Source organism: Haladaptatus halobius, from assembly GCF_020618475.1.
Taxonomy (GTDB): domain Archaea; phylum Halobacteriota; class Halobacteria; order Halobacteriales; family Haladaptataceae; genus Haladaptatus; species Haladaptatus halobius.
This window is the reverse complement of record NZ_CP085340.1, coordinates 283,778-341,448: the sequence shown is the minus strand read 5'-3', so window position 1 is coordinate 341,448 and position 57,671 is coordinate 283,778. Positions and strand designations below refer to the sequence as shown.

The 57,671-nt window shown below is 54.3% G+C and carries 52 protein-coding genes and 4 pseudogenes (1 of these 56 cut by a window edge); 26 read left to right on the top strand and 30 right to left on the bottom strand.

Annotation, left to right across the window (positions count from 1 at the left end; genetic code table 11):
* Window positions 1-217, top strand: the 3' end of a protein-coding gene (gene thiC / locus LIW51_RS35025) for a phosphomethylpyrimidine synthase ThiC (RefSeq protein ID WP_227380158.1). It extends 1,229 nt beyond the left edge of the window; 217 of the gene's 1,446 nt are visible here — the last part of the coding sequence; its start codon lies beyond the left edge, outside the window; its stop codon occupies window positions 215-217.
* A gap of 28 nt (window positions 218-245) precedes the next feature.
* Here thiC and LIW51_RS35020 read toward each other — a convergent pair whose 3' ends face one another.
* Genes LIW51_RS35020 through cbiT form a run of 11 tightly spaced genes read right to left on the bottom strand, consistent with a single transcriptional unit; the run spans window position 246 to window position 9,298 of the window.
* Entirely contained in the window at window positions 246-1,481 is a 1,236-nt protein-coding gene (locus tag LIW51_RS35020) for a PQQ-binding-like beta-propeller repeat protein (protein WP_227380157.1), read from the bottom strand.
* Complete coding sequence (locus LIW51_RS35015) at window positions 1,474-1,845, bottom strand: DUF3209 family protein (RefSeq protein ID WP_227380156.1); 372 nt, start codon at window positions 1,843-1,845, stop codon at window positions 1,474-1,476. Before LIW51_RS35015 ends, LIW51_RS35020 begins: the two co-directional genes overlap by 8 nt.
* 9 nt (window positions 1,846-1,854) lie before the next feature.
* Window positions 1,855-3,081: a CbiX/SirB N-terminal domain-containing protein gene (locus tag LIW51_RS35010; protein ID WP_227380155.1), complete on the bottom strand. Its 1,227-nt coding sequence runs from the start codon at window positions 3,079-3,081 to the stop codon at window positions 1,855-1,857.
* On the bottom strand, window positions 3,078-3,794 hold the full coding sequence (locus LIW51_RS35005) for a cobalamin biosynthesis protein (protein WP_227380154.1): 717 nt from the start codon (window positions 3,792-3,794) through the stop codon (window positions 3,078-3,080). Before LIW51_RS35005 ends, LIW51_RS35010 begins: the two co-directional genes overlap by 4 nt.
* Window positions 3,787-4,050, bottom strand: coding sequence for a ferredoxin (locus LIW51_RS35000; protein ID WP_227380153.1), 264 nt, complete (start codon window positions 4,048-4,050; stop codon window positions 3,787-3,789). The genes LIW51_RS35005 and LIW51_RS35000 overlap by 8 nt, the downstream gene beginning before the upstream one ends.
* Entirely contained in the window at window positions 4,040-5,116 is a 1,077-nt protein-coding gene (cobJ, locus tag LIW51_RS34995) for a precorrin-3B C(17)-methyltransferase (RefSeq protein WP_227380152.1), read from the bottom strand. The genes LIW51_RS35000 and cobJ overlap by 11 nt, the downstream gene beginning before the upstream one ends.
* Before the next feature lie 2 nt (window positions 5,117-5,118).
* Window positions 5,119-6,021 (bottom strand): precorrin-3B C(17)-methyltransferase, encoded by a 903-nt coding sequence (locus tag LIW51_RS34990; RefSeq protein ID WP_227380151.1) that lies wholly within the window; start codon window positions 6,019-6,021, stop codon window positions 5,119-5,121.
* 1 nt (window position 6,022) lies between these two features.
* Window positions 6,023-7,003, bottom strand: coding sequence for a cobalt-precorrin 5A hydrolase (cbiG, locus tag LIW51_RS34985; RefSeq protein ID WP_227380150.1), 981 nt, complete (start codon window positions 7,001-7,003; stop codon window positions 6,023-6,025).
* Window positions 7,004-7,005: 2 nt separating this feature from the next.
* Complete coding sequence (locus LIW51_RS34980) at window positions 7,006-7,872, bottom strand: cobalt-precorrin-4/precorrin-4 C(11)-methyltransferase (RefSeq protein WP_227380149.1); 867 nt, start codon at window positions 7,870-7,872, stop codon at window positions 7,006-7,008.
* Window positions 7,869-8,732 carry a cobalt-factor II C(20)-methyltransferase gene (locus LIW51_RS34975; RefSeq protein ID WP_227380148.1) on the bottom strand — a complete coding sequence of 288 codons (864 nt, stop codon included), beginning with the start codon at window positions 8,730-8,732 and terminating at the stop codon, window positions 7,869-7,871. Before LIW51_RS34975 ends, LIW51_RS34980 begins: the two co-directional genes overlap by 4 nt.
* Entirely contained in the window at window positions 8,729-9,298 is a 570-nt protein-coding gene (gene cbiT / locus LIW51_RS34970; RefSeq protein WP_227380147.1) for a precorrin-6Y C5,15-methyltransferase (decarboxylating) subunit CbiT, read from the bottom strand. The genes LIW51_RS34975 and cbiT overlap by 4 nt, the downstream gene beginning before the upstream one ends.
* 147 nt (window positions 9,299-9,445) lie before the next feature.
* Here cbiT and LIW51_RS34965 point away from each other — a divergent pair, with 147 nt between their 5' ends.
* The 8 genes and pseudogenes from LIW51_RS34965 to LIW51_RS34930 all read left to right on the top strand — a co-directional run bounded on the left by LIW51_RS34965 (window position 9,446) and on the right by LIW51_RS34930 (window position 15,185).
* Window positions 9,446-10,261 carry a DUF7839 domain-containing protein gene (locus tag LIW51_RS34965; RefSeq protein ID WP_227380146.1) on the top strand — a complete coding sequence of 272 codons (816 nt, stop codon included), beginning with the start codon at window positions 9,446-9,448 and terminating at the stop codon, window positions 10,259-10,261.
* A gap of 33 nt (window positions 10,262-10,294) precedes the next feature.
* On the top strand, window positions 10,295-11,254 hold the full coding sequence (locus tag LIW51_RS34960) for a GHMP family kinase ATP-binding protein (protein ID WP_227380145.1): 960 nt from the start codon (window positions 10,295-10,297) through the stop codon (window positions 11,252-11,254).
* Window positions 11,255-11,367: 113 nt separating this feature from the next.
* A complete protein-coding gene (locus tag LIW51_RS34955; protein ID WP_227380144.1) occupies window positions 11,368-11,808 on the top strand; it encodes a universal stress protein in 441 nt (146 codons plus the stop codon).
* Window positions 11,809-12,046: 238 nt separating this feature from the next.
* A complete protein-coding gene (locus LIW51_RS34950) occupies window positions 12,047-12,559 on the top strand; it encodes a DUF2267 domain-containing protein (protein ID WP_227380143.1) in 513 nt (170 codons plus the stop codon).
* Window positions 12,560-12,940: 381 nt separating this feature from the next.
* The gene (locus LIW51_RS34945) at window positions 12,941-13,234 is read left to right on the top strand and encodes a GNAT family N-acetyltransferase (protein ID WP_227380142.1); all 294 of its coding nucleotides are present in this window, start codon (window positions 12,941-12,943) and stop codon (window positions 13,232-13,234) included.
* 198 nt (window positions 13,235-13,432) lie between these two features.
* Window positions 13,433-13,765, top strand: a pseudogene (locus LIW51_RS34940) (GNAT family N-acetyltransferase); the annotation flags it as partial.
* Between the two features lie 182 nt (window positions 13,766-13,947).
* On the top strand, window positions 13,948-14,184 hold the full coding sequence (locus tag LIW51_RS34935; protein WP_227380141.1) for a hypothetical protein: 237 nt from the start codon (window positions 13,948-13,950) through the stop codon (window positions 14,182-14,184).
* A gap of 353 nt (window positions 14,185-14,537) precedes the next feature.
* Window positions 14,538-15,185: an SIMPL domain-containing protein gene (locus tag LIW51_RS34930; RefSeq protein ID WP_227380140.1), complete on the top strand. Its 648-nt coding sequence runs from the start codon at window positions 14,538-14,540 to the stop codon at window positions 15,183-15,185.
* A 342-nt stretch (window positions 15,186-15,527) separates the two neighbouring features.
* On the opposite strand, the gene LIW51_RS34925 is transcribed toward LIW51_RS34930, so the two are convergent.
* Both LIW51_RS34925 and LIW51_RS34920 read right to left on the bottom strand, forming a co-directional pair.
* Complete coding sequence (locus LIW51_RS34925) at window positions 15,528-15,905, bottom strand: hypothetical protein (protein ID WP_227380139.1); 378 nt, start codon at window positions 15,903-15,905, stop codon at window positions 15,528-15,530.
* A gap of 10 nt (window positions 15,906-15,915) precedes the next feature.
* A complete protein-coding gene (locus tag LIW51_RS34920; protein WP_227380138.1) occupies window positions 15,916-17,421 on the bottom strand; it encodes a type IV secretory system conjugative DNA transfer family protein in 1,506 nt (501 codons plus the stop codon).
* Window positions 17,422-17,916: 495 nt separating this feature from the next.
* Here LIW51_RS34920 and LIW51_RS34915 point away from each other — a divergent pair, with 495 nt between their 5' ends.
* From LIW51_RS34915 to LIW51_RS34905, 3 genes are all read left to right on the top strand, one after another.
* Window positions 17,917-19,188, top strand: coding sequence for an orc1/cdc6 family replication initiation protein (locus tag LIW51_RS34915; protein ID WP_227380137.1), 1,272 nt, complete (start codon window positions 17,917-17,919; stop codon window positions 19,186-19,188).
* 381 nt (window positions 19,189-19,569) lie between these two features.
* Window positions 19,570-20,481 carry a ParA family protein gene (locus LIW51_RS34910; RefSeq protein ID WP_227380136.1) on the top strand — a complete coding sequence of 304 codons (912 nt, stop codon included), beginning with the start codon at window positions 19,570-19,572 and terminating at the stop codon, window positions 20,479-20,481.
* Window positions 20,481-21,029: a DUF7970 domain-containing protein gene (locus LIW51_RS34905; RefSeq protein ID WP_227380135.1), complete on the top strand. Its 549-nt coding sequence runs from the start codon at window positions 20,481-20,483 to the stop codon at window positions 21,027-21,029. Before LIW51_RS34910 ends, LIW51_RS34905 begins: the two co-directional genes overlap by 1 nt.
* A 147-nt stretch (window positions 21,030-21,176) precedes the next feature.
* Here the strand turns inward: LIW51_RS34905 and LIW51_RS34900 are convergent, their stop codons facing one another.
* Window positions 21,177-21,797 (bottom strand): DUF7509 family protein, encoded by a 621-nt coding sequence (locus LIW51_RS34900; RefSeq protein WP_227380134.1) that lies wholly within the window; start codon window positions 21,795-21,797, stop codon window positions 21,177-21,179.
* Window positions 21,798-21,895: 98 nt separating this feature from the next.
* Here LIW51_RS34900 and LIW51_RS34895 point away from each other — a divergent pair, with 98 nt between their 5' ends.
* Both LIW51_RS34895 and LIW51_RS39720 read left to right on the top strand, forming a co-directional pair.
* Window positions 21,896-22,309 carry an ArsR/SmtB family transcription factor gene (locus LIW51_RS34895; RefSeq protein ID WP_227380133.1) on the top strand — a complete coding sequence of 138 codons (414 nt, stop codon included), beginning with the start codon at window positions 21,896-21,898 and terminating at the stop codon, window positions 22,307-22,309.
* Window positions 22,310-22,359: 50 nt separating this feature from the next.
* Window positions 22,360-22,725 (top strand): GNAT family N-acetyltransferase, encoded by a 366-nt coding sequence (locus tag LIW51_RS39720; RefSeq protein ID WP_368411904.1) that lies wholly within the window; start codon window positions 22,360-22,362, stop codon window positions 22,723-22,725.
* Window positions 22,726-23,010: 285 nt separating this feature from the next.
* Here LIW51_RS39720 and LIW51_RS34885 read toward each other — a convergent pair whose 3' ends face one another.
* Entirely contained in the window at window positions 23,011-24,432 is a 1,422-nt protein-coding gene (locus LIW51_RS34885) for an MATE family efflux transporter (RefSeq protein WP_227380132.1), read from the bottom strand.
* Between the two features lie 212 nt (window positions 24,433-24,644).
* Window positions 24,645-25,022: a DUF7344 domain-containing protein gene (locus LIW51_RS34880; protein ID WP_227380131.1), complete on the bottom strand. Its 378-nt coding sequence runs from the start codon at window positions 25,020-25,022 to the stop codon at window positions 24,645-24,647.
* A 346-nt stretch (window positions 25,023-25,368) separates the two neighbouring features.
* Here LIW51_RS34880 and LIW51_RS34875 point away from each other — a divergent pair, with 346 nt between their 5' ends.
* Together LIW51_RS34875 and LIW51_RS34870 are read left to right on the top strand one after the other, a co-directional pair.
* Window positions 25,369-26,316 (top strand): DUF7504 family protein, encoded by a 948-nt coding sequence (locus tag LIW51_RS34875; protein WP_227380130.1) that lies wholly within the window; start codon window positions 25,369-25,371, stop codon window positions 26,314-26,316.
* Between the two features lie 145 nt (window positions 26,317-26,461).
* Window positions 26,462-28,507 (top strand): hypothetical protein, encoded by a 2,046-nt coding sequence (locus LIW51_RS34870; RefSeq protein ID WP_227380129.1) that lies wholly within the window; start codon window positions 26,462-26,464, stop codon window positions 28,505-28,507.
* Window positions 28,508-28,514: 7 nt separating this feature from the next.
* On the opposite strand, the gene LIW51_RS38905 is transcribed toward LIW51_RS34870, so the two are convergent.
* On the bottom strand, window positions 28,515-28,649 hold the full coding sequence (locus tag LIW51_RS38905) for a DUF7503 family protein (protein WP_255767698.1): 135 nt from the start codon (window positions 28,647-28,649) through the stop codon (window positions 28,515-28,517).
* A 683-nt stretch (window positions 28,650-29,332) separates the two neighbouring features.
* The gene (locus LIW51_RS34865; RefSeq protein ID WP_227380128.1) at window positions 29,333-31,741 is read right to left on the bottom strand and encodes a prolyl oligopeptidase family serine peptidase; all 2,409 of its coding nucleotides are present in this window, start codon (window positions 31,739-31,741) and stop codon (window positions 29,333-29,335) included.
* 287 nt (window positions 31,742-32,028) lie between these two features.
* Between LIW51_RS34865 and LIW51_RS34860 the strand changes: the two genes are divergently transcribed.
* From LIW51_RS34860 to LIW51_RS34850, 3 genes are read left to right on the top strand one after another with little or no spacing between them, the layout of a single operon-like run.
* Window positions 32,029-34,587: a S8 family serine peptidase gene (locus LIW51_RS34860; protein ID WP_227380127.1), complete on the top strand. Its 2,559-nt coding sequence runs from the start codon at window positions 32,029-32,031 to the stop codon at window positions 34,585-34,587.
* A 43-nt stretch (window positions 34,588-34,630) separates the two neighbouring features.
* Window positions 34,631-36,184, top strand: a complete 1,554-nt coding sequence (locus LIW51_RS34855) for a S8 family serine peptidase (RefSeq protein ID WP_227380126.1) — start codon at window positions 34,631-34,633, stop codon at window positions 36,182-36,184.
* A gap of 29 nt (window positions 36,185-36,213) precedes the next feature.
* Window positions 36,214-37,584 (top strand): LVIVD repeat-containing protein, encoded by a 1,371-nt coding sequence (locus LIW51_RS34850; RefSeq protein WP_227380125.1) that lies wholly within the window; start codon window positions 36,214-36,216, stop codon window positions 37,582-37,584.
* A gap of 242 nt (window positions 37,585-37,826) precedes the next feature.
* On the opposite strand, the gene LIW51_RS34845 is transcribed toward LIW51_RS34850, so the two are convergent.
* From LIW51_RS34845 to LIW51_RS34830, 4 genes are all read right to left on the bottom strand, one after another.
* The gene (locus LIW51_RS34845; RefSeq protein WP_227380124.1) at window positions 37,827-38,063 is read right to left on the bottom strand and encodes a hypothetical protein; all 237 of its coding nucleotides are present in this window, start codon (window positions 38,061-38,063) and stop codon (window positions 37,827-37,829) included.
* Window positions 38,064-38,702: 639 nt separating this feature from the next.
* Entirely contained in the window at window positions 38,703-39,002 is a 300-nt protein-coding gene (locus tag LIW51_RS34840; protein WP_227380123.1) for a putative quinol monooxygenase, read from the bottom strand.
* Between the two features lie 766 nt (window positions 39,003-39,768).
* Window positions 39,769-39,972: a hypothetical protein gene (locus LIW51_RS34835; RefSeq protein ID WP_227380122.1), complete on the bottom strand. Its 204-nt coding sequence runs from the start codon at window positions 39,970-39,972 to the stop codon at window positions 39,769-39,771.
* Between the two features lie 186 nt (window positions 39,973-40,158).
* Window positions 40,159-40,548, bottom strand: a complete 390-nt coding sequence (locus LIW51_RS34830; RefSeq protein ID WP_227380121.1) for a plasmid mobilization protein — start codon at window positions 40,546-40,548, stop codon at window positions 40,159-40,161.
* A 412-nt stretch (window positions 40,549-40,960) separates the two neighbouring features.
* Between LIW51_RS34830 and LIW51_RS34825 the strand changes: the two genes are divergently transcribed.
* The gene (locus LIW51_RS34825; RefSeq protein ID WP_227380120.1) at window positions 40,961-41,164 is read left to right on the top strand and encodes a hypothetical protein; all 204 of its coding nucleotides are present in this window, start codon (window positions 40,961-40,963) and stop codon (window positions 41,162-41,164) included.
* Between the two features lie 342 nt (window positions 41,165-41,506).
* Complete coding sequence (locus LIW51_RS34820; RefSeq protein ID WP_227380119.1) at window positions 41,507-41,956, top strand: hypothetical protein; 450 nt, start codon at window positions 41,507-41,509, stop codon at window positions 41,954-41,956.
* A 219-nt stretch (window positions 41,957-42,175) separates the two neighbouring features.
* On the opposite strand, the gene LIW51_RS34815 is transcribed toward LIW51_RS34820, so the two are convergent.
* Window positions 42,176-43,084: a class I SAM-dependent methyltransferase gene (locus LIW51_RS34815; RefSeq protein ID WP_227380118.1), complete on the bottom strand. Its 909-nt coding sequence runs from the start codon at window positions 43,082-43,084 to the stop codon at window positions 42,176-42,178.
* 1,035 nt (window positions 43,085-44,119) lie between these two features.
* Here LIW51_RS34815 and LIW51_RS34810 point away from each other — a divergent pair.
* Both LIW51_RS34810 and LIW51_RS34805 read left to right on the top strand, forming a co-directional pair.
* On the top strand, window positions 44,120-45,433 hold the full coding sequence (locus LIW51_RS34810) for an MFS transporter (RefSeq protein ID WP_227380117.1): 1,314 nt from the start codon (window positions 44,120-44,122) through the stop codon (window positions 45,431-45,433).
* A pseudogene (locus tag LIW51_RS34805) lies at window positions 45,434-45,607 on the top strand (transposase); the annotation flags it as partial. It lies immediately after the preceding gene.
* Window positions 45,608-46,148: 541 nt separating this feature from the next.
* On the opposite strand, the gene LIW51_RS34800 reads toward LIW51_RS34805, so the two are convergent.
* The 4 genes from LIW51_RS34800 to LIW51_RS34785 form a co-directional block, all read right to left on the bottom strand.
* Window positions 46,149-47,024: an endonuclease/exonuclease/phosphatase family protein gene (locus LIW51_RS34800; protein ID WP_227380116.1), complete on the bottom strand. Its 876-nt coding sequence runs from the start codon at window positions 47,022-47,024 to the stop codon at window positions 46,149-46,151.
* Window positions 47,025-48,075: 1,051 nt separating this feature from the next.
* Window positions 48,076-49,416, bottom strand: coding sequence for an LVIVD repeat-containing protein (locus LIW51_RS34795; protein ID WP_227380115.1), 1,341 nt, complete (start codon window positions 49,414-49,416; stop codon window positions 48,076-48,078).
* Window positions 49,417-49,554: 138 nt separating this feature from the next.
* Entirely contained in the window at window positions 49,555-50,145 is a 591-nt protein-coding gene (locus tag LIW51_RS34790) for a metal-dependent hydrolase (RefSeq protein ID WP_227380114.1), read from the bottom strand.
* A 799-nt stretch (window positions 50,146-50,944) separates the two neighbouring features.
* Window positions 50,945-52,744, bottom strand: coding sequence for an SLC13 family permease (locus LIW51_RS34785; RefSeq protein WP_227380543.1), 1,800 nt, complete (start codon window positions 52,742-52,744; stop codon window positions 50,945-50,947).
* Window positions 52,745-52,846: 102 nt separating this feature from the next.
* On the opposite strand from LIW51_RS34785, the gene LIW51_RS40260 reads away from it, so the two are divergent.
* Window positions 52,847-53,158 carry a DUF7347 domain-containing protein gene (locus LIW51_RS40260; protein WP_438267488.1) on the top strand — a complete coding sequence of 104 codons (312 nt, stop codon included), beginning with the start codon at window positions 52,847-52,849 and terminating at the stop codon, window positions 53,156-53,158.
* A 298-nt stretch (window positions 53,159-53,456) separates the two neighbouring features.
* Window positions 53,457-53,606: pseudogene (locus LIW51_RS34775) on the top strand (site-specific integrase); the annotation flags it as partial.
* Between the two features lie 123 nt (window positions 53,607-53,729).
* Here LIW51_RS34775 and LIW51_RS34770 read toward each other — a convergent pair.
* Window positions 53,730-54,515: a helix-turn-helix transcriptional regulator gene (locus LIW51_RS34770; RefSeq protein WP_227380112.1), complete on the bottom strand. Its 786-nt coding sequence runs from the start codon at window positions 54,513-54,515 to the stop codon at window positions 53,730-53,732.
* 697 nt (window positions 54,516-55,212) lie between these two features.
* Between LIW51_RS34770 and LIW51_RS34765 the strand changes: the two genes are divergently transcribed.
* The gene (locus LIW51_RS34765) at window positions 55,213-55,953 is read left to right on the top strand and encodes a mechanosensitive ion channel family protein (protein WP_227380111.1); all 741 of its coding nucleotides are present in this window, start codon (window positions 55,213-55,215) and stop codon (window positions 55,951-55,953) included.
* A gap of 290 nt (window positions 55,954-56,243) precedes the next feature.
* Here the strand turns inward: LIW51_RS34765 and LIW51_RS40255 are convergent.
* Window positions 56,244-56,335: pseudogene (locus tag LIW51_RS40255) on the bottom strand (IS5/IS1182 family transposase); the annotation flags it as partial.
* Between the two features lie 115 nt (window positions 56,336-56,450).
* Window positions 56,451-56,588, bottom strand: coding sequence for a magnesium and cobalt transport protein CorA (locus LIW51_RS34760; RefSeq protein ID WP_227380110.1), 138 nt, complete (start codon window positions 56,586-56,588; stop codon window positions 56,451-56,453).
* Window positions 56,589-57,671 lie beyond the last annotated feature (1,083 nt).

The following is a 57,671-nucleotide window of genomic DNA, read 5'->3' as shown; positions in this document are numbered from 1 at the left end:
GATGTGTGGTGTTGAGTTCTGTTCGATGCGTATCGACCAGGACGCACGTGACGCGGACGGCAAGATGACCGCGATCGACGACGAAACGGATCTGGCCGTCTCGTCCGCTGCGGATGTGAACCTCCCGCCGGTGGGCACGCACGACACCAGTCATGTCCCCGAGGAAATTGAGATAGACGGGGTCACGTTCACGCCGGAGTCACACGCGGACGACTAATGTCCGGTCATCGTTTGGACTCAGTGAACTATCTCGCATCCGTCTTCCCCAGCAACAGCCGATAGCTCCCTCGTTCCGTCCCCTCGTCGTGATAGACGACGGGCTCTTCTACGGCGACGAACGTTTCACCGTCGAATGCGACCGCCGTGACGATGCCGTCGGTTTCGAGGCTCACTTCGGGCCCAGTCTCGATACCGAATATCTGCAGACCGTGAATGTCAGGATCGCGCGTCCGAAAGTGCTGCGCCCGGGGAACGACCACATGTTCGCTTTCGACACCAAGTTCGCTCGCGAAGCCGCCGATCGAGGCCGTCCAGACGTGCTCACCGTCTGAGGTATACCCGAAGGCAGTGTGTTCACGGGGATGCAGCGACGCAGTCTCGCGGCCTTCCGTCGAGTACGTGTTCCCTGTGAGGAAGATCACCCCTTCGGTCGTCGCGTGCACGTGATTCGGATAGGCATACAGCGTTTCGCCATCGACCTCCGTAGGAGTCGCCAGTTCGACACGCCACTGCTCGGCACCCCCTTGGCGGAGGCGGTAGCCGCAGTAGTCGCCATGGCTGGTGACTACGATTCCGTTCTCGACGAGCGAGACGTCACCGACGCGTCGCTGACCGACAGTACCGGGATCCCACTCGTACCGTACCATGCCCGTCCCGGCGTCAAGGACGACGAGACCATGCTGGTGAGAGCCGGGACATCGATTGTACGCGACCGCAAGCCGTCCGTCATCGGCATCGAGGCTGATTGGGGAGGCGTCAGTCTCATACGTCCAGACGACAGCACCCAGCTCGTCGAAAGCGTAGACGATACTTTTGAACGAGCGTCGCTCACCGTCGCGCTCGTAGCGACGGGATGCAACGTACAATCGATCGCTGTCAGTCTCGATATCGACGACGAAGGGGAGAAAGAATCGGGACGGTTTCTGGGGAGTTCCCACGTCCGTCGCCGTGGCATACTGCCAGCGGAGTTCTCCAGTGTCGATGTCGTAGAATCGGACAGTTCCCTCGGGACCGCGCTCGCCAACTGCGACCCCATCGCCAAACGATTCTGCCGTCACGACGGATGTCATCTCGGTCTCCGTTCCAATTCTCCAATACTCGTCGAGCATCGTTCGGTCGTGAGCGAGTACGTCTCCGGAGGCCGTCCCAGTGACGACCAGTTCATCGACCAGCGTGATGGCCGACCGTTGGCCCGCGTGCCGGGATCGGGCCGGTGTTACCTCTCCGAGTTCAACCGCTCGCTGTTCTAGTACGTTACTCATCGACGGGGAAGGTCTCGTGGAGAACGTCGTGCGCCTCGCCCAGCCCGCCGATGACACTCTCGCCCTGGTCGGTTAACCTGCGAACAGCGCGTTCCGCGTCGCGGACGGCCACTAGCCGTCCACGCATGTAGTCGTACTCTGGGTCATCTGCATCGGTCGCGGTGACCTCCTCTTCGAGGTCAACGAGCGCCGCGTCGAGGTGCCGCTCGACCTCCGAGAGCGTCTCCGCACTTGCCAAGGCTTCGATGGGGCCATCGAGGTTACCGTCGAGTTCCTTTTCGGCGTGTTCGCGCGCACTCCGGTCTTCGGTTCCAAGAACGTTCATCAATCCGAGTCGTAGGGCTTCGATTTCGTAGCAGCTCATTGTTCTGTATTACAGTGTTTGATCGACAATATCCGAGACGATTCGATCCCTGTCGAGGTGGGACGAGACGATTCGCTCCGCATCGGTCTGGTCAACCCCGCCGTACCAGACGCCGTCAGGATAGACGGCGACCATGGGTCCATCGCCACAGCGGCCGAGGCATGACGAGCGCGTGATGCGAGCGTCGCACGCGTCGGAGTCCCGGGTCTCCTGTCGCAACCGTTCCAGAACGGCCGGTGAGCCGTCGGCGGCACAGGTCTGATTCGTACAAACTGTGACGTGTTTCGCTGGGGCGTCGTGAGTGTGTGGCTGCTCGTCCACATCGTCACGGTCTGCGTGGGATTCTTGATGTGTCAGTGCCCGCAGCATCGCTCTCGCACCGCCGACGTCCTCCTCGTAGCCGTCGAGTTCGACTTTGTACTTGCAGGTATCACACGACATATCCACGCTGTCCGTACGGGCTTCCTGCCAGCGGTCACCGAGCACATCTAATAGCCGTGTGTCGGTTCCGAGCGGGTCGCCGGCCGCGGCGTCAACGTACGGGTACTCGTCGTCGAACTCGGCGGCACCGTCGCGGATACGCCCGGTGAGCACGCCGTCTCCGAGCATGTACGGGAGCACGACCACGGCGTCCGGACGGCTTTTCGCCACCGTATGGAGCGTCTCCTCAAGGCGAGGATCGGTAACGCCGATAAATGACGTTTCGACGCGGTCGAAAGAGCGCCCCTCGTACAGTAACCGGGCAAGTTTGTGTGCGTCGCTGTTCGCGTCCGGGTCGCTAGAGCCGCGGGCACAGAGGACGACTGCGACGTCCACTTCCTCGCGATCGATTCCTAACTCAGACTCCACCGCCGCGGCCCGGTTGTCGAGGAGATCCACGAGGGCGGGATGCACCCCGAGATGCGCGCCGTTGTGGATCGTGAGCTCGGAGTGGTCTAACCGGGCATTCTGGACCGCCAGCGGCACGTCGTTCTTGACGTGACCCGCTGCGAAGAGCGACAGCTGGACGACGGTGATTCGCGAAACACTCGACGCGAGGCCCGCGATGGCGTCTGGAATTGACGGTTTCGCGAGTTCGAGGAACCCTGCGTCGACCGGGACGCCGAGTCGTTCTTCTAGGTCGGCGGCGAGCGTGCGGACCTGTTCGTTCGACTTCTCACGGCGAGATCCGTGTCCGATCAGCAGCACGGCCTCGTCGTCAAGCCCGACCGGAGTCGCTTTCGCGTTCGTGGTCATTGAGAGAGTTCGCCCACCTCGCTACCCGTCGCACGTTCGACGCTCCGTCGGAGCTTCTGCCGCCTCTCCGTCGAGTACAGCCCCGAACTGTCGCTGTCCGCGTACACCCATTGTGCAAACGCCGCCGTGTCTGCTTCATCGGCTAGACCGAACCAGTAGCCACCAGAGGAAGTATCGGAGAGATCATCGGTCGGAACGTGTGGATCGGCGGCGTCGAGGAGTGACCGAACCGTCCGAAGTAGGGCTTCGTCGTCGTGGACGAACGAGACACCGACCGACCCCGAGGACTCACGGAAACAGACAGTGCCACAGGCCTCGAGTAATCCACGAACGAGCTGTGGACGGTAATCTGAGAACATGTCGAACCGATATCCACCAGGCTGTCCGTCGATGGGAAGTCCAAGCGCCGCACTTGCGCGGTCGGCCAGCATCCCGAATACCTGTAACTTGTACTCATCTTCGAACCGGACGATTGAGGCGTCGTGCGCCGACTCCCGGGCGGCGACTCGATGGTCGTGGTCCGTTCGGCCAGCGCCGGCGATCGCCGCAATCGCGTCGGCAGACGTCTCGTCTGCCGTCCGGACGGTCACACAGCTCTGGGTCAGTTCGCCATCACCGGCCACGCGTCCCCAGAAGTACGCCGTGGCCGGTGTCGAGGTGAGCAGATCCTCGACTGGCTCGGGCATCGTGGATCGTCGGTTCGCGTCACTCATCGTCTTCCTCCGTCAGCACCTCGATCGCGTCGACCGGGCAGGCGCGGGCCGCCTTTTTGGCCGCTGTCAGCTGATCGTCAGTGAATGTCACGAGTTGTTTTCCGCTCACCTCGCACTCCTGGTGGCTATAGTCGCCGCTCCAGTCGATTGTCGCCAACCCGTCCGAGGCCTCGACGAAGCGGTCGTCTCGGACGAGACAGGCGAACACACCATCACAGGCGTTGCGGTCGAGCCGTACCTGATACTCAGTAGTCATACTTGGACTCGTACCCCCGCGGCGTCACCATCCGATCGTCCCAGACGTACGTCTCCTCGTTTCCGACGAGGATCGTCGTAGTCATGTCGATGAGGTCCGTCTCGCCGAGGTCCTCGAGCTCGCCGAGTTCGACGATCTCAACCTCCTCGTCGTCGCGGCCCGCTCCGTGGACGACCCCGACGGGCGTGTCCGGTGCGCGGTGCTCTAAAAGAATCTCACAGCACTTCTGGAAGTTCTCCCGACGCTTGCGGCTCCAGGGGTTGTAGATAGAGATGGTGAAGCCCTCCTTGGCTGCCGCGTGGAGCCGTGACTCGATGGTCGGCATCGATGTCAGGTGGTCCGACAGGGAGATACTGACTGTGTCGTTCACGAGCGGTGCGCCCAACCGCGCGCCACAGGACTGGGCAGCGGGGACGCCTGGAACGACCTCGAAGTCGACCATGCTCGCGGTCGCGCCCTTCGACTCGAGGATCTCTAGCGCCAGACCGGCCAGCGCGTAGACGTTCGGATCGCCGCTTCCGATGATGGCGACGTCGTTGCCTGCGAGCGCGCGGTCGATCGCTTCCTCCGTGCGAGACACTTCGCCACACATCGGCGTGTCGTACAGTTCCTCTGCCGACTCCGTGACCTCCTCTGGCAGGAGTTCGACGTACGTGGTGTACCCGACGATATGCTCCGCGTCGAGCAGCGCCCCGCGGGCACGCTGGGTCATCCCTGCCGGCTGTCCGGGACCCAAGCCAACTGCAATGAGTCGTCCGGGATCTGCCTCGAAGTCGTCGACGGTCGACCCGACCTTCTCGTCGGTCGCCGACTTCTTCGAACTGCCGCATGCAGAACTCGACGACGTCGTGGACCCGCCACACGTCGACGTGCTCTCATCAACGTCTGTCACCGTTCCAGCTGCGCTCGTGACGCCACCGTCGGCCTCGGCGTCCGGGGTCGAAGCTCCGCATTCCGAACCCGATTCGGTGTCAGTCGCAGTTTCAGCCGCGTTCGAATCGTCGCTCGCGCCACAGCTGGTTTCGGTGTCTGTGCTCTTCTCAGTGGTGGTGTCGTCAGTGCTCATTGTCAGAAGTCGTCGACGTCACGCCCGCCGCGCGGGGTGACGAGGTGTTTGCCGTAGTCGTTCTCCCAGACCGTCGTCTCGTGATTGCCGATCAGAATGGACGTTCCCATCCCGCCGACCTCGTCGTTGTGGTCGTTCGCCTCGCCGAGGGTGGTGATGGTGTGTGTCTCGTCGTCCAGATTTCGACCTGCGTCGCCGCGGCCGGCGTCGTTGAAGATGCCGACCGGTACGTCCTCGGCTCGCTCCTCGCGAACCACGTCGATAGCGCGCTGATAGTCACGCCAGCAGTTGTAAAGGACGATGACGAACCCACTGATCGCCGCGGCTCGCAGTTTCTCTTCGATCTCGTCCCATCCGCGCCACTTGTCGGACAGCGAGACCGTACAGAAGTCGTTCGACAGCGGTGCGCCGAGATTGGCCGCGCCACCGAGCGCCGCCGTCACACCGGGGACCACCTCGATGGGAACGTCGTCCGCCTCGTCCGCCTCGGCCATTGTGTACAGGAGGTCGCTCTTGCCGTAGACGTTCGGATCGCCGCCAGAAACGTGGGCGACATCTTCGCCCGCCCGGACGCGCTGGAACGCCTCACGGGCCAGTTCGACCTGCTTCCCCATCGTCGAGCAGATGAGGGTCTGGCGGGTACCCCCTGGCCGTTCGAAGACGGTACCGGACTCGGCTCCTGCCGCCGTCCCCCCGTCAGGTGCGGCTTCCACCTCGGTGTTTTCTGGGGGGAGCGTTCCGTCGCGACGGAGGAACTCCTGGTAGAGGTTCGACGCGATGACGCAATCGGCGGTGGTGATGACGTCCTTGGCCCGCTGCGTCATCGCGTGGGGCAGTCCAGGGCCGATGCCAACGACGAAGAGGGTCCCCATCGCGTCGGCGGTGGCGGCATCTCTGCCATCCATGTTACCGCCCCACCGCGACGGTCACGGCGTCATCGAACCGCTCTTTCTTCCGGGCAAGGTCGTGCTCGCGGCCGCCGGCAATAGCCGACGCTTCAGCGATACCCGGCCAGCCGATGAGTTCCTTCGACCGCGAGGGTGAGGGCCCCTCGAACTCCTCCAGCGTTTCCTTCTCAAAGAGGACGACCCCCGCACTGATCTCCTGGGCTGCCTCGTAGAGTCCTTCTTCACCCTCCTTTCGAGTGCCGGTCGCGACGAACTCCACGTCGGAGAACTCTAGACCCAGGTCGTCAAGGACAGCCTCCCAGGCATCGAGTACCTGCGCTTTCTTCACCCCCGAGACGGTGCCGGTCCCGAGGACGACGCCGTCCTCGCCGTTGCGCTTGAGAACGGTCACGTCGTCGCCGACGAGGACCGCTCGGGGGCCGTCGAGACGGGCCACCGGACCGAGTTCATCGTTCAAAACGGCGAGGTTCGTCGCGACCGTCGAATCGCCGTTGACGACGTGGGTGTCCAGCGTCTTCGCCTTGCTCTCGACGCCCTGCTTGCCCGCAGCCTCGCTCGCGGTCGTCATCGCCGGGACTGCGCCCAGTTGTGAGAGATCGTGGGCGACCTGATTCGCACCGTGATGGCCGCCCGTGATCGGGATGGCCCACGTGAGTTCCTCGTCGACGACCACGATTGCAGGGTCGTCCCACTTATCGTCGAGGAGCGGCGCGGTTTTGCGCATCGCGATGCCCGAGGCCATCAGTCCAACGAAGCAATCGTACTCGCCCCAATGCTCCGCGAACACGTCACTGTGGTACTCGATGATGTCCACTCGCTCGTAGCCGTCGCCGATTCCCTCCTCGATCTCGTGAGCGGTGTCGAGCTTGCGCTCGAAGCTGATGATAGCAATCTCCTCGGCCACTTCGCCGTCTGAGTCCGGCGTGGAGCAGTGGCCGTCTGATTCGTCCGAATCCGTGTCCTTTGTGTCAGTACTCATGGCTAGTCGTCTGCCTCGCTCTCTGTGGAATTGCGGTTCGCCCAGTCTCCGTATAGGAAGGAGCGCTCATAACCCGCTTTTCGCACCGCGTCGCCGATGATGACGAGCGCAGACGCACGGTACCCCGCTGCCTCCAGCTGCTCGCCGATTGTTCCGATTGTGCCTTCGATGACCTCCTCGTCCGACCACGACGCGTGATAGACGACGGTAACTGGCGTCTCCGGGTCGTGGCCGTCCTTGAGGAGGCGGTTCATCGTCTCGCCGACCGCGTGGGTTCCGAGGTAGATGCAGGTCGTCACGTCACCCATCTCGACGAATTCACTGATATGGTCATCTTCGGGATCGAGTGTCTTCCCCTGAGGACGAGTGAACACAACGTGATTCGCCACGCCGTTCAGCGTGAGTTGGGTTCGGAGCGTCGCACTAGCTGCGAACGCCGAGGTCACACCTGGCACGAGGTAGGTCGGGATGCCCTCGTGCTCCAGCGCGTCCATCTGCTCTACGGCCGCCCCGTAGATTGCGGGGTCGCCACTATGAAGGCGAACGACGTTCCGCCCAGCTTCGTAGGCGTCCCGAATCAGCGGCACCAGCTCCTCCAAGTCTTTGCCGATGCTCGACACCTGCTCGGCGTCCGCGCAGTATTCGTCGAGGAGCTCGCTGTTGACCAACGACCCGGCGTGGACGACGAGGTCTGCCGTCTCGACCAGTTCCCTGCCAGTGACGGTGAGTAATCCGGGGTCGCCGGGACCGGCACCGATGAACGGGATGCCTTCCTGCACCTCGCCGGCAGTTCGCTCTTCGATTCGGGGGTCTCGCTCCGTCGCTCGGGTAGCCGCCTCCGCGTCGATGGCGTCTTGGGGGTCGGTCATCGCGGTGGCACCTCCGGTACTTCGTTGCCACAGGCTCCACCTTCTGCCCATTCAGATCTCTCGATGTCACTCGACATTTTCCGGTTTGCGGTAGGATCCTCCTTCGAATTAACACTATCTCGCGACCCACCATCGGTCGTCACGGTTTCTCCGTCCGCCGCATTACCCTGCTCCGACTCAGTGAACTTCGCGGTCGCCGGCTCCGAATCGATGTCGCATCTCTCCGCGTAGGCCAATGTGTAGTAGTCACGTTCGGTCAGGGTCTCGGGATCGTCCGTCACGACGGTCTCGCCCTGTTCCATGTACAGTCGGCGGCCGTACACCACGTCGTAGCCAGCATCAATGAGCTGCTCGTGCGTCGTCGGGACGTCGGTGACTTTGAATAAAATCATCCGATCTGGGCCCGTGGGAGCGGCACCACGAGCAGCCTCGTGAAGCGCGAGGCTCGCTCCCGAAGATATTTCGACACCAAGTGCCGTCGTGAAAGCGGTTACAGCGCTTACTCCGGGAACTATCTCAACTTCGATATCCGAATGCAACGTTGAGAGCGTCCGCCGCAGGTGTCCGAATGTAGAATAGACGTTCGGATCGCCGAGCGTGACGAATGCAGCAGTTCCGTCGCGAGCATGCGGCGCGATTTCTGCGGCGGCTTCTTTCCAGGCTCGTCGGAGTTCATCCTCGTCACGGGTCATGGGAAAGTTGACGTCACCGATCTGCTCCTCGGAAACGTACTCGGTCACCACCGAACGAGAGAGGCGTCCGGGTGAGTAGACTACGTCTGCCTCTTTGAGGACGCGACGTCCGCGTACAGTCACGAGGTCGGCGTCACCTGGCCCTAGTCCGATACCGTAGAGGGTCATCGTCGTCCTCCGTCTGTCGCAACCTCACCGGTTCCGCCCACCAACATGTACACCGGGTTCTCCGAGTCGAAACTCGTCGCGCCGGCGAGTTCGTAGCCGTGACTCACCTGGAACTGGATGACCTCTTCGAGGAGATCCCGTTCACGGAACGCTTCGGTGGCGGCCCCGGCGACTTCGAGCCGCGAAACGTTCATGACTACACGGTCGACATCCGTTTCGACCGCGGTGTCGAGGACTGCCTCGTAGTTCCGACTGCCACCAATGAACAGAACGTCTGCATCCTCTGGTAGTCCCTCCGGTGCTTCGGCCTCTCGGAGGTTCACGTTCGCCGTCACATCGTTGGCAGTGAGATTCTTTTTAGTGGTTTCAATTCGTTCTGACTTTCGTTCGAGCGCGGTAACTCGACCGGCGCGTCGCGCCGCCTCGATGGTGACTGCGCCAGTACACGAACCAACCTCCACAAAGTGGTCGGTCGGATCAAGGTCGAGTTTGCTGAGAAGGACGGCCCTGACCTCTGGTTTTGTCGGGCCTGCCTTCGCGTCGTAGGGGAGCGATACGTTCGCCATCGCCAGAGACAACTATCGTGGAGCGTAAAACAATTTTGGTTGTATTATCGAAAGCCAAGTTTAGTTGGTAGCGGTAAATAGCCTACTACCTCAACTACACGCGAATTAAGGCAAAAATACTTTAGTTTTCGGATCAGAGAAACCGTAATGCCGAAGAATACGGACGAAGCCGAGGGATTCGGCGTCCTCCAGAGTAAAAGGAACGCAACCAGATATCAAATTCTGGTACAGATTGCCGAACGACAACCCGCTGTAAACCAACAAGAGATAGCCGATGCAATCGGCATCACTGCGCAAGCCGTTAGTGATTATCTAAAGGACTTAGTCGAGCATGACTACGTCAACAAACGCGGTCGCGGCCGATACGAAGTGACCAAGGAGGGCGTCGACTGGTTGATTTCGCAGACCGACGAGTTACGCCACTTCGTCCAACACGTTTCCCAGGACGTCATCGAACAGGTTGAGATTGAGACTGCAATTGCCACAACAGAGATCCGTGAGGGAGAGTCAGTGTCATTGACGATGCAGGACGGTGCCCTACGCGCCATGTCTGGTAGGACTGGGAGTGCAACCGCAGTTGCAGTAACGGATGCGAAGGCAGGTCAAGATGTAGGGATCACAAATTTCGAAGGAGTCGTCGATTACGAACTGGGAACTGTGACGGTTGTCGCAATCCCTCAAGTCCAAGACGGAGGAAGTTCAGCCGTGAATCCGGATAAGACACTAGAGATGGCCGATTCACACGATTTAGTTGCAGTTGCCGGGATCGAAGCACTCGCTGCTGCCACGGCTGCAAGTCTTGAAGTGGACATTCGTTTCGGAAGTGTCCCCGCAGTTCAGGAGGCGGCCACGAAAGGGCTCGACGTTCTGCTGTTAACTGCGAAAGACGTACTATCGAGGCATACCGATAAACTTCGCGAGCAAAACCTGAGCTATGAGGTAGTGGATGTCGGAGAAAAATAGCGTTTCCGGCTACCAATCAAAGTCACTTCACCGATGAAAGGGAGCGCACGTGCTCATCCAATCCAGGGATTAGTAAAATATCATGGCCTCAGAAACACAGCCTTGAACGTTCCATATCACGATTCGATTTCGGTCTGTACTGCCCCCTCGGAGACACGGACGACCGTGGAGTTCGGGTACGATACGGATACCTGTCACGTGGACGGTTCTGCAATCGACGCTGAAGGATACGAACGGGTAACGACCGTGATCGACCATGTTCGGAAGCTTTCTGGCGTCGATAGCCACGCACGGGTCGTCTCCGAGAATAACTTCGAGTCGAACATTGGTCTCGGAGCTTCAGCATCCGCATTCGCTGCACTCGCCCTTGCAGCAGCGACAGCTGTCGGTCTGGATCTCTCTCGTAGTGAACTCTCGGCACTAGCCCGACGTGGTGCCACATCCGCCGCCCGCAGCGTGACAGGAGGCTTCTCACACTTGCACACTAGTATGAGCGACGAAGACTGCATCGCAGAGCGGGTACCCGACTCGTTCGACGAGGACATCCGGATCGTCGTTGGGGTCGTGTCAAAATACAAGCTGACTTCGCGTGCACATACGGAAACGCCGCAGTCTCACCTTTTCCAAGGACGGCTTGCACACATCCATAATGTATTAGTCGAGATGCGTGAGGCAATCCAAAACGGCAATTTCGAATCCACGTTCGCTCTTGCCGAGCGCGATTCGCTTAACCTCCTCGCGGTGACTATGACAGGTCCCGAGGGGTGGGTTTATTGGCAGCCGGAGACTCTCAAATTACTCAGATTGGCACGTCGGCTACGCGAAACTGGCATCCCCGTTTATTTCTCATCAGACACCGGAGCAACAGCATATCTAAACACGACCGCCGAATACGCTGAAGAAGTTTCAGACGAAGTTGAAGCGTTGGACATAGAATCTCGCATTTGGCACATCGGCGGGAGGGCTGAGAAAATAAACGGTCACCTCTTTTGAGTGTTTTGGTGCAGAACAGTTGTATCGTTCGGTGAAAAAGTGCCCTTTGTCGGACGACTACCTCTATAGCTCTCTACCACCTATTTGCGGATGGAGGATGCAATACCAATACAATGTATACCCAGATTCTCATCGCAACTGATGGAAGCGAAGACGCGAAAATTGCAGCCGAACATGCCGTCGGTCTCGCACGACAGTACGAGACGAAGCTTCACGCGCTTTACGTGATTGAGGTGCGGACTGCATACGACAACGCAATCGTCAAACCGGAGATCGTTCACCAAAACCTCCGTGAAGAAGGTGCGAATGCGCTTGAAGCGATCGAGACCGTGGCTAGAACGGATGTCGATCTCCGAACCTCGATACGAGAGGGGATTCCTCACGAGGAGATACTTAACTATGCCATCGAACACGAGATCGACCTCATCGTCATGGGAAAGACGGGCAAGTCAGCATTCAAAACAATTCTTCTTGGAAATGCAACTGAAGCCGTTCTCCGATCTGCCACGGTTCCGGTGGTAGTAGTCGGATCTACGAAGGCCACTGAAGCCTGAACACGACCGAGGCAACGTCAAGCCCTACTGCAACACGCTACAGATACTCATACTGGGCGTTGCAGTACCAAGTACCGTTCCCCTTTGGTTGGAGTTCGAGCCATACTTCAGTCACCGTTTGCTAGTGTACCAGTACGCCGAAAATCAAATGTCCGGACGAAAATTCTTTTTCTGAGCGGGTTCCGGTGGCGAGTAGTTATGGATGCCTGGAGCGTAGTACGAGAGGGGGAAGGGACACATGAATTTCGATGAGTTCACAGGACAAGTACAGCACCGTCTCGAACTACCAGCAACAGGCGAGACGGTACGAGCGATCCGGGCGACGCTAATGACCCTGGGTCAGCGAATCCCGGCAGGGGCAGCTGAGGATCTCGCCGCTTCGCTCCCGATGGAGATAAAGTGGTATATGACTGGTGCTGTCCACGAACACGGCCAGCGATTCGATTGGAAGGAGTTCGTCTCGCGCATCAGCGAGATCGAAGGTGTTGACCGACCGGAAGCGGCCTATCACGCCCGAGTCATCATGGATCTCGTGAGTACACTCGTGCCGCCGTCTGACTTTCAACAGTTACGTGACCAGCTTCCAGAGAGCGAAGACGACGAGAACTGGCGCAAACTCTTTGAGATTACCGACGCTGGTGGTTGGGGCGAGGCCCAAGAAGCACAAACGGGTGGTGGCCCACAATCCGAGGATGATACCAACGGCGCCCCCGAAAAGCCGGGAGATAGTCCGTCCGACCCGACCAAATAACCGGTTCCGGAGGAGCGACCTCGTCTTTTTCCTGTTGAACGGGAGGAGTTGCTCCGCCTTTGCTATCAACATACCCCCGAATATTACAGCGTCTTCCTCAAAGTACAGTGTCCAAATTACTGAGGTCAGTGCATCCAGAGTGGTAGGGTAATTTCTCCGTTCGAGAATCCTCCCCTTCTTTACGGGTTGTTCAGTGAACAGTCAGTATGGACGACTCGTGCGTCGAAGCGGTCTTCGAGATCTTGTTGCTGGATGAACAGTGCAGTTCGACAACACATAGCTCAAATACGCGCTACAGACCCATCAACGTATGGACGGAGAGGTCAGCAGACCGTTCATGCCAACATAAACTTCATAACATTGATTCTGATATTTATTCGAATGGAGCTCCGTGAGGTTACACCGGACGAATGGGGTAACGGCTACGGAACAGATGCAGTAGCGCTCATTGTCGACTACGGATTCAAGCAACTGTGTCTCCACAAACTCATCGCACGCGTCCAGGAATCGAATGCTGCTTCAAAACAGATCTGGGACTCGCTTGGCTTTACACAGGAAGGATTTCAGCGCGACGAGTTTTATTCCGATGGCGAGTATGTGAGCTACTATTACTTCGGAATCCTCGCAAATGAATGGGATGCAAACTCTGTAAACGCTAACGCGGATTTCGCGTGAATCAGGGATGCTAGACGTATTCTATGGTACTATCCTGAAGCGAACATTTTCACATCTCTAAGAGGAAGATCGATACCGGCTACCGCTCAGTTTTTTCTACTCCTCTCTATATGAATGTATATGGATATTCGCGTGTTAGAAGAAGAGCGTGAACGCCGTGAGGCAGCCCCACTTCTCCAATAGCTATGGACTGACCGTGACCGCGACGAAATTGTTGCCTGGACAGGTGAGGAAGAATACCACTTGTTCGGTGGGTTTGTTGATGACGACCTTATTGGGGTCGCAGGCGTCGTAATTCAAGAATTGCTCCATCATAGACACCATGCCTGGCTCTACGATCTTGTTGTCGACGAACCGCGGAGAGAAGAGGGATATGGAACAGAACTCATTCACTTCGTTGAACGGTGGGCGACCGAGAACGAGTGTGAATACGTTGCATTGGCGTCGCCACTCGCAAAAGAGGGGGTGCACCAGTACTATGAGAACCGAGAATATGATAGGTGGGGATACGTTATCGAGAAAGAACTCTAACGTGAATCCGACGATCGATCCGCGATCATCTGTTAATCTGGTTATTTGACTTCATTCGACATGATGAGATGGTGAGTGAGGAGATCGAGCGTGTGTGCCTATAATCAGTTGCTCTTTGGTTAGTATGAGTTACTAACCACTATCGCCCACCGATTTAACCCGTTCGCGCACAACCAGTAAGTATGAGCGAAAATGCTGCAATCATCGCCCGAATTATCGAGCATAATACGGGCGGGCAAAACCGTGCGACAATTGATCGCGCCCACATTGCCGTGATTGCAAGCCATCACAGCCGCTTTGACGGAGATCTCGATAACGCGATAACTGAGGCTCTTTCCGAGGGGTACATCGAGGAGCAGGACGGCGAGTACGTCGCGACAGAGAAAGTCTGGAATCTTGTTCCCGGTACTACTCGCTAGCGAGTCGTTCGGTCTGACTGCGTGTTGTCCTCTTCCAACCGCTACGCCTCTCTTCGACCGTTCCTAGTAGTGGCTCTGTTGAAACCCTCATCGGCTGTCAAGAGGTGCGCGCTGAATACAGAGGATGTATTCAGCGTCTAGTGACGCCGCCAGTGGTTCAATCTGGACATCACGGTCGCGTCACGTTACTGCGTATTGGGCGTCGTCGTTCTGCTCGTATTGGTGGGCTATCTGATGTGAAGCGAGAAATTTTAGTTCTCATTAAGTTAAGAATCCGGCTCCAAGCGGCGTGATTCACGGTGCTCTACCAGAGCCACGGCAACAAATTTCACAATCGAAGTGAATGTTCGAGTATGGCCGACCAGACGATTACGACCACTGCTATTGGTCGAACGAGCGCCCCACCTGACGAAGTCGATCTTCAGTTCGCAGCCCGTGCTGTTGATCCGGACGTTACGACCGCTCGCCGCACAGCTGCAGACCAAGCGCTGGCGCTTCGGCAGGAACTCGATGCAATGGGGATTCCCGACGAGCGAATCCGGACGAGTCAATTCCGAATCCAGCAGCGTCCTCCAGACCGTAGGGGACCATCGGCGTCTGATTCGACATCGCAACCGTACCAAGCAACCGAAATCATCAGTGTCGTTCTCTTCGACCTCGACCGCCTCGGCGATGTGCTCTCGGCTGCGGTTGATGAAGCTGGCGTCGAGATCAACGAGGTCGCGTTTACGTTCCAAACTGAGACCCAACGAGACCTCCGGCAGAAGGCAATCGCGGATGCGGTCGTCACAGCGCGAAAGAACGCCACTGCCGCAGCCACCGCAGAGGACATGTTCGTCGGCAGTGTGCAATCGATAGTGACTGACCCTGGTTCTCGCCCTCGCCGGTTGCGGGCGGGTCAGGCATTGGCGATGGAGACAGCTGAGTCGGGAAGCGTCGAGAGTGGCCCGATCGAGGTTTCCGTCAGTGTCGATGTTGAATACCGTCTCGAAGAGCCTTGAGATGTGATCATCTGGTTGAATACACCCTCTTGTTCAACACAACCGTTGTCAGTCGATATCACCCGGTTTGGTCGACCACGGTGCGACCCGTTGCGACAGAGAGAGTCTGGGAGACGGTGCCCGGCACGTCTCGGACATAACCCGCGGTAGTGGAACTTCTCGAAAGCCTTCTCGGCCGTTTCGGTTCTCTTCTCGTGCATCGGCCAGAGGCTCATGCCTGGCGCATAGCCACCGGAGTCACTCAGCTCGGTCACCTTTTCTGCCAGCTTGACGAGGTCCGTAACTAGCAACGCAAGATTCTGCGTCCTTTAATCACCGGGTGTGTCGCCTCTACTTCCACTCTCAGATCGCGTCTAACCGCTCAGCGAACGACGACGAGTCCTTTTCCGCACGGTGCAACTCAACCAACAGTATGTCCTCACCCTCACGACGGACGAGGATGTCCTGCGGCGTCTCGGCGTCTTCGGGAATGATAAGGATCTCGTAGTCGTCGCTCGACCACTCGCCGGGAATCACAGGCTTCGTGATACAGCCTGTTCCATCCCCGTCTAATCGCCGTTCGGGGTAGGGGTTTGCGTCTGTAAAGATGGCGTCGCGCGAATCAAAGCGGGCATAGACACGTCCATCCTGGTCTTCGAGGACGTACTGATCGCCTTGTTTGCGCCAGACCGTCTCGGTCATCTCATCCGGGCGGGGGAACGTGGTGCCGTTGATTCGCACTGGGTGACCGCTATGGTTGTAGAACGACCCATCTTTCGCCTTGAATGGCGGATCGGTGAGTGTTCCCTCTACAGTATCTGCTGTCTTCTCCCGACACAAGAACATGCACTTTTGGCCGTTCCCGACGGCTTTGCCGAGGTTGACGAGTGTCTGTGAGGGTTGCGTTTTCCCGGTCGATGACTCCGATTCGAGGACGACGTCTTCTCCGCCCGTGAGTTCGAACAAGATAGGATACTCGTCTTCGAGCTGTGCACGCACTCTCGTTGGCGTTCCGAAGTGAAACAGTCGTCTCGAACGGCACCTTCGCGATGCCATCGGCGGCTTCCTCTCCCGTCTGGATAGGGAGACGAACATCCAATCCAGCACGGGTGAGCGGGTCGTAGGCGTCTTTCAGGAGTTCGCGATGGTTGCCCTTGCCCGAGGTCGAGGACACGCCCGTTGCGAGGAAGAACGCCCGGCCTTCCGGCGTGCATTTGAGGTACATGTTCCCGTCGCGTTCGCTTCGGTCTAATCGCGTGTCTGGGATGTAGTCGACCATGCCCCAGAACTGTGTGCCGCGCAGCGTGTCGAATCCCATCCACTCTTTCACCTGTTCCCACACACGTTCGTCGCGGACGTAGCCATCCGTGTTCTCGTCGTCAGTGAGTGCAATGTCGTAGGCTGCTTTGAGGATTAGCGTCTCGCGTTCTTCCGTAAGTTCGTAGTCGTCGTCAGTCCCATCGTAGTCGTAGAACTTGGAATCGCGTTTCTGATCCTCGCTCGTCCGGCGGTCACCACCGTACTGTGCTAACGAGCGTTCGATGAGTGCCTCTCTGTCCTCGGCTGTCCGGGCAACGTTCTCGACCTTGTCGATCGGGGGGAACGTGCCGACCTTGTAGGTCTTGGTGGGTTCCCCGTGCTCGTTGTCCGTTCGCATATAGAGTTGGTACTTACCGAGGTTGGCCGAGTCCTGTTGTCCGATATCCTCGCTGTGGCGTTTCGCCATGAGACGCGCCTCTCCCGGTCGCTGTGGGTTGAAATTGAGAATCGTCCCACACTGACCGAGAATAGCGTTCTGGATCTGCTCTTTACCGTCCAGTTGATTCGAAAGGTCCTGACAGGCCCCAATAATAGAGAGATTCTTTGATCGTGCCAGCGAGAGAATACGGGCGTTGTTCGAGTTCGAGGAGATGATTTTGTCGAACTCGTCGAGAATGGAGTAGAACATCGGCGGCTTCTCACCCATCCGTGATTGCTCGCGAACGGCCACCCAGATACGCCGAATCAACGCAGTTGCGACCATCGTCCCCACCGTCTCGAAGGTCGTGTTGTCCTCGACGACAATGATTTTCCCATCACGAATCGCGTCCTCGACGGAAAACGTCGACTTCGGATAGGACACGAGTTTACGCGTAATCGGGTTCTCGATCCACTGTTGAAGCCGTCCAACCAGGGGCTCGAGATCCGAATCCTCCATGTCCGCCAGTTGCTCACGGGCGTATTCGACAATCCAGTCAATTCGTTCGTCCTCGAGCATCTGTGCGTACTGCTCACGGCGTTCCTGACTGACGAGCGCGACAACGTGGGTTGAATAGCAAAACTACTTTTCGCTGGTTGAAAGCGTGACTGCGGTACTTCCGGACGATTTCGAGGACTAAGGGGGACACCCCCCACCATGTCCGCATAATCTGGTTCGATGAAAGGTAGGTCGCTTAGTCCCCCACCCCCCACCATGTCCGCATAATTTAGCCGCGATAGCGTCAGACGTTCCGGCTCACACTGATTTTCCACTAGAACTGATTTAATTCTCTTTGAGTTTTCGCTAGTAAGGATATGGTTGAACTGCTACTAACTTAGTTCTTTCTCTAGTCTAGTACCCTTGCCGGTTCCAATTGAAGAGGTGGTTCTCTCACAAGTGATTTATCCGGACACGGTGGGGGGTGGGGGTATATAGAGAATCGAGTATGCGGACACACTGGACGCTCCGGACACGGGGGGTTTATATCCCTCCGTGGTGTTGGTTTTGATTAGCATGTCGGGTGATGGAACTGATTCCGGAAACCCTTACGAAACTCTCGACAGTAACCCGTACGGTGCATCTGTCGAGATTTTCGCCGATGAAAGCGTCCTCAAAGAGGATTGGCAACCTGAGAAACTCCCCGAGCGAGAAAGTGAACTCGAGGAAATCAGGAACGCTCTCGCTCCTGCAACGAGGGGGGTTAACGCCCACAACCTGTTCTTGTATGGAAAAACTGGTCAAGGGAAAACCGTCGCTATCGATCACGAGATCAATTTGCTTCAAGAATACGCTGATGACCAAGATGATCTCAATCTAAGCGTTATCAAGACCAGCGCAAACAATCAAACAACGAGTTACCAGCTTTGTGCTCATCTCATTAAGGAAATTCGCGGTGGCACAAAGAAACCGAGTGGCATCGACCAACAGTCGATGTTTGATCTCCTGTACGATGAAATCAGCGAGCTCGAGGATACAGTCATCATTGTTATCGACGAGATTGATACGATCGGCAGTAACGACGAACTCCTTTACGAACTCCCGAGAGCACGAAAGAACGGGCATATTGAAGATCAATGGGTCAGCGTAATCGGCATTAGCAACAATCTCCAATTCCGCGATAATCTGTCGCCAAAGGTCAAGGATTCACTGTACGACTCGGAGATTGAATTCCCCCCATACGATGCGACCCAGCTAACATCGATTCTTGAGCGCCGTGCAAACCGAGCATTTGTCGAAGGTGTGCTTGACGAAGACGTTATTCCACTCTGTTCGGCGTTAGCTGCTCAGGATGAGGGGAGTGCCCGTCAAGCCATCCGTCTTCTGTATAAGTCGGGCGAATTAGCGCTCAATCACGGCGATGAACTGATCTGTGAACCACACGTACGCGAGGCTCGCGACATTCTCGAACGCAAACGCATCGAAGAAGGGATGCGTAGTTTGACGACACAGGATCAATTCGCACTCTTGTCGGTGGTGTCTCTTGAAATCGATGAAAAGACACCGGCTCGAACCCGGAAGGTATACCAGAAATATAAATCGATTGTCAAACGTCTTGACGGGAACCAGCTTGTTGAACGTCGTGTACGCGACCATCTCCAAAGCCTCGGGATGCAAGGATTCCTTCTCACAACAACACGGAATACCGGAATTCAAGGTGGGTCGCACTATCGATTTGAGTTGAAAACGGATTTGGAAGCAACACTCGAGATTCTCGCCGAGGATAATCTTATTGATTCCGTCGTCGAAGACCTGGTCAAAGTTGCGACAGCGAAAAACTTGGTATAATATACTCTGGATGTCTAGTCGAGGAATCTCTTTTGAGTTGCCGACAACTCCACTTTGCTAAGTAACTCATCCACATAATACGGCTTTCTAATTTATCCTCCTAATCTATTCTCCTCATCAGTAAGGATAATTCGGGAATCTCTGTACTGTCTCGGCACGCGTAACCTCTGTAACCTGCTCAGGGTTGAGTTACATGAATAAGCTCCTACCTAATCTATCTATCTATCTATCTAATGTATCTATATCATTCGCCCGTTAATGGCGATATAGATGGTGTATATGGGTGGATTGTCCCAATAGCTCACTCACATGAGTTAGGTATATGGATTAGGTGAATGTCTGACGTACCTTTATTATGTGGACGAACAATCTATCGAATACATGCCTATCACATACACGGTTTACTCGGAATCCGGCGGCATCCACAAGACAACGTGGACCGCCAACCTTGCCGAAGCCCACGCCCGCCAGGGCTTCGATGTCCTCGTCATCGACCTCGACCACCAGGCTGCCAACCTCACTTACCTCTTCGATGTCGAGAAAGGCCGCGACGACCCCGACGCCGACAACCTCGTCCGACACGTCCTCGGACGACCCGGAGGCGACTTTGAAGACCTCATCCGCAGTACTGACGAGGACATCGACATCCTCCCTTCCCACGATATGCTTGAGGAATTTACTGAGCTTCTCCTCCAACGTGAACGCTTCGAGGAGAAGATGGGTGATGACTTCAACCGTTACGAACAGCTCTACAACGTCCTCTGGAAGGAAAACAACGTCCAAGAAGACTACGACGTTGTCATCATCGATCCGAACGCCCGCGCCGAGATCATGCTCTACAACGCCATCTACGCTACCCGGACCTTGGTCGCTCCGAGCAAGCCAGCCGGCAAGGGCAATAAGAGTCTGGACGGTCTGAGCGACCTCCTGGATAGCATGAGTGCGAATCTCGGCATTGACGTCGGCGTCGCTGCCATCATCCTCTCTGGCGCCGGCGACACGAGTACGCACCGCCGCTACATTGAACAAATGGAGGATCAATACGGTATCGCAGCCGCGATCGGAAAACGCGAAAGTATGATGGACGAAATGTGGGATGCACAGGGCAGCGCGTTCAAGGTCGTCGAGGAAGGCTGGCATAACGGCGAGAGGGGGACTCGCCGCCTCCGCGACCGTGAAATAGAATCCCTCGAAATCATACTCGAGATCGCCAGCTACCTCGTCGCCGAGTTCGACGTCGAACTGCCCGAAAAACCCACTCTCAACATCGAGGACGCGGAGGTGATCTCCTGATGGGGGGACTCAAGAAGGGCACTGGCTCCCTCAATTTCGAGGAGGAAGAGACGGACGACGAGCACGAAGAGACCTCGGAACGAGAGTCCGAACAGGAGTCTAACACCACAACCGAGCCACAGACCCAGTCTGCGGGCACGTTGGCGGAATCGACCGAGGAAAACAACGAACACGAGCCAACCCCTCCACAGGATCAAGATATGGATTCGGAACCACAAGCCAAGGCAGCGACGGATACCCCTCCATCTTCAGCCTCCGACACGTCGCCACAGACACCCGATTTCGATATAGATGATCTTCCCTACCTCGTACAGCGGCAGATGCGCGGCGCCTCAGTAAACGCGGATCGCACGAACCAGCTCCTCCTTGAAGTCCGCCCTTTCGTCAAGGACGATGAAGACCAGTTCCTCGACGATCTCCGAAACCTCGTCGACGGCCCCGTCTACAAGGGTGACGCCCGCGAGGCCGCGATGGTCGTCGCCCAGGAAAATCCCGGGCTCGTTGCCGAGAAGCTCCGCGAATGGGGTATCGAATACCTCGATAAATAACCAACAAACAAGCTCAAAGGAGCATAGCGTATTGAACCATTGTCGCGAGATCGAATCTGATGAGACCACCTTGTACCGTTTCAGTAAAACTGAACTCGTTCTACGTCTACTGCGACGGGACCGTGGAGAGACGAGTCTCGTCACCGATCACTTCAAGCGATCGAGCTCGCCGTGGCGTTCGCGCTGCATGATTCCGCCCGCGAACCGACGGAGTTTGGAAACGAGTTCCGCTTCAGTTTCGTACGTCTCGACCCGTAAGTCCCACCGTATCTTCGCCGACCGAATCATCGCACTTGTCACATCGTCTTCGTGAACGAAGATTAACCGGTCGCCGTGTGTTTCCGCGAGATTCTCGAGGATGCTTCCAGCTTCCTCCCCGACCCCAAAGTTGTGTCCGAGGAACGGAACCACGAACGCGGTCGCGTTGCTCCACCGCGTGTATTCGATGCTTTGGGTCACTGTGTCTACCTCGTCAGTGTCCACGTCGACATCAAGGGCTATAAACGCGTTCACCCCGGGTTCCGTTCGGAGTTCGCCCTGCACTCGCCGCAAGAATGTCTGCGCTGCGTTGATGTCATCCTTGTTCCGAAAGAGTCGGCGCAATGGTCCAGGGAGGTCTTCGATATCGATCTCATCCCGTTCCTCTTCACTAAGGATATAGTTGAGGTTGAACGACTTGTACGGCCCCATCAGGTAGAAGAGAAAGCGGTCGTATTTTACGCTCCCCAGCCTTTTGACGATCAAATCGCGCGTGATCTCCACTGTCATGGGAGTTCCTGTCCCGGGCAGTTATATAAAAGATGGTGTTTTCGAGACTTCTCGGCTCAACAAAGGCTAAGAATCCTCCACCCGTACTCCGACACACGATGGCGACCGATCACACGCACACGGTCGGCGGGGACGTCCCGGAGGACCCCGAAGATCTGCTGCCGGAGGACAGCATCCTAAGCCTCGACGAATACCTTGCGATGCACGCCGCTGTCGGACACCGAACCCGATATGAGATTCTCTACCGACTCATCCACAGCGGAGACATGAGTCCTAAGGAACTCGAGCAGGTAATCAATATTGACGACAGCACCCTCCATTACCACCTCAATAAGCTCGTTGATGTCGGTCTCGTCGAGAAGCGCCAGCGCACGGAGCGGGGGCAAGACGGACTGTACACGTATTATCGGGCGACGGTGTTCGGCAAGGTCACGCTCACCGAAGGTGTCGAGGAGCTGATCCGCGGTGAGCAAGCGTTCGAAGCAATGTACGACAGCTCGACCGAAAACTAATACCAGCCCTTTTCTACCTGGTATTCAAGTATCTCTGTATATTTCCTACAGTGATTGAAACGGATCGACTCTGCCTTAAACAGCTCACAGAGGCGGTCGACCCTCTGGACGTCTATGAATACTATGCGAAGAGCGAGACGATTGCCGAAGAGACGAAGTACATATCCTGGGATCCTCTCCAAACACTCAAAGAGACGTGGGATGCCTTCGACACCTTCGAGCAGAGGTGGGACGATGCTGAGGATGCTGTCTATGGAATCTTCCCACGGGAGTCGGAGGACGGGGCGGATGAATTTGCAGGGACAACCGGTCTTCATCTCGACTGGGAGAAGCGAACAGGCAATCTTGGGATCTGGCTGCGCAAGCCGTTTTGGGGACGCGGCTATTCTGGCGAACGAGCTGGAGCACTCTTGTAGCTCGCATTTGATCGTCTTGATCTCGAACTGGTAGCAGTGGGCCATCTACCGGCGAACACCCAGACAAAACGAGCAATTGAGAAGTATATGGACAAATATGGTGGGCAGTATGAGGGTTGCCTTCGCAACTGGCTTCCAGAAGACGATAGCGTCAAGGATATGCATCGCTATACTGTGAGCCAAGCGGAGTGGCAAGAGGCGGTTGGTGAGGAGCTCGAGGCGAGTTTTCCTGTCTGATAGCTCCAATATTATAAGATCAATAAAGATAGAACGCAGATACAGTATTTATTCTACAGCGGCTTGTTGGGCCTGTTGGGCGGCGTGTTGAAACATGCCGGCGTCAGTCGAATACTGATAATACGCACCAAGTCCGACGGCACCAAGAATATTCGAGATTGCGACGGCCCAAAACACGGCTGGCATACCATAGCCAAGAAGGAGTCCACCAGCAGCGGCAATTGGAAGTCGAATCGCCCAGAACTGGACGATTGACGATATCATACTCACCCGTGTTCGTCGGGCTCCATTAAATCCGGCTTGGAGCAGATATACTGCTCCAAGTGCTGGGTATCCGATCGCAAGCACTCGTAGGAACGTGACTGCAAAGGAAGTAGCTTGAGGAGCAAGTGTTGGTGCGATCATGTCTGCAATAGCTCCTGGAATAAACCACTGGATGATGCCAATCATGGCAAGCAAGCCGCTAATCAGGGTGATTCCAGCCCATGTTGCACGAGAGGCACGATCAGGTCGATTCGCCCCAACATTCTGCCCGACAACGCTCTGAGCTGCTTGTTGCAGCCCAAATGCAGGGATAAATGCGATTGACGAAATTCGTGTGCCGACGATGTACGCAGCGAGTCCGGCTGTTCCACCAATCGTGAAGACAACAGCGACGATTACGAGGCGGACGACTTGTCGAGACGCGGTTTGGAGTGCTGATGGGAAGCCGATATCAAGCAGTTCACGATATTCGCTAAGATCATGGTGAATTGTCTGTCGTGACAGGACTCTCTTACTGCGGCCTTGGAACACAAATAGAACTGCAAGTATGAACCCGGCCGTATAGCCTGCAACGGTTGCAAGTGCAGCACCTCGAATGCCGAGTGCTGGAACAGCTCCCACGCCGAAAATCAAGATTGGGTCGAGCGCTAGATTCACAATCACTGTTGCGATACTGATGTACAGAGCCGCACGTGAATCACCTCGGCCAACAAACGCCCCCTCCAACGCATCACTCATCGCTGCGGCCACAACTCCTAGAGCGATCGTTCCGAAGTACACGGTTGCCAACTGGGAGACGTGCGTCGCAACGCCATCCGGTCGAGCACTGAGAAGTACTTCAACGAGCGGACGAGCGCTGATAAATGCAAGCACTCCGATACTCAGCCCGCAGGCAAGGGCGAGTGTCACCCCGGTATATGCGGCGACTTGTGCGCCCCTTTCGTCATCATTCCCGACACGTTGAGACACGAGGACTTGGGTTCCGACATACGGGGCGATCAGCACAGCTGCGTATAACAAGCCAACTAATGGGAAGGTGAGGCCGACTGCAGCAACCGCATCCCCACTGAGTCGTCCGAGCCAAAAGAGATCCACAACTTGCTGAACCACTTGCACGATATTCTGAACGAGCAATGGAAGCGCTAAGACAACCAATGCTCGAATAAGTGGCCCCTCGGTAATGTCTTCAGATGACACGTCCCACATGTGCTCTGAGTACAAATGACATAGATGTTAATACTTGCTAATTGTGAATCAGTAAACTGGACGTTACTATAAAATATTTTAAATAATAGGGTAGTCTTGGAGACCCCATTTTTTGAGAATCACACCAACAAATAGAACATATATTTCTAGAACTAAAGTACCGTAGATAGACATAAACTCCAAGATAAAGTTGCTTTCGACTATGGAGTTGATCACTCGCGATCAGCGGAATCGAGTGAGGAAAGCGGTTCAATCATATCGTCACCATATGACCAGGAGAGAATGCCATAGTCTGTAAGGCGGGGGAGATGCTCATGTTCAAGGTTCAGACGCATTTGCTCTTGTTCCGCGGATGTGACCTCCGTGAGCGGTACATCGTTACTCTGGCTTACGAGCTCCATCGCCAATCGGGAAAGGGGAACTGCAGTATCTTGCTCGATGAGGTGGAGAATTAGGTGACGTCGCTGTTCATCTGCGAGTGCTTTATACACTTCATCTGACGAAGAAAGTAGTATGTCAAAGTCGACCGACTCAACCAGTCGTAGTAGCTCAATCAGTTTATCTCCCCCTCCTCCTGATGTGTCGGTCATAGTCGGTCATAATCGGGGGACGAATATGAATGGACTGATTTTTGTATTCGCCGTCTGATTCATGTTACTACTCATGAAAATGTAAAAATGGATGTGGATTTAACAATATTGTGGTCATTTACTAGAATTCAAGAGAGTAATATAATTTAATATAATAATAATTAGTAAAATCATCGTATAATTAATATTATGAATTCAATAATATACGTGAGAGCTCGAATACCGCGTATTTTGGGAAATGATTATGGCCGTCCAATCCCTAGCCAAATAAGTACACGATTAAACGTACTATTTCTTGACTATCACGTGGCTTTTTGCTTCTCGCGCTCTAGCGGTACAGAGTACTATGAGTATAGAGGGAGATGAGGACACTAGTCCATTCCTATGTGGAGTAGAAACGCCTCTGAAGATACAGTACGACTGGCAAAGCAACCACTTGTTGAGTACGATCGTTGTCCAGAAGATGATTGAGGCGGCCGGAGTCGATCCAACAGATGTACCTGAATCGTTCTATAAGAGCATTGATCCAGATGCTTTAGAGGATTTGTTTCGACCGCAGATGGATGGAACACCACGGAAGAAGGGCAAAATATCGTTTTCTTTTGCGGGTCACTATATTACCGTTCGAAGTGATGGACAAATCATCGTCGAATCCGAACTCGGCCGGTTGAAACGAACTGGGGGCAATATTTTACTTACAGGTGACGTTCCAGAAGATGTTATTAATCGAATAAGTGCACGTCTTTTGGGCGAGCCAGCGTATGACCGGACACAGCTATTCGCGCACTATGGTCAGGATATGGAGACAGCTCAAACACGACTTGAACTGGCACAGGCTGCTCCCGAGCACGCCTATCTTCTGACACACGAGGCAGCAGCGCGATCGGTTGCACAGGCCAAGGGTGGCCAGTCAAATCAAATGTCTATTTCGCCTGTGATCGGGACTCTCGATGGGTTTCAGACAGCAATCCGAGAGCGAGTAATTGAACTGCAGCGACGGCGGAATGGGTTCGACCCCGCTGAGCTACGATTCTGCTTTGATTCCCTTCGATTACTTGTTGAAGAAGAGGGTAGAGACACTGCTATCGAATTTCTTATTTCAGTAACTGATGCAATTGAAGACGTTGGTGGATTGGGACATTATATTCTTCCATACGCGTATGGATCACGCCCTGTCCAATCAGTCCAATCGTCATTTGATGCTGTCGTTGATCTCAAGATTGGTGTAAATGGGCCAGAGCAACGATGGCATCTCCACGATACGGATCACACGACGCAGTGGTTCCCACTATAATGCTGCACAACCGAAATACTTGTTTGCGTCCGGACATAGGTGTCTCCATAATGGCGAGGGGAGTCTTTCAGAGACTGTATTTTGAAATTCACTGGGGGAGATGCAGATGAAGCCAGTATTTCGTCCCTCTGGGGAGGAACCCGGCGTGACGATCGTTGATCCGATTCAGCGGCGCCAATATCCACTACAGACGTCAACGAATGTTCAACCTATCCCAACTGATATTGACCAATTTTATTTCCCAGTTGATAGTGCGACTAAACTGACTACGGACTCACTGGTGTTACCGTATGTTGTTGGTATCTACGTTCGAACTTTGGATGGAAACATACTCGTCGAAGCCGAAGAATTTGCGTACGAGGTGCTCCCAGAACGAGAGTATCTTATCGAGCTCAATGGCCCAATCAAGGTCTATTTGCGGGTAACCAGTGAGCTCACGATTGCATCGTCGTCAGAGCGAATGGAGCTTGATTTTGGAACTTCGACACAGGTTCACATTGGAGCACGTTCATATCACGAACGGCCAGGTGCGACGATAACAACGACGGCTACACCTCAGGATATGATGGATGCCATTTCAACATTTGGTTCGGCGTTAAAAACGACGAGCTGTGAGCGATCCCTTCCTTCACTCCGCGGGCATCCACCGCGAATTGAACTTGGTGATGAATTTCGGATTCCAAATGAAATATCACCGCCAGATACCGGGGTCCGTATCGAAGTTCCACCGAAACTAAACAAGATTTACCCAGTAAGCACACTTGCGTATTATCTTGGAGCAAACGTCGTTCGTGGTGATCGACCTCGGTTAGTCACGGATCGTGGATTTTCCCATACTCTTAACCATCCCGTATGGGGGTTTGAGGATGAAGTCGAGCGAGTTTTTAAACAGATATTTTTCTTTGATTGTATTACACGGACAGAAGGTTATTATGGAGTTGAACTCTATGAACGGCAAGAGATTGAGGATCATGTCGATTTATTATTTGATGAATTGTATGAGAAATCGCTTGCTGAGCAACTTGAGACCTATCTTGATGTACCCTTTGAAGTAATTCAAGAGTATCTCCCAACCTGGTCGTTAACAACCTATACAACAGATGAATTACAAAATATTGAATCGCTTCCATACGTAGTAAACGACTTATCTATTATCAGAGCAGTTGAGAACAAGCAAAATCATGGGACTGCAGTAGAATCACCAAATGCGATAAGTGGATTCATGCGAGGAACGGAGGCAGGGGATAGAGGCAAATCGGATATAGATTGTATATCGTATGTGGCACCTCCTGAAACAAATTCTCTAGAGCAGGCGTGGGTTGGGACTGGGAACCCAGTCGGTGCTAACAAAATCATACGAAAAGCATTCGACAATAAATTCAACAGAACCACTTCAACTGAGGGGATAAAGATCACCGTTGTTTGTAATGAACCAGAGATGAGTCCTGAATATGATGATGGTGAGAATTTGTATGGTGAACGCGATGAACTTGAGTTCGATATCGATGTCTACCGTAATCTCTCAGTTAACGAGTTACGAACTGTATTTACAACTGAAACGGATTTTCTCCACTATATCGGACATATAAAAGAAAACGAGTTTGTTTGCCGAGATGGAAGATTAGATGTAGGGACACTCAACGAAGTAGCAGTCGATACGTTTCTATTGAACGGATGTCGTTCATACGAACAAGGCAAACGACTGATTGATGTGGGAAGCATTGGTGGTGTGGTGACGTATAGCCAAGTTGGAAATACGAGTGCAACTGCGATCGGACGAGTAATCGCGCGTCTTCTCAACCGAGGATTTTCGCTTCGGTCAGCACTCACTCTAGCTCGTGAGCACCAGATTGTCGGGAACCAGTATACCGTTGTAGGTGACGGAAGTATTGAGATTGCACAAAGTGAAAGTGGAACACCTATGCTTTACCAAATCAACTCTCCAGCACCAAATTTTAACGGAAAACATGAACTCCAAATAACTACATATCCGACATCCGACTTAGGAATGGGTGCTCTTTTCAAGCCATTTCTTGAGGACGTTGAAACGCACTTTCTAAGTGGAGGACAAATCCCGAAATTTTCGTTGTCAAGCGTTGCGCTAGCTCAATTCCTTCGTTTAGAAAAACTCCCTGCTATTATTAACGGTGACTTCGTGTGGTCAACTGAATTAAATATTTTCGATATTTGAATTAAGACTACCCGGTCGTCGTACCTGCCGCAGCTGCCGCGTTCCCAGTCTGGGTGAGCAGCAGGCAGATGGTGAATAGGACGCCGGTCATCCGAGGATTCTCTGCAAGATATGCTGTTAACGACTCATTACTCTGTGTCATTGCAGCCGTTACTTGGGAAGCACTTGGCTTATCTTTTGCTAATCAATGTAGGGGGGAAAGAAATTGCAATTTTGACGCCATTACTGAGAGAAATCGACCCTTTCCGAATAAGCACCTCTGTAAAGGCTATATTTCCGATCCGAGAGCTTGTATTGGCCTCTATTTGCTTAACTGACTACCAAGGGGATTATATAATCATGTGATCTTTCTATTCCTGTATATATTCGAGTAAGCAGCATTTACTGTAGCAGTAGACCTTTTGCTACTGGAAATAGCATCGTTTCTTGCGAGACCATCCCTTGCAGCGTAGGCTATCGGTCATCTTCGTTTTCGTGCCTGCATCACTCTGAGTGATACCAAGCGCAGGCTCAACGACGGATTCGAAATCAGTAAGCTATCAAGCCCTAAACAGACATGGCATCCCCCAAAATGTGGCTTTAGACATCCTCAGCACCGACGTAGCGCGGTACACAGCGACGGTTCTGCCAGATCGAACTGTTCTGCCTGGTGCACTTTCACTGTGCTTTCTTCGGCACGGATTGCTTTCGTTACATCCGACGTTCATTCAACGTGGCTACAAGCGCGGCGGTTACGCAGGCAGTTACCTGTCTCGGAGAGACCAACACTTCCGCCCACTATTTGGGTCGGCCTCCGGCGGCCCGTGCACCGAGACATGTTTGGCCTCAGTGCACTACCCATGAAGTCCTCTTTCTAATATCTGCCCGTCCACAGACTCGTACGAGTCGCTCAGAATGACCTGCGGAAACTTCGACTATATGAGTCTCACAGGAGGCTGCCAATGTGAGCGTTACTGCGCGGTTGGAGTCAACGACGAGCCGAATCGGCTCGCTGGCGTCGAGGTTCGCCTCCTCAACCCAGATGGTTACACTCTCTATGTCCGTAAGGTCGAGATTGAGCGCATTCTGTGGCTGGGGGTCAATCACTGGCTCCTTCCATTCGATACCGCGCTTGACGTGTGGTGCAGGGTTGGTTCCCTCTCGACGGTACCGCTGGACAATCGGTTCAGCCTCGCCGAACCCCAGTGAGCGAACGTCAACAAGTCCGTTGTCAGTTCCGTCGCCGACCACGATATCTGAGATCCAGTAGACGTGGTCATGAATCAGCCCGAGATCGTCGTTGTCGAGTTGCGGCACGCGGCGGTAGGTAATCCGCGGCGGGGTTCGTGTGACCGTCGCACCTTCAAGGAATGCCGCTGCCGGACCCCATTCATCGCGGTAGCCGAAAGCCAGGTGGTCGTAGCCGGGAAAGGTATCGAGTTCGTGACGCAGCCCAAGGTCATTGAGGTGTTGTTCGTATTTTAGAACGAGTGGATACGGCACGAGTTCGTCGGTAGTCCCTTGCCACATCAATAGTGGAACATGGCGCTGGTTGACCGCGATCAACTCGTTGTTCGTGTAGAGGTCGTCGCCCGCCACGCGGTCGGTGTTCTCACCGCCGATCGACCCAACGATGGGAAATGCGCAGGCGAATAGGTCGGGCCACTTCGAGGCAATCTGGTGAGTCCCAATTCCGCCCATCGAGTAGCCACCAAGGGTCACGTGATCAAAATCGATGTTGTAGTGAGCGGCGGCGTCGGCCCAGGCTTCGAATAGATCGAGTTCGGCTTGATCGCGATATGGCACGCCCGGTCCGCGACCTGTCGTTGTCATGATGATGGTTTCATGCTGTTCGCCTACCTGGCGGATGAAATCTGGAGTCCATGCAGCGTATTGGTTGTAACCGCCGGACAGTGAGTGGAGATGAATATGGAAAGGGGTCTGACTTCCATCGTAGCTCTCGGGAACGTACACCGAGTACGGGATGATCTGTCCTCGAAGAACGTCCTCACCGTTGCTATCATCACCGGATTCAGTCGTGTATGGGCCGATGCCTTCACCCAGGTCATGATGAGAAGCGTACAACCGGTTGATGTATCCGGTCTGGGGGACGTTCCGTTCAGTCGTTCCTGCTCGAAGCTTCCCAAAGTCGATCTCAGTATGGAACTCCGAGATGTTGCGCCCAGCCAGCGCACGAGCCTGGGCATCCTCGCGCCAGTGACCGTAACCAATACCCCGCGATCCGGTTCGTTCGCGGAGCGTTTGGTCGAACTCACGGCCAGCCTGGCCTGGTTCGGTGTTTGTCGCCCCTAGCGGTTCTTGGTCGTAATAACGGAAGCCAACATTGAATACAGGTGGCGGGTTCTGTCCGTGGGCACCGCCAGGCTGATCCTTGGTCGGTTGTTCTTGAATCTGCTTGAACTGCTTCTTCTCAGTGTCAAATAGCCCGACGACAAGATAGTGGCGCCAAGTCACCTCGTCGGGATTAAGGGGTACCTCCAATTCGATCTGGTTGCGTCGGGTATCGACGCTCACACGATTGTCGGCAAGGGGTTTACCGTCAAGTTCGGCGCCTGTCCCCCAGGTGACGAGCACGTGATCAGCCGGTGCACCGAGATCGCCGAGGCCGTACCCCCAGTCAGTTTGACCGCCTTCCGTATCCCTATCAATTCCGATGGCGATACCAGCGAGATCAGGCGCTTGCATCGTGTTGAGCGTGATACGGTAGGCGACGCCGACGTCGGTCGTTCGCGTCCGAAACTCAAGGAGATCTGCCGCATTGTTCGCATAAACTGGATCGGTCGGAGAGACTATATCGCCGGTCATCGGTCCGAAATCGTGGTGGTCTGGGTGGGGTGACGGTGGTTCCGGCGCAGCTGCGGTGTTGGCTCCGAAATCGTCATAGACAAAATCTTGAAACAGGTACTCGCCATTAACGTACGCGTCAGCTCCTGAAACCATTAGTGGATCAGCCTCCCAGTTCCCCGTGTTCTCGAGTTGGGGAGCGCTAGCTAGGGGCTCGTACAGAACCGGCGGACCGGGCAAAGGGGATCCACCCTTCTCCCCGGGGTTGTGGCGTTGTGGCTGACTATCGGCACTGTCCTTCCCCGCAGCCCGCGCCATTGAGCCGGTGGATCCAAGGCCGAACGTTCCTGCTCCGGCGATGAAGCTAGTAGCCTTCAGAAGCCTTCGCCGAGAGGTGGTACCTGGCAAGTTTCTATCGTCACCGTCGTCGGAAGTCGAGTCTTCGGACATGAAGAGCCTCACTGAATCCAAATTATCCAGTGAATTAAAAAGCGTTATGTAAATATACAACTAATACTACAGCAGCTGAAGAGATGTTTATTTCAGCTCGATGAGTTGAATTTCCGCTACTTCGGTGCGTTTAGAATCGGTCTCCCCACTTCGAAAACGCGGGTACGGCTGACCGTCCCAAAACCGAGATTCGGGATGAAATTGATAGAGTGTTTCTCTCACGTTTGGATGGTTTTGTCAGAACCTTCTTTCACTGTTGCAAACTACGTAGATGTGTCGATTCAATAATGAACAAACATTCGATAAACGAAGACGACGCAAGGGTTTCTCGGCGCACGCTGCTGAAAAGCGCCGGTATAATCGCAGGGACTGGAGTTGTTGGTGCTGGGGCAACGGCGAACACGGTCGGTGCAACACGTGTGAACGAACCGTTCCTCAATTGGCGTGTATGGGAGGCGAGCAAGGTGTGGGAGCGCGGCTATCGTGGGCGTGCCGACCGGACGATCGGTTTTACCGATACGGGGATCGACGCACGCCATCCGGATCTCGGTCCGTGGAACGGGATCCTCGTTGGTTTCGGGAATAAGGATCCCGATGGGGACGGTCAGCACCAACATCCGTGGGGTGACCCGTTCCTCAAAGGAGGTGACGACCCGTTTGCGGATGTTGATCCGGATACTATCACCCCGCAAACATCAAAAGTTCTCGGCTGGTATGACGCAAACGATAGTTACGGCGATCTCGAAGGCGAACCTCGCGACCAGAACGGACACGGGTCGCACGTTTCCTCTATTATGGCCGGTAGTGGCCGTGCAAGTACAATCGATCCCGAAACCATCCAAGAGGATGAACCGCACGCAATCCTTGCTGCCGGCGATCTCCTCTCATACGAGGTTGAAGCGGAGGCTGGAACGGGTGTTTTCGGTAGTGCGTACGGTGAGTTTATCGGGCTCGTTATTGAGGGCCCTGACGGACGGACGCTTGATAAAACCGACTTTCATGAAAGCGACGCAACTGTCATCGATGACAAAGGGCTCGATGGCAGCAACATTATCGCCGAAACGCCAACCGTTCACCAGTCTGGTATAGCAACCTATACCGTCTACATCCGACCCAAAACGGGTGAGACAGCCGCGACAGGACGCGTGAACCGGGTCAGTGTCGGAGCATTCCATGATCCACAGACTACGACCGGCGATCGCACAGCGACTGGCAGCAGATCGCTGCATAGTGGCGTTGCTCCGAATCAGGGGCTCGTTGGTCTCGGTGGACTAAGCGATCCAACGCTCGATCTAGGAGCGAACGCCGATTGGTTCGCTCAAACGTTCAACCTCCGCTCGATCAATATGTCCTGGGGATATCTGGGTGGAGCTCCGATCGGTGCCGTTGGCGGTACCCTTTCGACAACCGTTGAGGCGATTCGGCAGATGGCCGACTGTGGAATCCTCACCGTCGCGGCTGCGGGGAATAGCAACACGCCCGCGAACGGCAATAGCGCACCCGCGGTCGCAGATGAGGCTGTGTCGGTCGTTGCAACTGGCCCCTTCGATGGAATCGTTGACTACTCAAGCGGCGGCCTCGGCGCTGTCGACGAGGACGAACTCAACTACTATTTAAAGCCCGATGTGACTGCACCGGGCGGAGCGACGACCGACCTCATCAATGCGGCGAAAAATGGTGATCCGAGTCAACCAGAAAGCGAACAGCCGCCCGTCCGCGATTATATCGAGAAAGCGGGTACATCGATGGCAAGTCCATACACAAATGGCACCGTTGGCCTGATTGCGGAGGCGATGGAGGTCGATGCACCGGCTTCGATCGCACTGCCAGAGCCCGCTGAGATGACGTTCGACGATGTGATGCGCCTCAAACAGGTATTGTTGGCAACCGCGAGCGAGACGGCGTTCACTGCCGCCCCCTATCACAAGGCACACACTCCGACATACGATTTCGGTGGCCGAGATCCGTACGAGGGCTACGGGCGGGTGAATCCCGACACAGCAGTCGACGCTGTCTCACGCGAGCTGTCAGGAACGACCGCCGAGACCGTCGGACTCTACATCCCCGACGACTCCCGAGCGGTCGCGGGTTACGTCACGCCGGATCCGAGCGTGCTGGAGGTGAGTGTCACCTTCAGCCACCTCTCTGGCGGGAACAAGGCCGCAGCGAAGGGCAATCCACACATCGATTTGTTCGTCTACGACGCTGAACATCCGAGTGAACACGGCGAGCCGAACATCGTTGCAAAGGAGCAGGGGATCGAAGGGAACGCGTCGGTACAGTTCACGGCGGTTGAAACGAATGACGAGGGTGAAATTACCGATGGGGGGACGTACTACGTGGCCGCAAAATTGGTCGACGTTCCCGGCGTGTTCAATAGCTTCGACGTCCAGGCGCACGTCGACCTCTCGGTCGAAACTGTGATGGATCTGATTGTCCGCGGAACCCGGACGGACGACGGCTCGGCCTTCACGGCAGGCCAGACCGACCAAATCGATATCGAGATTCACGCGGATACGCCTATCATCGTGCGGGATCGAGTTCCGCGCGAATGGGACGTGCTCGAAGAGCCAAGCGACGTGTCGAAAGTCGTCCCCGCACCCGACGGCCTATCCAACTTCGTCTACTTCGACCGGAACGGCGACGGTGTCACGAACGGGGAGGATGCCACAACCAACCACAGTTACACCTACTTCGCAGAAGCACCGAGCCAGACCGGCGACTACGAGTTCGGACCCGTAGAGGTCACCACCGACGTCGACAAAACACGGAGCGACCGCCAGTGGATAGCGGTAAGTGGCACCTCCGAAACGAACGCCGTCGTTGGCGAGGATACGAACGTTTGAGCTGAACACGACTCACAACCACACCACCAATCCAATCAAGATCATGACGAAACAGACAGACTCTCCGACGACCGACCAGAAACCCACCAGTCGATGGAATAGACGCACGTTCCTGAAGACGGTCGGTACCGGCACAGCAGTCGCGTCGTTCAGCGGGACGGCTATGGCCACCACCAGCACCTCGGCGACCATCGACGACACGTTCGACCTGAGCGACGCTAGCGCGGAACACGAGGCGCTGGTCGTCTTCCAGCGTAACGACGATGTCGACAAGCTCGGAACGCTCGCCGTCGATGGGTTCCACCAGTTCAATGTCCTCCCGATCGGGGTTGTAGTGCTGACCAGCGAGCAGATCCGAACCGTCGCCACCTGGCCGAGCGTTCAGGGTGTATACGCGAACAAAGAACTGAAGTGGCATAACGACGATGCGCGCGAATTAACTAGAGCTAAATCCGTCCAAGACGGTACCGGGCTGAATCGGCCCTACACTGGTAAGTCCGTCCACGCTGCCGTCCTTGATACTGGCACTGACGGCGATCATCCCGACCTCGTGAACAATCTCCAGGCAAACTGGCAGTTCGTTGGCGTCCCCAAAGCGCAAGACGAGCCGTACACGTGGGAAAACGTCAAGCCAGCCGATACCGACGAGAACGGTCATGGCACCCACACCGGCGGGAGCATCGCTGCCGACGGTACTCAGAGTGATGGCCAATACAAGGGTATGGCTCCCGACGCCGACCTCACTGTTTACAGTATCGGAGCCACACTATTGCTGGTCTACGTCGTCTCAGCGTGGGATCACCTGATCGAACGTAAGCGAAACGGAGAGACTGATATTCAGGTCGTCTCGAACTCCTACGGGCCGGTTACGGACGGCAAAGACGTCGACCCGCACGAACCGGTCAACGTCGCGGCGTGGTACGCGTTTCAGGAAGGGATCATTCCGCTATTCTCGGCGGGTAACAGTGGTCCTGGCGAGAAGACGCTCAGCCAACACGCCAAACTCCCCTACACGATCGGCGTCGCCGCGACGTTCGACGAAACGACCCCCGAGACCAATCGCCGCGTGACGGAGTTCTCCTCGCGTGGACGACCGCGTGACTTCGATGGTCCCTCGAACTATGACCGCCAGACGGCACTAGAAAACATCAAAGATATTTACAACTACGAGAGTGCCGAGGAACCGTCACGACCCTATGGCGTCTATCGTAACGACGTCGGCGCACCCGGCAATCTCGTGATGAGCACGCTCTCGCCAGCCGACGCGCTGCAGGCCTATCCCAGTCTGGGTGATCCGAACGAACAGGACGGTGAACTCTGGTACGGGAAAATCAGTGGCACGAGCATGTCTTGTCCGGTGACAGCAGGGTGTGTGACGCTCATCATCGACGCCTACCAGCAGAACAACGCCGGCGCACCCAACCCGATAGACGTGATCAACACGGTCGAGGCGACCGCGACGAAATACCATCCCGATCAATACACAGCCATCAACATCGGGACCGGATTCGTCGACGCCGTCGCTGCAGCCGAGCGGGCCGAGACGGGCGATTGGGCGACGTTCGCGGAAGCGAGTGACTCGATCATCAGCAACTGACGACGATTCAACCGATACCGATACCACCAATGACATTCGACCGACGCGAGTTCATCAAGACGACCGGCATCGCAGTGGGAAGTACCGCACTCGCGGCACGTGCAGTTGCAGCGGAGACGACATACGATAACTACGAATTCGTTGGGACGGGACCGGCTCCCGGCGCTGAGGAGGCAGTCGTCCAAGGCCAGTGGGCCTACGTTGCAACGGCCGGGGCGATCACGACGGTCGACCTGAGAGAGCCGACGCTTCCGAAGACGCGCGCCCGGGTCGAGGGCGACCACGCGGGTGACACAGCAGACGTAAAAGTCGATGGCGATGTTGCAGGGTTGACGGCCAACAGCGGGCAGGGCGGCGTAAGCTTCTTCGACGTGAACGATCCTGCCAACCCGGAATTCCTATCGTTTTATAGCGCCGCGAGTCACGTCCACAACCACTTCATCGAGGGCGACTATGCATACCTCTGTATCAACGATGACTTCGGACACTCTCGGATGGTCATCGTCGACATCAGTGATCCGACGAACCCGACGAGCCTCGAAGGAAAAGAGCGTGGGTCACGCGGTGCGTGGATGCTTCGTGACGTCCAACCGGATATGGCCAAGGCAGGGATCAACCCCATCCACGATATCTTCGTCCAGGACGGCCTCGCGTATCTCTGCTATTGGGATGCTGGGGTAGTGGTCGTCGACGTCACCACCAAGCGAAATCCGCGGGCGGTCGCCCACTTCGGTGCGGCCGAGAAGGCAGACATGAAACCCGACGGGACCGTCGAACTCTATCAGCGGTACATCGGCGGAGAGAAGACGAATGCCCACTACGTCCAGCCGACGCCGAGCGGCGATTACACGTTCGTTGGCGCAGAGACGTTCCCTGGGCCCAACGAAGTCACAGTGATCCCGGGTGATCACGGCGGAATTCGAGTGTTCGACACGAACGACGTGGCGACCATCGCGGACGGGGGCATGGCCATCTATGGGGACAGTGGAAGCCGTTCGCAGGCGACGCCAACCAAGGAACACATCGCGTACATTCCCGCGCCGAACCAGCCCAATGATGCGTTGCTCACCTCACACAACTTCGATGTGACGGAAACGAAGCTGTTCTCAAGCTTCTACCAGGGTGGTATCCGGGCCTACGACATCTCGGATTGCACGAACCCCACAGAACTGGCGGCCTTCGCACCCGATGGCATCGCGTTTTGGACGGCCGAAAACCTTGCAGACGAGCAGGGCGAAACCTACTACACGGTCGGCAGCGACATCGGCAAAGGAGTTGTAGTGCTCGAACTCAACAGCGGGTCGCATAAGACCCCAAGCAATACAACCAAATCAACGGACGAAACTACCCACCTCAGCTTCCGCGAGGTGTTCTCCTCGACGATGGAAAAGCCGCTATAGCCACCTAGTTGTAACTGTGCCAGCCGTGTCTCGACGAGGTTCACCAGCGCGATGACTAGGAGACGTATCTGTTCGGCGAGGACGTCGCGAGCAACGCGCTCGGTATTGAGGTGGACGTTTTCGAACCGTCGTAGGTTAGTACGGAATACTAACCACCAAGATGATCACTCCCGAAGAGCGACCTCTGGGGCGATAGTCCGGCCGGGTGCTTCACCTGCTTCGCAGGAAATCGTTAGCCGTGATTATCCCCTGCCACCGACATCTCTCCCATCATCGAGGAAGTCTATATCAAGGTCAATTTCTTGTGACTGCTCTTGCTCGGCGGAATTTTCGGCGCTTGCACTGCCGACTTGGGCGTTTGAATTGCTTTGGTCGTTCGACTGTATGGCAACCGCGTCACCGCCATCGTCTGCGGCAGTCACGCCACTGACCATGGTCACGGCGACCGCGAGTGCGATGAGTACTTTGAGTGCGCTCATGGTGAACTTCCGGCTATACGACAAGCAGTTCACAGTTAAACAGCGGTAACCGTTCGTGGTGGGTTGGGTGAGAGTAATCACGATAGCGTCTGCGAAAAAGCTGCTTGACCCCCGAAGGAGCGGGATCTCTTGTGGGATCACGGGGGTCACTCGTTATTTTTGTTTCACTTTCAGGCACTCTATAACAATACTCGACGCGCTCATTGGAAAAACTGCGGGCGTCGCACTGAACTTAGTCCCCAGTGGACGCCTCGATCACAGAGAAGCACGTCGCGTTACGACTGGTCCAATAGTCATGGTTAGCGTGGGGGAGCCACTCCACCGCTCTCCTACGGTTCCGCCTCTCGGGGGATTTCCAGACGAGAACGGGTTGCTTGTTGGTAGAAGCACCATCATATGTGGCGGTTCTCGCATAGTTGATGGCGGCCACGTCGTGGCCCCGGTGGTTCGATACCACCCCCGTTCGTATTTTGTGAAAACGGTGGCTTTGTTGAAATCCTCAGATAGTGATGGGTTTCAGCACGTGTGCAAGTGATACAACGCGTAAATAGTTCCTGGAGAAACTCTCACCGATTAAAAACACTAAACGGACAGTGATGCTACCGTCGAACGAGAAGGCAGGTGCATCCGTCTGTGGATTTACGCAGACGGGTGCTGAGCTGACCTCTGATCGATAAACTCAAGCTCGGTCATTTCGGGGCGCCCCTTCACGCCTGCCTCTGCCAATCGCTCACGCATCTCCTCGGACGCGAAGAACGCACGAGGGTCTTCGTCATCAGCCCATTCGAAGAGGACGACGATCTCAGTTGGATCGTCCACACTCTGAAAGACCTGATACCCCTGTTGTCCATGGTCAGTACGGAAGGAATCGAACCGTTCGAACGCCGATTTCCACGCCTTGAAGTCCTCCACAGAGGCTTTTCCAAGTAGGTACGTCATATTCTACACCAATTATAATGTAGGATTTGTGGGCGTATAAAGATACCGCGGACTACGATAGCACAGGTTCGCCAAGGTGGATTTATCCTCTGTATGCAGCACGCTCCTCTTGTCATCCGGTAATGATTTTAACAGAGCCAAAAAGGTACATCGGAATTCAAAGTTAGAATACTATACTAGCCATCAGCACCTCTGTCACTCAGCACTCTATCGGCGAGGCTTATCCCCGTGTAGCGAAACGCAGTATTTGTCTTCTCATTGTAGGTGTTCTACTCGAAATACGTCGTACAGGCATCTAACACGACTAGCATCGTGGAATTGTCTTTTTGCTATTATCGGTTTTCTTCTGCTTATAAGCATAGATTACTCTACTTAATCAAGCGCATAATAATACGCGGTACATGCATTGGGGAAAACGGCGAGCGTCCCGGGAGAGGGAGCGCGGAGACACACACATCGACGCTCGCCTACACAGCCCCGCTTGCGCAATCCTCTGTAAAGCAGTTAAGGGGAACAGAGGGAAGGGATGGGGGGAGCGTGTTGATCGAGGACCATTTCTGGCTGATGAAGATCCGTCCCATAGGCTTTTCGTTCCACGTGCGAGCAGCTACCGCATTTTTCTCGGTTCTACAGGGAACGGTGGGGTGAGGATGTTCAACTGAAGACGTGAGCCGATCGAATCGGGCATGGTTGCAGGCGAACTCAGTGCAGTCTGCGTGTGAACTCTCCACACGAAACAAGTCGCACGTGCGTCTGACAGCGGGCGTCACTCACTCCCCTCTTTACCGAAGATCCACCACCGCAACCGTGTCGCTAGTGGTTGCTCACGCCATGTGAGTTCGTCTTCGACGTAGCGTTTGAGTTCTTGGTTCTCCTCGCGCTGGGCGAGCACGTGGCGTTTCTCACGATGAACCCGATCGAGTTCGGTTTGAAATTTGAGGATTAAAATTATCTTCGCACTTAAATTCATGTTATTTGATTAGCTATGTATAAACCGGTGCCGCGCCGCTGCACCGGTCTCCTTCTTATTGTCCCATCAGGGATTTCGCAATCTGCTCCCACCCAACGGGCTCGACTCGAAAGTATCAACTGACTGGCAATGACCATCACCACCAGATTTATTATCCTTTTTGTTGGAGAGGAATCCGTGTTGTCGTCAGTCCGCGCTTTTTTCCGGACGACCGAGTACCCACCACTTTGCACGAGTCCATATCGGGGAGTGTTCGCGACGCTTCTGGACCTCTCGCTCGTGTTCAACGTACTCAACTAGTTCATCGTTCTCCTCTTTGAGTTCCAACGCGGCTGTGAGCTTCCGATTCAGTCGCTCACGTTCGTTCTGTGACCGCTCGTATTCGTCTTGTAATTGCTTGTGTTTCTCACGTAACCGCTCCAGTTCGTCTCGTAACTCGGCGAGTTCGTCGCTGTCACCGTCGCGGTTACGGAACAGTTCACGTACGTATTCTGACCGGGACAGATTTTGCTCGTCAGCTTCCGCATCCAGCGTTTCGAGTTCATCCTCCGGGAATCTGATGCTGAAACCCTTCATTGGAGTGCTGTATTACGCTGTCACCGCTTAGTGTTCAGTCAGACGCACGTCATCCATCAGCACAAAGCCTATAGGGAGGGTGTGTGTGCGTTGGGGTGCTGGCCTTATCGGGCCGGCGTAAGCTCGAAGGGCGGGGAATTTCGCCCCTGCTTTCAAGGTTAGCATGTAGTACTAACGCGCAGACCGGTTGTTCCTTACCCCTTTCCACCTCTCCCACCTTCACAAAAGTTGAAATCACCACACTCAATGCACAGCCCCTTTCCAAGCCAGGAACTACGAAGCGATTCTTGGCGACTTGCCACTAGTGGGAAAGCGCACAGGTGATCCCTTGTGCATCATCAGCGGGAATTGGTGGGATAGAGGTTTCGAGACTAGGATTAACAGATATTAGTCTTTGTCACGAATGTAGTTTATGAACCAATCAAGTAGCTACGTGCAGGCTCGCATCCTACTCGGGATATTTGGCCTCCTAATCACTGGTATCGGTCTGTGGATAGGCCAGTACGTAATAGAGAGAAGTGAAAGGGTGCCTTTTGGCATTTACGCGGCGCTTATAGCTGTGGTATTGGGCGCCCTCATTGTGTATCTCGCGTACGCCCCGGACAAGGTTCGCTGAAACCGTCGGATAACACAGTGAACGCCCGTGGATGAGCGATATCTTTGGCTCAAACAGTCCTCAAACCGTGGAAGAGTTAGAATACTAAATAGAATTGGCTTCTGAACTCCGGTTTGAGATGGTTGCAGATCGGTGGATCAGTCGAAATCGTGCGTCTTGCGGCCTCTATACCGACGGTAGTCTCCTCTTTACTAGTGGTTAGGAGTTGAGACTGATGCTCTCAATGTATGTGATCTTCTCAAATCAGCTCAAAGAGTAATTGCGAGTAAGTCTGTTTTAGTGACGTACGTAGAACTTACGGAGCAGAGAAAGCTTATGTTATTGAACTAATATTATGTACTCATGGTAGAAGCTCGTGTGTACACATTTCTATTTGGTCGGGATCTCCGTGTGTCGGCTGGTTTCTTAGGTGTTGGTCTGGTGATCGCACTTCTGTTTGCAGTACTTATCTACACGCCTATTGGCCACTGGCTTTCGAGTACACATTACTTTCAATTACTCGTTGTCGTCACGTTTAGCAGTGCCGCGGTGAACGCTTATCTCAATGGTGGAGTCCTTCTGAGCTGGTTTCTTGCTGGGTCTGGATTGCTCCCATTCACCCTTTCATTTGCGCTCACGGATGCGCCACTCGGCCGAGAACCAACAATAATCGGGGCGATCAATACTTTCCTTCTTTCTGTCGGGCTTTACACCGTCGTCATCGGATCAACAGCCTTCATTGTTGGAATAGGTGCACGATATGTGTATGGCCGTCTCACGGAGCCGATGGAATCACTCCAACCCGTAGAATAGTCTACTCCACTAATAGCCATTCATACCATCAGAAGTTGAGACTGGCGTGCTCAACGCACAGTAGGTGCATCGTTTGTTGTTTTCGTAACACGCCCTTCAACAGTCGAAATAGCCGCTCAGCATTCCTGCGAACTTATAGCCATTTGTAGCTCTGGAGACTCATCTTCAGTCTGTAAAGAAAAATCGAGATTTCCAGTTTCTCTGATCTGCTATCCAGTCTTATGGTTGACTATCCTCGGTTGCGTAGACGACTGCCAAGATATGATTTGACATATCTGCTACAGTCGGGTCTTCCCGAAAGGAGCGCTCCCGGACAATCTCACGGATATATGTAAGTGCCTCGTCGGAAGCATCCTCAAGTGGCTGCTCGAAGTTTGATGCAACACCCTCTAGCCCTGCGATCGCCACGACAGAGAACCCATTCTTCGAGAGGAGTTGTCGAAGTTCATCTGCCCGGAAGAAATGACACTCGACGAACGTTGGATCCTCGACATCTGTCGCAGCGAGGAGATCGGCCGAATACGTCTGTGAATCCAGGAGATCAGGGAGTTGACGAACACCTTGCTCGAATTCTGGTGCGACCTGCATCATCCGCTCGACAACCGCGATGAAGCCCATCACGGAGACGAAAACAGGGGCATCCACGGTGGCAACACGGGACAGTTCACGGACAGCACACTGTCGCTCTGCCGGATCGATAACGTGCGAAAGCGGGCCACCGAGACAGCACACTGCATCAAATCTTCTCTCGTCAAAGGGTAGATCCCGAATATCGCCATACTTGACGGTTACCTGTTCAGCGACGCCATGTTCAGCAACCTTCTTCCGAGCGAGATCGAGTTGTGCGTTGCTGATATCCGTGAGGGTCACGTTGTATCCCCGCTCTGCCAGCCAGATAGCATACCTACCAGCAGCGCCACCAGCATCGAGAATGTGCCCCTTATCGGGGAGATGTGACTCTAAATAGTCGACGGTATTTTCGAACTCCAAACGGGCTTTTGCTCCCGAGTTGAGTCGTTCCCATTCATCTTCGTGCAGATCGTCATAGTACCGCTTGGGATGGATTTCCGGGTAGCGGTGATCACTATCTGCTGTTTGACCTTCTCTGTCGTGGTGATTGTCAGTCATTCGTGATCTCTTTCAAACAATGTGCCGATACTTCGATCGCGTCGGTAGTTTGTATCATGGTTTGTGGGTTATGAGGTACTCAGCACGTAGTGCAAGCCAAAGAAGCGAAGGAAGCGCCCGCACCCGATTAGCCGAGTGACGCTCGGAAAACCGCGTTACTGGCACTGTCCGCTTCCCAGAAAGTCAGCCACCGCATGAGATAGGAAACGGATACCATATTCAGAGATCCGTTGGTCAATACTTAGTCATTTCGCCTCTCATATTTTTATCTTGTTCATACAAGCCGCTATGGCTGGCGAGTACGAGCACTCGCCGATCGTGATGGCCGACAACACACTCACGCTGCTGAAAAGGCAGACCGAAATCGGGTAGAAAACTGCTCACTCCGGGCGAACGCCGATTTGCTGAGTAGCAACACTGGCAGTAATCTCGGGAAACAACCGAAGTAGTTGTTAGTGAGCAAAAAGGACTGTTTGAGGGTTGATCTGAAGCAGTTCCTATTCACCAATTCGTTCAAAATCACGCATCACAGACCCGTTGAACCCGCTGTAGTCTCAACTCCCAAGCAGTGATGGAAGTTGCGACCGGCGTGCTCAACGCATGAGTGTGATCGTCGCGACTGCACTCAGCCGGTACATATAAGTCCTTAATCTACGTGAACTGATTCAACTCCCTCGCATGACCCATTTGGCTGCTCGTCCGTTCATTCCTCTTGTTGCGATAATCGCGACCGTATAGCGACCATCGCGTAGCAGCAGCACTCGGGTCGCCTCACCTCACTACGGGTTCCGTAGTCGCACTTCCTCAACAATGAACATCAACACAAATGCACACAGTCGCTGGGTCTCTGGTCTACAGCGGCCAGAAGCCCACTCGAAAGCGAATCGGTTCGCACCCCGAACCAGCACCGCTCGATAGACAACCGGCAGTCGTCTCTCTCAACGCTCAGAACTGTATCCTCGATCTCAGTGACTGGGAGATATCGCTAGGAGCCGTCGACAGTCAGAAGACGCACACCTCATCGGGGACGTGGGTATGAGCCAGCAAGAGGACGTAGCGGATGCCACGAACACAGACGCATCTTCTCTCTGGAACAACTGGGATTTCCTCCAACTATTGTTCGGGCGATTCGTCACGAACGCTGGCGATAGTCTTTACACGATCGCTGGAACATGGCTTGTCTACGACCTCACGGGATCGAGTTTTTACACCGGTCTCGCTAGCGCGTTACTTCTCCTGCCGCCAGCACTTCAGTTCGTGTCTGGGCCACTTGTTGACCGATGGCCGCTCATCCGTACCCTTGTTTGGACGCAACTCATTCAGGCCGTTCTCATTTTATCAATACCTGTCGCGGCCTACTTCGACCGCCTCTCTGTCGGGCTGGTTCTGGTAACAATCCCGCTCCTCTCGTTCCTGAATCAGTTCGTCTACCCCGCTCAGAACGCGGCGCTCCCTCGAATCGTTGCTAAGAGCCAACTGACACGCGCCAATTCGGCGTTTTCGTTCGCTAACCAAGGGACGAACATGGTGTTCGATGCGCTTGGTGGAGTCCTCATCGCCGTGGTTGGAGCTGTATCTCTGTTCGTTCTTGATTCGATCACGTTCGTGGTAGCGGTCCTCTCGTTCGTCGGTGTCCGGGTTCCCAGGCCTCCCGATACGACTGACGAAGCGGCTGAAATCGATGTCTCGGGGTATCTGTCTGACCTCCGAGATGGAGTGCAGTGGCTTCGAGGGACAGTGTTTACCGAAATGATGCTCACCACAGCGGTCACCAACTTCGGCACCGGTGTGATGCTCGCTGTTCTCCCAGGGTTCGCAGCTGCTCGTGGTGGCTCGATACTCTATGGAGCCTTACTCGGGGCAATCGGGGCCGGGGGGCTCACCGGCGCGCTGGTCGCCTCCCGACTGACCCACATCAGGTATGGCTCCGTCCGAATCGTCGGACTCGGAATCGGATTCGTCATGTGGGTCGTCGCGGTCTACTCACCTTGGCCGGCACTGACGGTCGTATTGTTTGCTCTGACAGGAGTTCCGATGGGTGTCACGAACGTGATGGGCCAGACGCTCATACAAACGGTCACCCCTAAGGATCTCCTTGGCAGGGTCACGTCTGTTGATGCGAGCATAGCAACTCTCACGGTGCCGTTCGGGTCGCTCCTCGGTGGAATTGCAGGGAGTACCTTCGGGGTCGTTCCGACGATGGCAGTCGCTGCGTTCAGCTTTGCGTTCGTCAGTCTGTTCTTTACACTTCGTCCGCACTTACGCCGTCTACCGGCCGTAGATAACATTGACCGGATGGAGTTCGTTAGAAGTGAGACGTCGTCCTCACAAGTGAGAAGCTCAGAGTAAACGAAGAACTTTGAGTTGCGATTTTTCTACTTTGCATTCGCGTGCTTGTTGTACTCGATTTGGCGTGCTGTTGATTTGCTGGTACAGATCGAAGTGACCGGCAAGTATGAGCGATCGCCTGTTATGACGGCAAACACGGTTCTTACACTGCTGAAGCAAACTGGTATCGGCTAGAACTGTGTTTTGAGGAGCGAATGTTAGGTACTGAGCGACAGCTCTCGCTCGACAAGCCGTTTAATCCTGAATAAGTTGGACTACCAACTAATATTAGCATTCAAACTCCAGTTTGAAACGGTCAGAATTGGTTAAATCGGCTGAAATTGTGCATTCTGGGCTCTCTATACTGGGTGTAATCTCATCTTCCAGGGATTCAATTTTATATCGCGGTATATACTTTATCAACTATCGGATGGCTGTTTCCGGCAGATAGAGCGCTTTTATCTGGTGATTACACTGGAAGTGGTGGTGTCTTCGTTACTGCCGCATTTATGACTAAGCGGAAGTGAAAACAGCCGGGACGCCGCCCTCCATGAAGCCGATTTCGTCTGGTTGAACCGCTCAACCGCTTTGCTTCCGTATTTCTCCCTGTATAAACGGATGATTTGATTGGTTCAGTCAAGGGGGGAGAGACAGCAATCGGGCACTCGTAGGTTAGTATCAGATAGTAACTAATTCGCCCCTTCTCTTGCGGGTCGTAACCCGGAACTCCAGGTGTTCATGGCACAGATCGCCCCGAGGGGGTGGTCGCCGACAGATCGGCTGTCACGCCGAAGTGGTCGCTGGCCCACACGCCGTCGACAGTTTGGTCGAATAGACGCTGACAGTCGGTGATATCCAATGTAGGGCCATGGTCGGTACAGCGCACGAGAATGTAGTCGATGCGCCGACCGAGTTCGAGAGCCCAGTCACCACCATCACCGGTCGTAGTCAGGTAGTTATCGGGCGTAAACGTGTGGCCGGGCTCGTCAGGATAGGTACTTGCCCAAGCGTCGCGGTAACAAACACTGAGATCACCCAACGACTGCTTGCCTGTCCAGAATCGGATCGTGGCTGCATCTGGCGTAGCGTTCAGATCACCGGCGACCGCGACATGCACCCGTTCGTCACCCACCAGATTCTCGATAAATCGAGCGGCAGTGATAGTCTGTTGTTCGCGTTCGTACTCATGGGTTAGCTGCCAGTCCGGAAGATGGTTCGCGAACAGGAGTCGTCCAATCGGGGCTGGCGTCTGTACCTCGACGATCATAGAAGAGCAGGCGAACCCAGCCGGGCGCGACGCCACGTCTTTCAGAGCGAGCTCATGTACATCCGTGATTGGCCACCGACTGGCGATCGAGATGCCCCGGCCGTCCGACTCCCGCTCGCTGTGGTGTACAATGTGGTAGTCGTCACCCAACAAATCATAGGCCTGATTGTAGTCAGGTGTTGCAACCACCTCCTGCAACGCTACTAGATCCGGGCGTAACGCCTCGAAACCGGGTACCATGACCTCCCGGCGAGCCGGCCAATCGTCTAGAGCACCGAATACATTGAGCGTCGCAACTCTGACCTCATTACACCCACTGTGTTGCGTCAGCTCCGTCTTATTCACACCTTCGGTTACTGCTGACGTCGGTATCAAGATTGTGCTACCTATCATTTCGACCGCTCGAGTGGTTTTTCGATTGTGAGGCTCACTATCGTTTAGACTATAAGCGGAAGTGGACTCCCCCCGATACCTCCGCATCATTCTGTGCGCAATTCGTGATACTACTTAACAATGAATACTCCCAAACCCGAATAGGGTTCCATGTTCCCCGAACAGATTGAGACGGAGCAACTCCGTCTCGAACGAATCTCATACGACTTGGTTGATGTATTTGCTCTACACGAACTGTACCGTGATGGAGACGATGCTGCAGAGATGTTCACATATTGGGATTCACCGCCTCACCAAACAGTGAAAGAGACATACGACTATGTGAGTGAGCTACTATGAGGGAGCTGCCACTGACACTATCAGACCCGACGCATATCGAGAGTATTCTTACCTATAAGCAACTGTTCGTACCCCAGAATTCCGTGTGGAGTAGAATCGTGGGGGCGGTGGAGTGACCACCCACGTCAACCATGAATATGGCATTGCTCACAACGCGACATATTTTTGTGTGATCGAGCGTCCACCGGATACCACGTTCAGTGCGACGCTCGCAGTTGGTCCAATGACCGCATCAAATATTATTAGATGGTCTCTGAAACAAGAGAAAGATGGTGGTAGGCTTCCGATGTATTTCTCTCTTACTGGGAGTCGCTCAACATCGCCTCAGCGTGAAGGGGCGCCTGATGGTGGGTGGGGAATCGGGTGCTCCACGTCGGGTTCGCGATGCCGCTGCTGCTGTGCGTACCGTGCCCAGGAACGCAAATATGCGCGCGACTCTCGAAGCTCAACGTTGAGTGGCGCAGGCCTTTTGGACGTAGCCGCCGCACTCGGTTATGACTCTAGTGATAGTACATAGGTCACTGATTTTTCCACCGTGAATGGAAGTGGAATCGGCTAAATCAGTGCTATCTATCCAGTGGAAAACGTGCTTGACAAAGCCGACTCCTCTTTGGAAGGAGAGAAAACAAGCTTCTGGAGTAAATCAACTGTTTCCTCGCGAGAACTACTGCGATTGAGCCGCCAGTTCGAATGTATACAGTCCAGTGAATGAATCGCTCGCGACGATGAGTTCGCGGTCGGCATTATACGCTGCTTTCCACGCCATCGGTGGTTTGCCGAGCTGTGCAACTTTGTCATTCGGTGTCATCTTATTCGCGCCGTCGGCGGTGGGATACTGATCAATGGGATGCGGATTTGTCGGGTCGGTAATATCGTATAGGACAACACCGTCGTGCCAATCGGCACTGACGATAAGCGTTGCATCCCCCCACGGTACAATGTTGAAATGATGCCCAGTCCAATCGAGGCGTTCGGCGTAGTTTCCGTTTTCCATGCGGCGAGCATTCGGCGAGATGGTAAACCCAATCGGGATGGGATTTTTCAGTGATCCATCCTTCCACCCGACATCAAAGATGTGTTTGCCACCTGGCACCCCATCTGGACGCTCGTCTCCGATGACGAGTAAATCGCGTCGCGGATCGAAGTGGCCGTGATGTGCAGCCCCAAATGCTTCCTCACCAACGCGTGCTTCACTGTATGGTTTTCTCTTTGTATAATCAAAGCGTCCAATTTCGACTGGCTTTCGTGGTTTACTCACGTCGTAGAGGACAAGTCCGGTGAACTGGCCTGCCTGATACGCACAACAGAGAACCTCTCGTTCAGGATCAACGTTGATATCGTGCCCCGCTCCTTGCGGTCCATACTCACCCAGCTTACGCGGGGCCGTTGGATCAGTGACGTCGTACACATCAAATCCGTTTGTGTTTGTATCGTAGTTGACTGTATACAGAACCGACTTCGTTGGGTGTGGGGTCACGTTGTGCGACTTCCCCTTTGAGACGGATCCAATGACTTTCGGGTTTGTCGGCGTTCCGGTATCGTACCCGTAGTCGACGATCTCGAAATTTCCGGACCACGTTTCCTCGATTGCTCGGTAGTACAACCCCTTCCGGTGGTCGAACTTGACATCCAAGTTCGGAGCATCGTTCGAATTTTCCAGATAATGCACCTGTTTCAGGGAAGTGGGATCACTGATATCAACGAGATAGCTACCGCTGATGCCCCATTTGGTACCGAGAACGGCATAGCGACCGTCAGCTCGAACGTCTGTTTCTGAATAGCCACCACTTGGCGGTGACTTTCCTGAAGGGAGTGTTTGGCCTAGTTTCTGCAACGATAGCTGATTAGGATTTGCCCGTTCTTTCACAGTAGTTGTTGTCGTTGTTTCCTCCTCGCTGTCCGTTTTCGGCGAGGCAGAACAGCCTGCGAGGGAGATTCCGGCAAGGACTGAGCCGGAAAGCTGGAGGACTCGACGGCGGGATGGTGGATCAGGAGATGATGTCATCGGTGATCACTCTCGTATAGGCGATAGAACAGCAGCGTCACCGTTTGTTATGGGCCCTCTGAAACCAAGACTACCCGCACAAATACTGCCTACTCATCTGTAGCTTGAACCATTGTCCAAGCACGATATGACGCTGAATCACCTTGATATTTGTTTCCAGACGTAGGTGATTGGTTCTCTGAATCCTGGCATGCCATCGTACGTCCAAAGCAGGATACAGAAGGCTATCATCCCCATCACCGCGATCACATATCCTCTTAATTCACCCGATAGTATTTCAGAAATGTAGTCAGCGAAGTAATAAACAAACATCTCAGAAAACCCCTCAGAGGATGACTCCGTCTTTTCGAGTGGCCAGAGTAGGATAGCGATTGGTAGCGAGCCGTCTTGTATATACTTTGGGATCACGTCAAAGGGCAAGTGGAGGAGATATCCGAGGCTAAATGCACCGCCAAGATTCACCCGCTGGTAGTAGGTCGTCACGAGAAAAACGGCAATGGAGAATGACACTGCGAAAAAGATTGAATGGCCTAGTGCATAGCCTGACTCGAAGATCCCGAACTGCCAGGCTAGTGGTTTATCGATAATGTCGGGAAAGACCGATGCGAACACGACAACGACTGCTTCTCGTCCAGTCGGTGACCGACGTAGAACGAGATGGACGAGGAGTGAAAACGCGATGTAACCGATGATAGCGTGTTCCCAAGGCCACATGGTGTTATCGCTCACTCATCACTCTGTGTTCGTCGTATTCATCTAGTCGAGAGGGATCTAAGCAATGGGTCGGAACAGCGGGGGAAACCATAGTTGGATTAGCAGCGCTTAAATCATAGTCTTTCTGTCCCCCCGAGGAATTACGAGTCGTTTCTCGGAGTACTTCAGTTGTTCTCAATGATGTTTTCTTTCACATTAGGAATGTGCCTCTCCAATGAGCATGACACTGCACGGAACGTGGAGGTGATAGAGGTAGGTGTTAGGTACCATGAAGTCCACGTCCGTCGGGTGAACTAATTATAACCTACCCGACACTAGAAGTGTGTGAGTGACTCACTTAGCTACTCTGGCTCACGGATATGACCACAACGATGCACATTCATGGCTGTGAAACGTGGATGATAGAGGTAGTGTGGCTACACCATGCGATCCACGTTCGTCGGGCATATCTGAACGTCGATGCAAGACCCGACATCGTGAGGTATGTTCACAATCCCTTTAGAAGTTCCGTTCACTGTAACCAGTGAGAAGGGATATTGTGTTAACAACCGCTAGTGTCGGCGGGATAGCGTCACTCCTCCATCCGTGCAAGCGTCCAATAGACTACGCCCACCGTGAACGACCCCAGGGCGACTGCAGTCAGATGCGAGAGGTCGGTAAGAAGAGTCGCTCCAAAGACGCTCTCGCTTGTTGGGCCTGATCATCTTAATCCAAGGTCGTTTCTTCGCCGTCAGTTTCTGTCTTATCAGGCGAGTCGATCATCCACAGAATACTCGGTGGTTTGTTGGTTGAATTTTGCGTAATATTTCTTCTCTTAGACGCCCCAGAAGAGTGCGATACCCAGCGGTGTCACAACCGTAAACAATAACTGCAACAGCGCACCAGCGCGGAGGTAGTCACTGAACTTGTAGCCACCTGGCCCGTAAACGAAGAGGTTTGTCTGATAGCCGATGGGTGTCATGAAGGCAGTACTCGCGGCGAAGGTCACCGCCAGCACGAACGCAAACGCGTTCGCGTCGAGTCGCACAGCGGCCTCAACGGCGACTGGGATCATGAGAACAACACTGGCATTGTTGCTAATGACGTTCGTTAACAGTGCTGTCACTAAATAGAAAAGTCCGAGCACGGCAAGTGGTGGGAAAATATCCCCGCTAGCGACCACGAAATCTGCTAACAGGGTTGCCGTCCCGGTCTTCTCCATGGCGATTCCCAGCGGGATGACCCCTGCGAGTAGGAAGATCACGTCCCATTGCACTGCATCGTACACCTCTGTCGGCTTGAGCACACCAGTCACGACCATAGCCAGTGTCCCGGTGAGCGCTGAGACCATAATCGGGACGACGTCGAGTGCCGCCAAAGAGACAACTGCCGCGACGATGCCGATCGCGAGTGGGATTTTTGACTTGCGGAATTCTGGTCGGTCGACTTCCTGTGCGACGATAAAAGCGGGGTTTGCGGCCAGACGACTGATACTGTTGGTCGTCGCCTGAATCAACAGCGTGTCGCCGACCTGTAGCTCGACTCGTTCGAAGCGCTCACGGATGACCTCTGGCCCGCGGCGGAGCGCGAGCACCGTCGCATCGTAGTGCTCGCGGAAATTTGTACTCGCGAGCGTCTCGCCGACGAGCGACGAACCAGGACTGATGATGACCTCGACGAGGTTCTGTCCCTCACTCGCTGCTTCCAATCTCTCCTCGGTGACCCGCACTTCTGGGAGCAAGTCGAGACCGTCAAGTCCCATCAACTGGACGAGTGTACGGCGGTCGGTTCGAATTGCGAACACATCACCAGGGCGGATAGTCTTCCTAGCCAGCGGTTCGAGGAAGACGTTGCCGTTTCTGATCAGCTGGATGATGTCCACATCGAGGTCAGACTCCTCGATAGCTTCTTCGACCGTCTGTCCGACGATGGGAGAATCCTCGTGGACAACGACCTCGGTGAGATACATAGCTATCTGGAACTCCTCGGTCAGGTCTTCCTGGGGCTTGATTCGCGCCGGAACCAGCCACCGTCCCAGTGTCAAAAGATACAGCGTCCCGAAAGCGAAGACGACGACGCCAAGTTTGGTAAACTCAAACATCGAGAAGGCGTGCAGGCTGGGATGCTGAGTGGCCAGACGAGCGGCAATATCGCTGGCAAGGATATTTGTCGAGGTACCAATGAGCGTGAGCATCCCGCCGAACATCGAGGCATACGACAACGGCAACAGCAACTTCGATGGAGACATCTTTCCCTCATCCGCGATGTCGGTCACCATCGGCAATAAGATGGCGACCGCCGCAGTGTTGTTAATAAACCCTGAAATTGGCCCGACGACGCCGATGATCGCTCCCAACTGCTTGCGTTCGTCATCGCCTGTTATCGTAGCGATTCGCTGGCCGAGCAGCTGGATGATGCCAGTCCGGCGGACGCCATCGCTCAAAATGAACATTGCCAACACCGTTACTGTCGCCGTGTTTGCAAGCCCAGAGACGCCTTCGGCAGGTGAGATTTGTGTCCACGGCTCCAACACCATCAGCGCCACCATGACCCCGATCGCCGTGATATCTATTGGCACCGGCTCGGTCGCAAACAGCACGAGCGCTGCGACGATGATGGCAACAACAACTAACATTCCTGTCGTCAACTCAGCGAGTGCCACAGCTACTACAACTCGCTAAACAAACAAAAAGTGTGAGGGGGGAGAAGAACTACAGGCTGCGAACAACTAATAGTATTGGAACTACAATTAGCGACGGCCGAGAAGCCACTCACCTTCTCGGAACTCCGTGAACGGGTTGGCATCCGCGATACTGGCCGCTTCAACTATCATCTCTCGAAGCTTCGTGAGCGATTTGTCCGTGAAACCGACGACGGCTATGACCTCGGGCATGCTGGCGAACGTGTCATTCTTGCAGCTTCTGATGTCGATCCTGAGATTGCTCGGGCACGTGCCGAAGCACCTGAGAGCACAGCGGATGAGGTTTGTCCCGTTTGTAATGAGACGGAGTGTAACCGACTCATCCACGTTCATCTTACCAATCGATAGTTACGGTCGCCGTCAGATGCGCAGTTCGTGGACCGCCTGGGTCTCTATCTTACTTCGGAAGGTCTGTCCCCTCATCATGCATTTATGCGCCTTAATCGCCCCACACTCCTGGCATGGTGTGACGCCGAGGGAAGACGTGTGGAGACGATTGCCTACACACCCATCGGCACGAGTGTAGATAAACAAGTACGGAGGCTAGTCTGATTACCTCGGATCATTGCCTATGTGACGACTGTCGTCGTGCGTCGGATACTTGAATATCAAGTCCGCGAGTGCGTCCAGATACTCCACCTCACTCTGGACGAACCACCTCCTTGTCGAGGAGAACGTCTCACCGCGGATTGTGATGGCTCTTGGCGGGTGGTCGTCGTATGATGCGATTGAGCCGTATCTCGCTGCACCCACAGAAACGAATATCATTGCGTCGATGAGCGCTGTTGAACTATGAGCGGCCAATCAAGGGCCGAGAATCACTACTCCAGAAGACAGTAAGCGGAAGTAGAATCGGTCGGGTCGCCGCTCTCCATGAAGCATATAACCCATCACCAAAGGCTCTTCTGACGAACGGGCTTCAGGAGAATTCTGAAGGGTCAATCTGATGTGCGGCTTCTCGATATTCAGTATACTTGTTCGTTGCCCAGGTGTACAGTTCCGGGTTAGTACTCTCGAGACAGGCGGAGAATTGTCCGTTCTCATCGTGTGTTCCGACAATAACATGCTCATCAAAGAGCGCTAGGCCAAACGAAAACGAGTCTGGGCACACGTAAAGTGAAACCTGATCATTTTCGAGTTCAGCCCTCATCTCTGTCGCGTCCTCTGAACTCGCCGTTTCGATGACTGACTGATCATACACGAGTTCCAGAGTCGTCCCTGATTGGAGAAGGGGTTTACCGGCTTCGATGAATCTTGGACTAGCGATTGGCACGAGTACATAACACTGCTCACTCGGCAAATTTCGCAGCCGTGCTGCGAAATGAGAATGTGGTGCATGAGGATTCTTCGGAGTGGCCGTGACAATTGTGCCGGACTCTACGGCTTCGAGTGGGATACCCATTCCCTCCTCTCCAAGCTGATTGAAAAATTGCGGATACTCCATCACGATCGACAGCGTCTCAAGAAGTGCGTCATACTGGTGGAGGATCCGGCTTCCAACCGATGTGATCTGATATTCATCTTCGAGGTCATCGACCCAGTCGTATGCTTGGAACTTGGTGAGTGCCCGATGGACTGTCGGCCGTGAACATGAACACTTGGACGCCAATGTCCTCGGTGCAGTCGGCTGCTCTGCGATTTCTTGTAGTATCTGGTGTCGTGTGGAGGAGTTTGCGAGGAAGTTCACGTATTCACGTGGAGTCATAACCGGCAAAATGCACTACCATCTCATAAAAGGAAGATACTTCCCCTATTTCATCCTAAATATGGTGATTTAGTGAACCCGTATAGTTGGCAACCCTGTTCTCTGCGTTACTACTCGTCCATAAAATAATCCGTCTCTGACTACCAGGAGCACCATTTAATGATTCAAATCAATATAAAAGTCCGTGATTTAAGGAGATAATTAGTCCTATTTTGGGTTGAGGAGTATTGTGGCTGAACGATCTTTGTAGGCTATTGCAAAGTATGAAAGAATTCACAACATATGTTACACCGGCAGGTATGTAATTGTGAAAATATCGACAATACTCTGTTATACGTGTTAAAAGTGAGTAATTAGATGGCAACAAACGCCTCTGGAAGTCCGTCAGAGAGATATTACTCGTTGTCATATCTAACAGGTAAGGGTGCGTCAAAAACGGAGGATTGAAATTGAACCAGTCAATAACTTACCATTCTCAAATTCGTATTAATACTGTGTTTTCTTCCTGTTCATATTGGCCAAACTATGGAGGTAGATTTGGATGATTCGTTGGACGATCAAGTTGCGCAGGTGTTAAGAGCGGCGGACGGCGACTCATTCACCATTACTCGTTTATGGTCATTGTATAGGCAGTCAACAACAAACCGGCTGTAGTCCAACAGTTTAATCGAACTACCACCATGAAGGAGAACGAACCATGATACAACACGATATCTTTACCAGCACTATCTTACAAGCCGGTGGACTTCCGGGATGGCTGCAAGACCCCGTCTCGGGGTTCATCGCGCTCCTACCGCGCCTTGTCGGTGCGCTCGTCATCCTGCTCATCGGTTGGATTATTGGTCGCGCCGCAGCGGCAGTCGTCCGCAGAATCGCGGATCGAATCGAACTCGACAGAATGGTCCTCAACACGCCGCTCGGGCGGATACTCGGTGGAACGGAAAGTGCAGTGTCGGGGACATTCGGCAAACTCGCTGCATGGTTTATCTACGCCCTGGCGATTCTCGCCGCCGCGAACGTGCTCGCAATCGCAACACTATCGCAGTGGATTGCGACCGCCGTCTCGTACCTTCCGGCGCTGATTGCCGGACTGCTCGTCATCGTGCTTGGGTTCGTCGTTGCCGACTTCATCGGCGACGCCATCATGCGAACCCGCGCGGCGACCCACACCGCGTACACCCAGTGGTTCGCCACGGGAACCCGGATGTTCCTGTACTTCACCGCCATCGTCATCGGTCTCGACACGATGGGCATCGACGTGGGCATCCTGTACGTCTTCGCGCGAGCGCTCGCGTGGGGATTCGCCGCGGCCATCGCCATCGGCGTCGGTGTTGCATTTGGTTGGGGTGGACGGGACTACGTCGCCGACCACATCGAGGGTTGGATGAGCAGCGCCCAGCAAGGCACGCCGAGTCCGCAACCAAGCGACGACGACTGAGAGTCTCTGTGAACGGTTTTTCACGGAATCCGTTCACAGTGCTTTGTTGAAAGAGGGTACAGCGTCAGGATCATAATGCTGTGGAGATACGTTCGACGTTGGAGATGGCAAACAGTAGAATATATTCTTGAAATTCACAGTCTCACGTCTGTGCTTGGACGGTCGCACCGTGTGAGCACATCACTACCAAGTATATCCCAGTTATCCAGCGGCGGTTGGAAGATCGTCGGGATCACAGCCTAAGACGTATATACCGCATTCATCAGTGAGCGTCGGACGATCATCTTAGGGTAGATGTAGCTGTCTTCGAACCAGGTACAGTGGATTACGGCGTGCTTCCAGCGGGCAAACCCACATGCTTCCCCAATGCTTGTTTAGCCAGTTGCTTTTATCACTGAACGAAGCTGAGGAGTTATCGGCTTCCGCTCACCCCGGGAAGGGCAGGATCTCTGGCTTGGAACGTCTGTGAAAAAACAGCGATTTTCGCTCGATACCGACTACATCCCCAGGTTACTACCGACATCGCCGCTGATCTGCGAAAGCACCTTTTCGCGCTTTTCTTCGGGAAGGTTTTGAATCAGGTTGACTAGCTCGTCGGCGCTGACGTTCTCAGGATTTGGTAAGTTTCCACTCATAGTTGACCGCATGGATATTCAGATAGGTAGATATATAGCGTTTTTGGCCAGCGGATATTGGACACTTACAATCGCAATATCGCGCCTTTTAGCATCGTTATGAATTAGTCGGTAACGCTACTTTTGTTATCATTTACTAGAAATATGACTATATCAATCATAGGTTGATAGTACAAATGCATATCGACTTGAGAGATGAACACCCATAAATAGTTTTGACTACTCGTCTAATCCATATCTTGACTACTATCTACTAAACACAGTGCCATCACCGAGTTTGATGGGGGCTTTATACTAACTAAATAACCAGACGCTATTCTTTCGCTTTCTGATGATTGGATGGCCGAGATCTCGACCGTCGGTGATGAGTATGCGGAAGTAGACCTATGAGGTGAAAGACACGAGCGGAGAGGGTTGAGAGAGAAACTTATAGTTGGGATTTCAATAACCGAGCAAGTCAAATCCCTCGTTTTCTGATTCCCCATTTGGCATTTGAGAACCGTAGAGAAGAGGATACGGTTGATAGTCGGTCGCAATGAAAACAGTACGGTGAATATATTTATTAAAACTAAGCGGGAATTCTCTCAGTGATCTTCCCATGGAGCTTATACCAACGGACTGGTGGGCTACTGAGGCGGACACACCAGGGCTATCAAACTACATCTGTCTCAACCGCCATACGGAGTTCCAAATGCAGCAGCACGTCTGTCCCGAGTGTGAGTGCTTTTGTGTGGAAAACCGATATTGGATTCGGGAGATTGACCACGACACGGATTCCGAATAAGCGAGCTGAGTTCACGGGCTAAAGCGAAGATCACGGAGGCCGAAACATCCTCTTGAATGTCGAAACCCGCGTTACAGTCGGTAACTGGTCACGTAGTATTCATGAATAGTATCACCATCTGTAGCTCACCGTCGCAGCAAAGTCAACCGACTCCGAGCTCTCGTTAGTGATTCCCAATGCGCTGATTCGACGCTCGACGGTTGGTATATTCGCGTGAGATGATTCAGCGAAGGCACTGCATAACAATACTGGAAGCGGGCATTGGATGAACGTGAGCGCCGCCCTGTCTAGCTGACAGG

Bases quoted from the DNA above. Each gene is read 5' to 3' on its own strand.
- LIW51_RS35015 (WP_227380156.1), bottom strand. From the start codon at position 1,845: ATGAGCTGCTACGAAATCGAAGCCCTACGACTCGGATTGATGAACGTT.
- LIW51_RS34875 (WP_227380130.1), top strand. From the start codon at position 25,369: ATGAGTATAGAGGGAGATGAGGACACTAGTCCATTCCTATGTGGAGTA.
- LIW51_RS34785 (WP_227380543.1), bottom strand. From the start codon at position 52,744: ATGTTAGTTGTTGTTGCCATCATCGTCGCAGCGCTCGTGCTGTTTGCG.
- LIW51_RS34760 (WP_227380110.1), bottom strand. From the start codon at position 56,588: ATGAGTGGAAACTTACCAAATCCTGAGAACGTCAGCGCCGACGAGCTA.
- LIW51_RS34830 (WP_227380121.1), bottom strand. From the start codon at position 40,548: ATGAAGGGTTTCAGCATCAGATTCCCGGAGGATGAACTCGAAACGCTG.
- LIW51_RS34825 (WP_227380120.1), top strand. From the start codon at position 40,961: ATGAACCAATCAAGTAGCTACGTGCAGGCTCGCATCCTACTCGGGATA.
- cbiG (WP_227380150.1), bottom strand. From the start codon at position 7,003: ATGAGTACTGACACAAAGGACACGGATTCGGACGAATCAGACGGCCAC.
- cbiT (WP_227380147.1), bottom strand. From the start codon at position 9,298: ATGGCGAACGTATCGCTCCCCTACGACGCGAAGGCAGGCCCGACAAAA.
- LIW51_RS34820 (WP_227380119.1), top strand. From the start codon at position 41,507: ATGGTAGAAGCTCGTGTGTACACATTTCTATTTGGTCGGGATCTCCGT.
- LIW51_RS34845 (WP_227380124.1), bottom strand. From the start codon at position 38,063: ATGAGCGCACTCAAAGTACTCATCGCACTCGCGGTCGCCGTGACCATG.
- LIW51_RS34840 (WP_227380123.1), bottom strand. From the start codon at position 39,002: ATGACGTACCTACTTGGAAAAGCCTCTGTGGAGGACTTCAAGGCGTGG.
- LIW51_RS34965 (WP_227380146.1), top strand. From the start codon at position 9,446: ATGCCGAAGAATACGGACGAAGCCGAGGGATTCGGCGTCCTCCAGAGT.
- LIW51_RS34865 (WP_227380128.1), bottom strand. From the start codon at position 31,741: ATGTCCGAAGACTCGACTTCCGACGACGGTGACGATAGAAACTTGCCA.
- LIW51_RS34880 (WP_227380131.1), bottom strand. From the start codon at position 25,022: ATGACCGACACATCAGGAGGAGGGGGAGATAAACTGATTGAGCTACTA.
- LIW51_RS34885 (WP_227380132.1), bottom strand. From the start codon at position 24,432: ATGTGGGACGTGTCATCTGAAGACATTACCGAGGGGCCACTTATTCGA.
- LIW51_RS34810 (WP_227380117.1), top strand. From the start codon at position 44,120: ATGAGCCAGCAAGAGGACGTAGCGGATGCCACGAACACAGACGCATCT.
- LIW51_RS34770 (WP_227380112.1), bottom strand. From the start codon at position 54,515: ATGACTCCACGTGAATACGTGAACTTCCTCGCAAACTCCTCCACACGA.
- LIW51_RS34990 (WP_227380151.1), bottom strand. From the start codon at position 6,021: ATGGATGGCAGAGATGCCGCCACCGCCGACGCGATGGGGACCCTCTTC.
- LIW51_RS34945 (WP_227380142.1), top strand. From the start codon at position 12,941: ATGGAGCTCCGTGAGGTTACACCGGACGAATGGGGTAACGGCTACGGA.
- LIW51_RS34920 (WP_227380138.1), bottom strand. From the start codon at position 17,421: ATGCTCGAGGACGAACGAATTGACTGGATTGTCGAATACGCCCGTGAG.
- LIW51_RS34860 (WP_227380127.1), top strand. From the start codon at position 32,029: ATGAACAAACATTCGATAAACGAAGACGACGCAAGGGTTTCTCGGCGC.
- LIW51_RS34915 (WP_227380137.1), top strand. From the start codon at position 17,917: ATGTCGGGTGATGGAACTGATTCCGGAAACCCTTACGAAACTCTCGAC.
- LIW51_RS38905 (WP_255767698.1), bottom strand. From the start codon at position 28,649: ATGACACAGAGTAATGAGTCGTTAACAGCATATCTTGCAGAGAATCCT.
- LIW51_RS34895 (WP_227380133.1), top strand. From the start codon at position 21,896: ATGGCGACCGATCACACGCACACGGTCGGCGGGGACGTCCCGGAGGAC.
- LIW51_RS34900 (WP_227380134.1), bottom strand. From the start codon at position 21,797: ATGACAGTGGAGATCACGCGCGATTTGATCGTCAAAAGGCTGGGGAGC.
- LIW51_RS35010 (WP_227380155.1), bottom strand. From the start codon at position 3,081: ATGACCACGAACGCGAAAGCGACTCCGGTCGGGCTTGACGACGAGGCC.
- LIW51_RS34855 (WP_227380126.1), top strand. From the start codon at position 34,631: ATGACGAAACAGACAGACTCTCCGACGACCGACCAGAAACCCACCAGT.
- LIW51_RS34765 (WP_227380111.1), top strand. From the start codon at position 55,213: ATGATACAACACGATATCTTTACCAGCACTATCTTACAAGCCGGTGGA.
- LIW51_RS34930 (WP_227380140.1), top strand. From the start codon at position 14,538: ATGGCCGACCAGACGATTACGACCACTGCTATTGGTCGAACGAGCGCC.
- LIW51_RS34910 (WP_227380136.1), top strand. From the start codon at position 19,570: ATGCCTATCACATACACGGTTTACTCGGAATCCGGCGGCATCCACAAG.
- LIW51_RS34815 (WP_227380118.1), bottom strand. From the start codon at position 43,084: ATGACTGACAATCACCACGACAGAGAAGGTCAAACAGCAGATAGTGAT.
- cobJ (WP_227380152.1), bottom strand. From the start codon at position 5,116: ATGAGCACTGACGACACCACCACTGAGAAGAGCACAGACACCGAAACC.
- LIW51_RS35020 (WP_227380157.1), bottom strand. From the start codon at position 1,481: ATGAGTAACGTACTAGAACAGCGAGCGGTTGAACTCGGAGAGGTAACA.
- LIW51_RS34795 (WP_227380115.1), bottom strand. From the start codon at position 49,416: ATGACATCATCTCCTGATCCACCATCCCGCCGTCGAGTCCTCCAGCTT.
- LIW51_RS35000 (WP_227380153.1), bottom strand. From the start codon at position 4,050: ATGACTACTGAGTATCAGGTACGGCTCGACCGCAACGCCTGTGATGGT.
- LIW51_RS35005 (WP_227380154.1), bottom strand. From the start codon at position 3,794: ATGAGTGACGCGAACCGACGATCCACGATGCCCGAGCCAGTCGAGGAT.
- LIW51_RS34950 (WP_227380143.1), top strand. From the start codon at position 12,047: ATGAATTTCGATGAGTTCACAGGACAAGTACAGCACCGTCTCGAACTA.
- LIW51_RS34850 (WP_227380125.1), top strand. From the start codon at position 36,214: ATGACATTCGACCGACGCGAGTTCATCAAGACGACCGGCATCGCAGTG.
- LIW51_RS34905 (WP_227380135.1), top strand. From the start codon at position 20,481: ATGGGGGGACTCAAGAAGGGCACTGGCTCCCTCAATTTCGAGGAGGAA.
- LIW51_RS34955 (WP_227380144.1), top strand. From the start codon at position 11,368: ATGTATACCCAGATTCTCATCGCAACTGATGGAAGCGAAGACGCGAAA.
- LIW51_RS34935 (WP_227380141.1), top strand. From the start codon at position 13,948: ATGAGCGAAAATGCTGCAATCATCGCCCGAATTATCGAGCATAATACG.
- LIW51_RS34960 (WP_227380145.1), top strand. From the start codon at position 10,295: ATGAAAGGGAGCGCACGTGCTCATCCAATCCAGGGATTAGTAAAATAT.
- LIW51_RS34980 (WP_227380149.1), bottom strand. From the start codon at position 7,872: ATGACCGACCCCCAAGACGCCATCGACGCGGAGGCGGCTACCCGAGCG.
- LIW51_RS34835 (WP_227380122.1), bottom strand. From the start codon at position 39,972: ATGAATTTAAGTGCGAAGATAATTTTAATCCTCAAATTTCAAACCGAA.
- LIW51_RS34975 (WP_227380148.1), bottom strand. From the start codon at position 8,732: ATGACCCTCTACGGTATCGGACTAGGGCCAGGTGACGCCGACCTCGTG.